Genomic DNA, 57671 nt, shown 5'->3' with positions numbered 1-57671 from the left:
CCACGTCGTCGATTCGGCCGATCTCGTTGTGATGCGCATCCTCGCCCGGCAGGCCATGGTTGCGCTTCTCAACGCCTCGTTGCTCGAGGAGAGTCGCCATCAGCTCGCACGCGCCGAAGACGCATACGCCAAGGCTCGGGAGCAGGCAACCGACCTGGCTGTCCGCAACGCGGAACTGCAACGGACACAACGGGAATTGTCGGCAGTCATGCGTCAGCGCCTGGTCACCGAAGAACGCGAACGCATCGCGCGGGAGCTCCACGACTCCGTGACGCAGTCCGTGCTCTCCGCAGGGGTGCAGATCGAGGTGTGCCGGATGGATTCCGATGCGTCGACCGCAGCTCGGCTCGAGGTCGCGGGCCAACTGACCCGCGACGCCGTCGAGCAGCTGCGGTCGGTCATCTACGCGCTCAACCAGTCGCCGTCGGTGGAGGGGCTGAGCCTCGGGGAGGTCCTCGACGAGCTGTGCTCGATGCACATGCCCGCCGACCTCGACACCGATGTGCGGATCGTCGGACGGCCGCGCGATGTCCCAGACGACGTTCAGCATGCCGTGCTGCGGATCGCGGGTGAAGCCCTGTTCAACACCGCGGTGCACGCCGAGGCCGGGTCGGCGCGAGTCGTGCTGACCTACGCCGACGATCATGTCGGATTGACGGTCGACGACGACGGCGGCGGCGATCCCGGACATCTGCGGAGGGTGATGCGCGCAGCCATGCTCGGCGACCTGGCCGGACGTCATCGAGGACTGGCGAACATGGCCGTCCGGGCAGAGCAGTTGGGCGGCGAGGTCCGGGTGCGCCGCTCACGACTCGGCGGGGTACGCATCGCCGCGGTGCTTCCCGACGACGCGGCGTCGAACGGCCGTGCGCGACGGGTGCTCGGAAATCGACACGAGGAGAGTGTGCGATGAATTCTGCTGAGATCACCACCGGCGCGATCCGGACCATGCTGGTCGACGACCATGCGCTCCTGCGGGCGGGTATCCGATCACTACTCGAGCGTGAGGACACCATATCCGTTGTCGGAGAAGCAGATTCGTTCGATGAAGCGTTGGCCGAGGTTGCCCGGTGCACTCCCGACGTCGTTGTGGTCGATCTCAAGCTGACCGCGGGCACCGAGTACGAAGGACTGCGCCTGATCACCGAGATCGCGCATCGCCACAGTGACGTCGCCAGTCTCGTGCTCACCACCTTTCTCGACGACGACCTCGTCGTTCGGGCGGTGAAGGCCGGCGCACGCGGCTACGTGGTGAAGGACGTCGACACCACCGAGTTGGTCCGAGCGATTCAAGCAGTCTCCGGCGGCGGGAGCGCATTCGATCCGCGCAGCGCGGCGATCGTCCTGCGCACCGTCTCCGGCGGCGGCGAGAGTCCCGAGGCGTTGACGGACCGCGAACGTGAGGTACTGCGGTTGCTGGCCGACGGACTGAGCAACAAGCGGATCGGCGAGACGCTGTTCATTTCGGAGTCGACCGTGAAGTTCCACATCCGCAACATCATCCGCAAACTCGGGGTCACCAAACGCACCGACGCCGTGTACACCGCCAGCAAACGCGGACTGATCTGACGCCGAGGCGCTCGCGTCGAGATCACGCGAACCGGGACCGGCCAATGCGGGCGGACCGGGGTGTGAGCACCAGCCAGCCGCCGTGATCGGAGAGGATCTCCGCACCGGCGTGATCGGCGCCGGCGGCCCACGACACGAGGTCGTGTTCACGTAGGCAGCGCAGGTGTCCGAAGTGTGGACTCGGCTCCGCCTCGTAGGGCACGGCGACAACGACTCGATCCCGGGCAACCCGAAGAGCCTCGTCGAGTGCCCGAGATACTTCGTCACGTGACAGATGTTCGAGCAGATGGATGAGAGTCACGGTGTCGACGGAGTTGTCGGGCAGGGGTAGAGCGACGGCGTTCGCGACGAAAGTGTCGACTGCGGTGCGGCGTCTTGCGGCGGCGGCGCGGAGGAGGTCGACGGCACCTGTGGAGATGTCGCAGGCGCTGACCTGCATGCTTTGCTCGGCGCACTGGAGAGCGAGCAGTCCGAAGCAGCAGCCGACTTCCAGCACGCTCGCGCCCGACACCAGGTTGCGCGCCCGCCGGTGGATAGGACTGAAGGTCGCGGTACCGGTCACGAGATCGCGCAGTGAATTGTCGTAGAACGCCGACCAGGCGGCGTCGTCGGTGGCCGCGGACGACTTGACCAGACCGACGGCGGCCTCTTCGAACTCCCACTGACCTGCGAGCGCGCCATCCTCGACGAGGCAGACCAGCGCCGACACCATGACGTCGTCCGAGATCAGATCGCTGGTGAACGAATGCCGGATGTCGATGACGGTGCGCCCGCCCGAGGCCGACGTCCGCCGCCACGACATCGACCCGCACCGCCGGAAGCCCTCGGCCTCTGTTGGTGCTCGACGTACTCGGATGACGCTGGCGGTGGGAGTGCCGGCGCTCGCTGTGTCCACCGAAACAGTCATATCTCGAACGCTAGGAGCGGATCGGGTCGCGCGTAACTGACCTGATGGGTCTGGCAACTGCCCGAAAGTATGGGAAAAAGTGCGCCGCGCAGTCGGTGAACCCGCAGGTAGACGGGCCGAGGGATCAGCGCGAGAGCATTTCGGGGCGCTACTCGTTGCAGAGAATGACGCAGATCACAGTTGCATCATCGGCACCCTCAGACGGGAATTAAGCGGTGTGCGTCGGAGGTGGACATGCTCTGACCTGCAGAAATGCTATAGACCAGGATCGCTGACCAGGCGATTTGACCCACGCAGGCTCGTTGCGTAACTTTCTTCGAGTCAGCGCGCCACGGCGCCGCCCCGGACGGCCTCCCGAGAGGGAAGGCCACGGGGAAGGGAAACCGGGTTCAGCGCAGACCACCCCCGCAAAATCATCCGGGTCGCCTTGTGCGCCTGAATGGGATAGCGGGAGCCAGACCACCTCCGAACGAGAAACAACTTCCCAGTTGCGGATCGCCGAAAGAGTCTGGTAGGCTGGAAGAGTTGCTCCGGAGACGGGGTCAACATCCTCCAAACGGAACAAGCTTGCAGGTCAAGCCCTTTTCGGGGTGGCGCCGGTAGGTGTGCGTTCTTTGAGAACTCGATAGTGTGTGATGAATTGTCTGATGCCATATTTTGGCATCGTGTGTCCAAGTTTTTGGATTATGTGATGATTTTTTGTAACGCTCGGGCGCAGGTCCGGGTGTTGCTAGTTTTTGTTTGGTCAGGTTTTTCTCTCTGATCTGAGATTGTGTTGAAAGTCTGCTGGCCTGTGTGGTTGGTGGGTTTTTGATAGGTTTTCATGGAGAGTTTGATCCTGGCTCAGGACGAACGCTGGCGGCGTGCTTAACACATGCAAGTCGAACGGAAAGGCCCAGCTTGCTGGGTACTCGAGTGGCGAACGGGTGAGTAACACGTGGGTGATCTGCCCCTGACTTTGGGATAAGCCTGGGAAACTGGGTCTAATACCGGATATTCACTTTTCCTCGCATGGGGTTTGGTGGAAAGCTTTTGCGGTTGGGGATGGGCCCGCGGCCTATCAGCTTGTTGGTGGGGTAATGGCCTACCAAGGCGACGACGGGTAGCCGACCTGAGAGGGTGATCGGCCACACTGGGACTGAGACACGGCCCAGACTCCTACGGGAGGCAGCAGTGGGGAATATTGCACAATGGGCGCAAGCCTGATGCAGCGACGCCGCGTGAGGGATGACGGCCTTCGGGTTGTAAACCTCTTTCAGCTCCGACGAAGCGCGAGTGACGGTAGGAGCAGAAGAAGCACCGGCCAACTACGTGCCAGCAGCCGCGGTAATACGTAGGGTGCAAGCGTTGTCCGGAATTACTGGGCGTAAAGAGCTCGTAGGCGGTTTGTCGCGTCGTCTGTGAAATTCTGCAGCTTAACTGCAGGCGTGCAGGCGATACGGGCAGACTTGAGTACTACAGGGGAGACTGGAATTCCTGGTGTAGCGGTGAAATGCGCAGATATCAGGAGGAACACCGGTGGCGAAGGCGGGTCTCTGGGTAGTAACTGACGCTGAGGAGCGAAAGCGTGGGTAGCGAACAGGATTAGATACCCTGGTAGTCCACGCCGTAAACGGTGGGTACTAGGTGTGGGTTCCTTTTCACGGAATCCGTGCCGTAGCTAACGCATTAAGTACCCCGCCTGGGGAGTACGGCCGCAAGGCTAAAACTCAAAGGAATTGACGGGGGCCCGCACAAGCGGCGGAGCATGTGGATTAATTCGATGCAACGCGAAGAACCTTACCTGGGTTTGACATACACCAGACGCAGTCAGAGATGGCTGTTCCCTTGTGGTTGGTGTACAGGTGGTGCATGGCTGTCGTCAGCTCGTGTCGTGAGATGTTGGGTTAAGTCCCGCAACGAGCGCAACCCTTGTCCTGTATTGCCAGCGGGTTATGCCGGGGACTTGCAGGAGACTGCCGGGGTCAACTCGGAGGAAGGTGGGGATGACGTCAAGTCATCATGCCCCTTATGTCCAGGGCTTCACACATGCTACAATGGCTGGTACAGAGGGCTGCGAGACCGTGAGGTGGAGCGAATCCCTTAAAGCCAGTCTCAGTTCGGATTGGGGTCTGCAACTCGACCCCATGAAGTCGGAGTCGCTAGTAATCGCAGATCAGCAACGCTGCGGTGAATACGTTCCCGGGCCTTGTACACACCGCCCGTCACGTCATGAAAGTCGGTAACACCCGAAGCCGGTGGCCTAACCCTTGTGGAGGGAGCTGTCGAAGGTGGGATCGGCGATTGGGACGAAGTCGTAACAAGGTAGCCGTACCGGAAGGTGCGGCTGGATCACCTCCTTTCTAAGGAGCACACAACACTGTTTGTTTCTGTACCCGATCGTGGTACGGCAAACGTGTGTTCACGGGTGAAACATCAGACAGATCAAGGTCTCGGTCGAATCATTCGATCGGGATTGGATCGTCGTCGGCCGCGAGGCCGGCGCATTTATCGCACACTATCGGGGTTCTGAGAGAACGCAGGTTTTCTCACGGATATCGAACATCGCGCAGCTCTGCTGAGGCGTCTTGTGATGAGGCGCGGAGGAGCATGTGGGCGTTCGATGTGTGTTGTTTGAGAAGTGCATAGTGGATGCGAGCATCTTTATTTTTGCAATGCATACAAGTTTTTTGGTTGTGTGTTTTGTTCGAGTTTTGTGTGTCTACATTCGTGTCTCGCGTGTGGTCGTGCTTTTGTGCGGTTGTGTGTGGGGTGTGTTTGTAGGTGTTGTTGTAAGTGTTTTAGGGCGTTCGGTGGATGCCTTGGTACCAGGAGCCGATGAAGGACGTGGTAGGCCGCGATAGTCCTCGGGGAGTTGTCAAACGAGCTGTGATCCGAGGGTGTCCGAATGGGGAAACCCAGCACGAGTGATGTCGTGTTACCACCAGCTGAATGTATAGGCTGTGTGGGGGGAACGTGGGGAAGTGAAACATCTCAGTACCCATAGGAAGAGAAAACAATTGTGATTCCGTGAGTAGTGGCGAGCGAAAGCGGAGGAGGCTAAACCATGCGCATGTGATACCGGGTAGGGGTTGTGTGTGTGGTGTTGTGGGGTTCATCTTCTCCGATCTACCTGTCGGGGCGTGAGTGATAAAGCTGCATGTTAGGTGAAGTGGCCTGGAATGGTCTGCCGTAGACGGTGAGAGTCCGGTAGCTGAAAATGTGTGGTCTTGCGTGATGGGTGCCCAAGTAGCAGCGGGCTCGTGGAATCTGCTGTGAATCTGCCGGGACCACCCGGTAAGCCTGAATACTTCCTGGTGACCGATAGCGGACTAGTACCGTGAGGGAAAGGTGAAAAGTACCCCGGGAGGGGAGTGAAATAGTACCTGAAACCGGACGCTTACAATCCGTCAAAGCCTGTGCACCCTTTGGTGGGTGGTGGGTGATGGCGTGCCTTTTGAAGAATGAGCCTGCGAGTTAGTGCTCGGTGGCGAGGTTAACCCGTGTGGGGTAGCCGTAGCGAAAGCGAGTCTGAATAGGGCGTGGAGTCGCCGGGTCTAGACCCGAAGCGGAGTGATCTACCCATGGCCAGGGTGAAGCGTCGGTAAGACGTCGTGGAGGCCCGAACCCACTTCAGTTGAAAATGGAGGGGATGAGCTGTGGGTAGGGGTGAAAGGCCAATCAAACTCCGTGATAGCTGGTTCTCCCCGAAATGCATTTAGGTGCAGCGTTCTGTGTTTCTTACCGGAGGTAGAGCTACTGGATGGCCGATGGGCCCTACTAGGTTACTGACGTCAGCCAAACTCCGAATGCCGGTAAGTGAGAGCAGGGCAGTGAGACTGCGGGCGATAAGGTTCGTAGTCGAGAGGGAAACAGCCCAGATCGCCGGCTAAGGCCCCTAAGCGTGTACTAAGTGGAAAAGGATGTGGGGTCGCGAAGACAACCAGGAGGTTGGCTTAGAAGCAGCCACCCTTGAAAGAGTGCGTAATAGCTCACTGGTCAAGTGATCCTGCGCCGACAATGTAGCGGGGCTCAAGTACACCGCCGAAGCCGCGGCACTCACATAAGCCCGCCCATGATCTACGGGTTGTGGGCTAGGTGTGTGGGTGGGTAGGGGAGCGTCCTGCATCCGTGGAAGCGCCGGAGTGATCCAGGTGTGGAGGGTGTGGGAGTGAGAATGCAGGCATGAGTAGCGAAAGCAGAGTGAGAAACTCTGCCGCCGAATGACCAAGGGTTCCTGGGCCAGGCTAATCCGCCCAGGGTGAGTCGGGACCTAAGGCGAGGCCGACAGGCGTAGTCGATGGACAACGGGTTGATATTCCCGTACCCGTGTATCCGCGCCCATGCTGAATCAGTTGTACTAACTGTCCAGATCCCCCAGGAAGGCCTTCGGGTCTCGGGTGGGGTGATGCACAGGACCTTGGCTGGTAGTAGGCAAGCGATGGGGTGACGCAGGAAGGTAGTGGTGCCAGGCGATGGTTGTCCTGGTGTAAGCCTGTAGCACTGACGATAGGCAAATCCGTCGTCTGTATGTGTGAGAGGTGATGCGTAACCGTTGTGGTGAAGTCCATGATCCTATGCTGCCGAGAAAAGCCTCTAGTGAGTTGGTACACGGCCCGTACCCCAAACCAACACAGGTGGTCAGGTAGAGAATACTAAGGCGATCGAGAGAACTGTGGTTAAGGAACTCGGCAAAATGCCCCCGTAACTTCGGGAGAAGGGGGACCCATCCTGGTGACGACATTTACTGTTTGAGCTGGTGTGGGTCGCAGAGACCAGAGAGAAGCGACTGTTTACTAAAAACACAGGTCCGTGCGAAGTCGTAAGACGATGTATACGGACTGACGCCTGCCCGGTGCTGGAAGGTTAAGAGGACCGGTTAGTTCCCTTCGGGGGGCGAAGCTGAGAATTTAAGCCCCAGTAAACGGCGGTGGTAACTATAACCATCCTAAGGTAGCGAAATTCCTTGTCGGGTAAGTTCCGACCTGCACGAATGGCGTAACGACTTCTCTGCTGTCTCAACCACAGACTCGGCGAAATTGCAGTACGAGTAAAGATGCTCGTTACGCGCGGCAGGACGAAAAGACCCCGGGACCTTCACTATAGCTTGGTATTGGTGTTCGGTTCGGTTTGTGTAGGATAGGTGGGAGACTGTGAAGTGGGCACGCCAGTGTTCATGGAGTCATTGTTGAAATACCACTCTGATCGTATTGGACTTCTAACCTCGGACCCTGATCGGGTTCAGGGACAGTGCCTGGTGGGTAGTTTAACTGGGGCGGTTGCCTCCTAAAATGTAACGGAGGCGCCCAAAGGTTCCCTCAGCCTGGTTGGCAATCAGGTGTTGAGTGTAAGTGCACAAGGGAGCTTGACTGTGAGACGTACATGTCGAGCAGGGACGAAAGTCGGGACTAGTGATCCGGCACCAACGTGTGGAAGTGGTGTCGCTCAACGGATAAAAGGTACCCCGGGGATAACAGGCTGATCTTCCCCAAGAGTCCATATCGACGGGATGGTTTGGCACCTCGATGTCGGCTCGTCGCATCCTGGGGCTGGAGTAGGTCCCAAGGGTTGGGCTGTTCGCCCATTAAAGCGGCACGCGAGCTGGGTTTAGAACGTCGTGAGACAGTTCGGTCTCTATCCGCCGCGCGCGTTAGAAACTTGAGGAAACCTGTCCCTAGTACGAGAGGACCGGGACGGACGAACCTCTGGTGTGCCAGTTGTTCCGCCAGGAGCACTGCTGGTTAGCTACGTTCGGAAGGGATAACCGCTGAAAGCATCTAAGCGGGAAGCCTGTTCCAAGATGAGGTTTCTCACCCTCTTGAAGGGTTAAGGCCCCCTACAGACCATGGGGTTGATAGGCCAGAACTGTACGCCTAGTAATAGGTTCAGGTGACTGGTACTAATCGGCCGAGGACTTACCAACAACACCCAACACGTGAAACTTGTGAAGGTGTTTCGCATCCACTATGACACTTCTGAAACAACACACAGAAGAAATAAACAAACACGCGTCTGTGTGTGTTTCACATTGTTTCGGCGGCTATAGCGGTGGGGAAACGCCCGGTCCCATTCCGAACCCGGAAGCTAAGCCCACCAGCGCCAATGGTACTGCACTCTAATCGGTGTGGGAGAGTAGGACACCGCCGAGCACAACATTCCAGTAATGCCCCGCACCCTCTGTGGTGCGGGGCATTACTGCATTCACCACCAAAATTTCTGACAGACGCTCAGATCCCGGCGGTGACAACCGCCGCCACGGGAGCAGGGTCTGGAATCAGGCCGTCCAGGGCGTCGAGGTCCTCGACGCGTCGTGTGCCCTCGGGGACGGACCTAGCCAGCACTGTGGCCAGCGCGGTGCGGAGAGCTGTCACCGGATCGTCGACCATCGCCATGCTGCGCCACGCAACATGATGATCGGGTCGGACGAGTAATGCGCCGTCATCGCCGACCTCGCGTTGCTGGGTCCATTCACGCAGTACGTCGTGGTATTCGCATCCCGTTCCGATGGCGCGGACTGGAAGACCGACTCCGAACTCGCGGGCTACCCGTCGGGCCGCGTCGGCCCAACGGGCACCGTTCTCGCCGACGACGAGGGTGAGTTCGCCGTGGCCGGTGACGTCGATCGTGGAGACCCGGCGTCGACCCTTTTCCACCCAGGCGTGGGGCAGGCGCGCGCCCGGGTGCGTTGTCGGCCGGTAGTAGAGTTCGGGATCGCGATCGTCGGGCGGATAGTCGGTTCCGTCGTTTATGACGCACGCTGACGAGTACCGCTGTCCCAGTTCGACTCCGTGGGCGTTGAACTGGTAGTTCTGCAGCGCCACAGCGTCGTCGAGTTGGCGACGCCGCGCTGCGCCCTGTTCGGTGCCGGAGAACAGCTCGTCGAGCATCCGCCAGCCGTCTTCCGACGATTGGCCCGGTGCGAAGCCCAGGGCCTGTGAGATCGGAAGCATGTCGCGGACGCTACGCATCGCACGGTCGACCACCTGCTCGCCGACGGGCTGGCGCTCTTGCGTGTAGGTGTCGAGCAGTGCGGGGTCGGCGTGGCCGCGCAGCACCATGGCGAGTTTCCAGGCGAGGTTGAACGAGTCCTGGACCGAGGTGTTCGTGCCCAGCCCGTTCGCGGGCGGATGCCGATGAGCAGCATCTCCGGCGAGGAACACGTGTCCCTTGCCAAAGGTGTCGGCGATGACGTGGTTGATCTGCCACGTGCTGACCGCTTTGATGCGGATGTCGACCGAGTCATCACCGATGGTGGTGCGTGCACGCTCGATGACCGCGGCCTCCGAGGTATCGGGTTCACCGTCTTCGGGGTTGTACATGCACAGCAGCACCCACTCGGTCCACGGTTTCACGCAGATCCACGTGCCGCTCCCGACCCAGTAGTCGTTGCCAGGCTGCGCCATCCAGTAGAGCGTGCCGGGGCGATGCGCGGTGTAATCGGTGAGGTCGGCCTCCAGCCAGATGTTCATCGCAGCACCGAGACCCCTCTCGCCACGCAGACCGAACTCCATCTGCGAGGCCACAGTCGACCGACCGCCGTCGGCGCCGATGACGTACCGGGCGTGCACCCGGTACTCGGCTCCGGTGGTGCGTTCGCGGACGATCACGTCGACGTGGTCGTCGGTATCGCGCACCGACACCGCCTCGGTGTTGAACCGGATCTCGGCACCGAACTCCCGCGCGGCCTGCAACAGAATCGGCTCGAGGATGTGTTGCGGGATGTTGCACATCTGGGTGGGGCTCGACACCTGGTAATCGGCGTGCCGTAGTGTTCCGGATCCCCACGACTTCAGTCGTGCGATCTCGGTTCCGGCGAAACTCGTTGCCCAGACGTTGTTCCCCATGAATTCGTTGGGTACAGCAGCCGCGCGGACGCGGTCCTCGATGCCCAGGTCGCGGAAGACCTCCATCGCGCCCTGGTTGGTGATGTGCGCGCGAGGCGAGTTCGCGGTACCCGAGTACCTGCTCACTGTCAGGGCCGCGACTCCGTACTTCGCGAGGAGTGCGGCTGCGGTCAGGCCCGCCGGACCTGCGCCGACGATCAGGACATCTGTGGTGACGGTTTCCATCGGGGTCGACCTCCGTGGTCGAGAAGACCGGCGTCGTGCCGGAATGCGGATACAGGGTGGGGGCTGCAGGGCAGCCGTCGAGCGGACGCGGCCGGTGGTCGCGGTCCGATCAGTGTGTCGAGTGAGCGCCGGTCATCATCGCGGCCAGATCCTCGGGGGCGAGGAAACTCGGCGGAGGCGGTGGGCCCCAGTTGAACAGTCCGCGGGCGCCCTCAAGGTCTTCCGGCGTCCACAGCGCATCGTCGGGGATGCAATCCATGTCGGAGTAGTACTCGGAGAAGTTGCCGGCGGGATCCTTGAGGTACCAGAAGAAGTTCGAGCCGGCGTGGTGACGACCAAGCCCCCACACGTGTCGTTCCGGATGTCCTTCGAGCATCGCGGCTGCGCCGCGGCCGACGTCGTCGATGTCGTCGACCTGCCACGACGTGTGATGAAGATAGGTGACCGGCGAGTTCATGACGAGAACGTTGTGGTGGTCCTGCGAGCATCGGAGGAACGACCCGTGACCCTTGATGTGGTCGCTGATCTTGAAGCCGAGCCCGTCGACGAAGAATCGGCAGGTCTCCACGTAATCGGTTGATCCCAGGACGGCGTGACCGAGTTTGTGCGGTGTGATCGGATAGTCCCGGAGCACGCCCGGCGCGCGGCCTAGTCGTTCGATCCGGCCCGGCCCGTTGTACGGCGTCGGTTCGACGCGCGTCTGGTTCAGGCGTGGCAGTACGCGCACGGTTGCACGCAGATCGGCGACCGGCTCGTGCGCGGTCACCTCGTCGCCATGTCGTTGGGCGAGGAACCCCTTCGAAACCAATTCGTGGTGGATGCGATCGATGTCGTCGAGATCGTCAGCCCCGACCGACAACTCGAGCAGGCGGCGTGTCGGAGCCTCGACTATCCGAAGCTGCTCGCCGCCGTCGGTGCTCGACAGCCACCCGTTCGAGGTCGGTGTCAGGCCGAACTCCGTGTAGTAGGCGAGTGTCTCGGCGACGTTCGGAACGCCCACGGTGACCGACGCCAATCTGTGCAGTGACATCGCAGCTCACCGCGTTCCGGCCGGCGAGACGAAACGCTGTGCGATCTCGCCGATGCCGGCGATCCGGGACGTGAGGACGTCGCCGTCGCCGAGGAAGCGCTGTGGGGTTCTGCCCATCCCGACGCCGGAGGGCGTACCGGTGAAGATGACGTCGCCCGGAAGCAGCGGTGTGATGTGGGACAGTCGCGACACCAGTTGAGCGACGGAGAAGATCATCTCCGACGTCCGGCCCTTCTGCATCTGCTCCCCGTTGATGTCGCAACTGAGCTCGAGATCGTCGCGGTCGTCGAACTCGTCGGGCGTCACGACGACCGGGCCCATCGGAGCGAAACCCGGGTACGACTTACCCAGGCTGAACTGTGGTGGGTGCGCGTTGAACTGTGTCTCACGGTCGGAGATGTCCTGGCCGATCGTCAGCCCCGCCACGTGGTCCCAGGCGTTCGCTTCGCTGACGCGATGCCCCGCCCGACCGATCACTGCAACCAGTTCGACCTCCCAGTCGACCTTCGGACCGGTCAGTTCGACGACGCCGACCGGACCTGCCAGCGATGTCCGGTACTTGGTGAAGACCGGCGGGAAGTCGGGGACGTCGTACTTGGACTCCGCTGCGTGCTCGGCGTAGTTGAGGCCGATCGCGAACACCTGCCCCGGCTCCGGGATCGGATTCTCCAGGGTGGCGTCGAAGACACTCCCGGTGGTGGGATCGATGCCCGTCGCCCAGTCGGCGAAGTCGTCCCAGTGGTTGTAGATCGAGGTGACCGAGGGGCCGAATCGGTCGTTGCTGGCCATGGCGACGTCGACTGCCAGGTGCAGGCTTTCGTCGACCAGTACCGCCCTGTTCTCGAGAACTCCAAGACGCATGCTCACTCCTGTGTGTTGCTGCGCGCCGGTGCCATGTGGTGATCGGCATCACAGTTGCTGATCTCAGGTCTACCCCGACGTATTCGTGATTGCAATAGATTTTCGAAAATATGGAGATGAGGTACTGATGTGCCGATGTTCGGTTAAGGTGGACCCGTGGCGACATCGAAGGCGAAACAGACACGAGGCGACCTCGTCTACGAGCGACTGCGCGGCGACATCCTCGGTGGTCGGTATCTGCCGGGTGATCGGTTGAAATTCGGTGCGCTCGCCGCCGACTGCGACGTGAGTATGAGCGTGCTGCGCGAAGCACTCACGCGGCTCTCCCTCGAAGGACTGGTGACCAACGAGGCCAACGTCGGATACGCGGTCACGGAGATTTCTATACCCCGACTCCGCGAACTGACCGATGCACGGCTCGAACTCGAGGGGCTGGTGTTCGGGCGGGCGATCGGCGACGGGGATCTCGCATGGGAGTCGTCGGTTGTCGCCGCGCACCACCAGATGGTCGGCACCCGCTATCTGACCGGCGACGAACCCGTTCGGGTGACCGACGACTGGGCTCGGGCGCATGCGGCTTTCCACCGCGCGCTGCTCGAGGGATGCGCGAACAAGAAACTCCTGCAACTGGCCAACGGGCTACGTGACGAAGCCGAGCTCTACCGACGCTGGTCGCAACCATTGGGGCAGGAGAAGAATCGCGACCTCGACGGCGAGCATCGTCGAATCATGGAGCTGGCACTCGCACGTGACGCCCCCGGCGCCGTGTCCGCACTGCGCGAGCACATCTCGCACACCACGGAGTTGCTCGTCGCGAGCGACATCGCCGTGGACGGCGCCGTCGCGACCTGACCGTGTGGCGCGACCTCAGGAGTTCGGCAGTGAGCGCGGGAGGGTCTCGCCTCTGAAGAATGCCGGCTGGCGCACGCGCAGGTACAGCATCACGAACAACCCGAGCACGAGTAGTCCGAAGCCGATGTAGAAGACGAGTCCGACACCGAAAATGGAAGCGCCACTGCCGTTGTCGGGGTTCATGCTCTCGCCGACCGAGATGATGAACACGATGATCAGTGCTGCGCCGCCCAGGAGTGGGAACAAGAACTTGAAGAAGAAGTTGTGCACGGAGGAGAACAACTCGCGGCGGAAATACCAGACGCAGGCGAACGCGGTGATGCCGTAGTACCAGCAGATCATGATGCCCAGCGCTGCAATCGTGTCGATGAGCGTGCGCTCGGACAGGATGGTCACGACGGTGTAGAAGACTGCCGTGACGACTCCTGCCACGAGCGCTGCGAACGACGGTGACAGGAAGCGTGGGCTGATCTCGGCGACCTTCTTCGGGAACGCCCCGTAACTGCCCATCGCGAGCATGGTGCGTGCAACCGGGAGGAACGTCGTCTGCAGACTCGCGATGGACGAGACGAGGATCGCGGCGAACAGCAGTACGCCACCCCAGCGGCCCAGGATGGGGTCGGCGAGGGCGCCGAAGACGTTCTCGGCGTTGTTCTCGTTGCCCAACCCGACACCGTCGGTGCCGACTCCCGCGTACATCATCACGGCGACCGCGACGAGTAGATACGTGAAAAGAATCGACATCACGCACAGCAGTCCCGCGCGTCCCGGGGTGCGCTTGGGATCCTTGGACTCCTCGCCGAGCGTGAGGCACGTGTCCCATCCCCAGAAGGCGAAGATCGACCCGGTGAGTCCGACGGCGAACGCCGAGATGGTCAGCCCCGTGAACGGGTTGAACCAATCGATGTCGAAATGCAGTCCGGCGGGCGCCGATCCGTCAGCGACCTTCACGAACGCGATGATCGCGAAAGCGAACAGCACGACGAGCTGAAACCCGACGAGGACGTACTGGATTCGCTCGCTGGTCGTGATACCCCGCATCGACACCCAGGTGGCGATCGCGAGCAACGCCAACGTCGTGAGGATGTTCACGAGCTTGTTCGTGCCGAGGTCCGCGATCGAGGGTTTGTCGAAGATTTGGGCGATGATCAGGTAGAAGAACTGCACGCCGATCGCCGCGAGATTCGACAACACGATGATCGTGGCCACCACCATGCCCCATCCGCACATCCACCCGACGTAGGGGCCGAACGCCTTGGTCGACCAGGTGAACGACGCTCCGCAGTCGGGGGTGTCGGAGTTCAATTCCCGGTAGGCGTACGCGGTGAGGAACATCGGGATGAATCCGGCGATGAAGATGGCAGGCATCTTGAGGCCGACCGCCGCGACGATCAACCCGATGCTCGCGGTCAGTGTGTAGCCGGGCGCAACCGTCGAGATCCCGAGGATCGCGCCGGAGAAGACGCCGACCTTCCCCGAGGCGAGCCCCTTGCTGCCGGAGTCGACGGTCACCGCGGTCGACGGATCCCCGTTCGGCGCTTGACCATCCGGCGACCCGCTGCTCGGGGCCGGAGTGCTCGATGACGCGTCATTCGACGAATCGCCGCCGGCCGGTTCGGTCGGGGATTGGTGCGATGTGCTCATCTCTGCAGATCTCCGTGGTTCAGGCGCCGCGGGGGACGACGATCATGGGGACCGCGAGTACCGCAGCATCTTCGCAGCAGTGGACCCGAGGAACAGATGGAACGGCTGAGCGAGCCGACTCGAGCCGACATAGAGCAGATCGCCCGGCTCCCAGTCCAGCGACGCAGCAGCGTCTTCGACGGTTTTGCCGGTCGCGATCGCTGTCGTGATCGGGTGACCGTCCGGCAGATCGGCGCGCACTGCAGCGACCGTCGTGTCGAGGTGATCGGCGACAGCGTGGTGTGCGTCGGAGTCCTTGTCGTGGTTGTTCGAGATGCCGTTGTCGACGGGAAGCAGGGACAACAGACGCAGTGGAACCCCTGCGCGGGCGCATGCCTGTGTCGCTGCTCGAAGCAGGGCGTCGACTCCGGGGCGTCGACCCACCGCACAGGTGATCCGCGTGACCGGGGCGACCATCTCGCGCATACCTCGTGGTGTCACGGCGACCGGGGTTGTCGACGTGTGGAGGAGATTGGTGACCACCGATCCGAGAGTGTGGCGTCCGAGGATGCCGCCGCCGGACCCGCCCACGACGATCATCGACGAGTTCAGGCGCTCGGCTTCCGTCGAGAGTCCTTCCGCGGAGTTCTCGTACTCGGCGACGTAGCCGGCACCGTGAACCTCGTCGGGCAGGGTATCGAGCGCGTCGTCGAGCCATGTCGTCGCCTGTCGGTCCAGGATCTCCTGGAAGTCTCCCGGAGCGACGGCCTGATCGACGGGAGAAGACGGGGGTACGACGAGGCAGATCTTCAGATCGGCATCGAACGACTGGGCCAGCTGCGCCCCGAGTGCCAGCGCATCCTCGCCGCCGGGTGTTGCCAGATAGGCGACCAGCAGGTTGGGCCGAGTGGTGGTCATGGGCTTGCGCTCCGTTTCGGTCGACACGTGAGGGAGTCCGATGTTCACGGCGGTGGATACACTGTGCGCTGGGCCATCCTCTCCCGCACTAGCCAGAATGTCCTACGCGAGCTGATCGCGCAGGACATACTGGCCAGTTGATCGTCGACCGTGGTGTCGACGCAGCGTCAACTCAGGTGGTGGACCTCCTGCAGGCCGTACACCGGGGTGTCCATGTCCTCGAACCGCGCCTTGAGTTGCAGGGCGAGGTAGAGCGAGTAGTGCCTGGACTGGTGCAGGTTGCCGCCGTGGAACCACAGCCCCGGCTGCTGGGTGGGCTTCCACATGTTGCGCTGCTCACCCTCCCAGGGGCCGGGATCCTTCGTGGTCTCCGACCCGAGGCCCCAGACCTTCCCCACGCGATCGGCGACGTCCTGGCCGATCAGGTCGGCTGCCCAGCCGTTCATCGAGCCGTATCCCGTCGCATAGACGACGACGTCGGCGGGGAGTTCGGTGCCGTCGGCGAGAACCACGGAGTTCTCGGTGAGGTGATCGACCTGTCCGTGCGCGAGCTTGATGGTGCCGTCGGCGACGAGATCGCACGCGCCGACGTCGATGTAGTAGCCCGAACCGCGTCGCAGGTACTTCATGAACAGCCCGGATCCGTCGTCACCGAAGTCGAGGTCGAACCCTGCGGCCTCCAACCGGTCGTAGAAGTCCTTGTCACGCTCGCGGATCTGGTCGTAGAGCGGGATCTGGAACTCGTGCATGATCCGGTACGGCAGTGAGGCGAATGTGAGGTCGGCCTTCTTGGTGGTCATGCCCGACGCGACGGCCTGCTCGCTGTAGAGCGCCCCGAGGCCGATCTCCATGAGCGATTCCGAGCGCACGATGTGCGTCGACGATCGCTGGATCATCGTGGTGTCGATTCCGTTCTCCACGAGTGCCTTGCAGATGTCGTGGGCGGAGTTGTTCGCGCCGACGACCACGACGCGCTTGCCGACGAAGCCGTCGGGTCCCGGGTGCTGACTCGAATGGTGCTGTTCACCGGCGAAGACGTCCTGCCCGGCAAACGTGGGAACGTTGGGTTTGCCCGACATCCCCGTCGCGAGGACGAGTTGAGTAGGCGTCAGGGTGAGATGCTCACCGTCGCGTACCACCTCGACGGTCCATCTGCCCGCTTCCTCGTGGTAGGTCGCCGACGTGCACGTCGTCTTCGACCAGTAGGGCACCTCCATCACGCGCGTGTAGAACTCGAGCCAGTCGCCGATCTTGTCCTTGGGTGCGAAGACCGGCCAGTTGTCGGGGAAGGGGAGATACGGAAGGTGGTCGTACCAGACCGGATCGTGCAGGCACAGCGTCTTGTAGCGTCCCCGCCACTGGTCGCCCGGCCGGTCGTGGCTGTCGACGACGATCGCGGGGACACCGAGCTGTCGCAGTCGCGCACCGAGCGCGATGCCGCCCTGGCCGCCGCCGACCACGAGCACATACGGTTGGCTGGATCGGCCCAGTTCGGCCTCCTCTGCCTCTCTGCGCTCGGCCCATGACCGCGCGTCGGGGTCGGAACCGTGCACCGCGCCGAGCACCCTGCTCGCCCCACTCGGTTCCTCGTGTCCCTTGAGCTCCTGCAGTGTGGTCAGCAACGTCCAGGCCTCATCGCGATCGCTGCCGTCGGCCGCAGGCCGCAATCGCAGAACGCCGTCACCGCGACCGGTGGCTGTCTCGAAGGACAGGAAAGTGGTCACAACACCGTCGTCCTCGGTCGGTGTCTCCGTCGACGCGAACGATCCGGGGTCGGTGTCGTCGAGTCGCGCCGTGAGCATGTCCGCGAGCTGGTCGCGACCCTCGACGGTCTTCAGGTTCCAGGTGAACGCCACGAGGTCACGCCAGAAACAATCCGTTGCGAACATCCCTGTCACCGCCGCGATGTCCCGCGCCCTCAGCGCCGACTCGAAGTCGGCGAGCCACCTCTCGACGCGCTCGGTCGGTGTGCGTGGGTTCGACTGGTCGTGACCGGTCGTCGGTTCGAGCGTCTGGGTCATCGCTGCTCCTCGTGGTGGGTGTCGTTCGTTGTCATCTGGTTCGGGGTGCTGGTGTCGGTGACCGCACCGTGTGAGCCACAGCACACTCGCCGTGGAGTGCGGCGTGCAAGGGTTGCAGCGGGTTGCGATGCCCAACCCCTTTGCGACAGAGGTGTGATCGAGAGCACAATCACTGGTGATGTCAGCTACAGCACCCTCCCGATACGGTGAGCCGGCGGTCGGCGCAGGCGACGACCCGCGGCACTACGCCGCGGTCCTCGCCGCTGTCTACGACGCCGCGATGTCGGGTAACCGTCCGCCGGCGCGTCCACGCGACGTGATCGGCCAGTCGTGGGGACGAGTCCTCGACGCCGGGGTCGATCCGGATCACGGATCGCCCGAACACCTCATCGACGCCGCCGAGCTCGAGGCGCGTCGCAGCGAGTCGCCACTGGCGCTCGTGCTGGACGATCTCACCGGCGGCCTCGACGCGATGATCGCCGACGGCGACAACATTCTCGTGATCGCCGACGCGTCGGGTCGCATCCTGTGGCGTGGAGGGCAGACGCGGGTCCTCCACCGCGCCGATCGCCTCGGATTCGTCGAGGGCGCCGATTGGGGAGAACGCTCCGTCGGGACCAACGCCATCGGCACCGCACTGATGTCCGGGGGACCCGTCCAGGTCTTCTCCGCCGAGCATTTCGTCCGCACCCACCACACGTGGACGTGTGCGGGTGCGCCGATCCGCGATCCACGGTCAGGCTCGCTGCTCGGCGTCGTCGACGTCAGCGGACCCGCCTCGACGATCCACCCGACGACGCTGGCGCTGGTGAGTGCGGTCGCCAAACTCGCCGAATCTCAACTACGCGAACATCATCGACGCCGCCTCGACGAACTGCGCGCGGTCGCGGCACCGATCCTCGCGCGCTCGTCAGGCCCAGCGCTCGCCGTCGACGCCGACGGCTGGGTCGCGGCCGTGGACTCGGTGGCGCCGTGTTCGCGGCTGATCCTCCCGCGACGTCCGGAGCCGGGACGCGCGTGGTTGCATGCCGTCGGGGCGTGCGAGTTCGAGCCACTGCCCGGTGGATGGCTCGTGCGTGTCAGCGACGACCAGGGGCCCGCACGGGCAACGGTCGTCGAACTCGATCTCGACGACCGCCACGCTCCGATGGTGCGCGTCTCGGGCACGGAGGGCTCCTGGACGTATCGTCCGTCGCCTCGTCACGCAGAGATCCTCGCACTACTTGCCGACCATCCGAACGGGTTGAGTGCGGCCGCCATGTCGGAGGAACTGTTCGGTGCCGACGACCGCACGGTGACCGTCCGTGCCGAGATGTCGCGTCTGCGAAAGAGTCTCGGCGGTTTGCTGGCCGCGAATCCGTACCGTTTCGCAGCAGGGGTCGACGTGAGGAATGCCCGGGGAGGGCAGCGGGGGTCCGAGACGCGCGAGGTCTGACGAGCATCGTGCGCCCACCTGATGGGTCATTCGACCGGTGATCGTCGGCGGGTTACGGTCAGGGCGTGACGGTTTCGCATGTGGACGGCTACCTGCGCAAGATCATGGCCGATTGTGTCGACGATCGAGCGGGGGAGGTGGCCGACTACATCCCCGAGCTCGCGGCCGTCGATCCCGAGGGTTACGGGTTGTCGGTGGCCATGCATGACGGCTACCTCTACTCACTCGGTGATGCGGACACCGCGTTCACCATCCAGTCGGTGTCCAAGCCGCTGACCTACGCCATGGTGCTCAGTCGGCTGGGACCGGTCGAGGTCGATGCGAAGATCGGCGTCGAACCGTCGGGCGAGGCGTTCAACCAGATCAGTGTCGACGCACGGCGTCGGCCCAAGAACCCCATGATCAACGCGGGCGCCATCGTCGCCTCGTCGCTGTTGCTCCCCCCGGTCCGCGACGTCGGACCCGAGGTCGTGGAGAAGGTGTTCGATGACATCCTCGCGTTCTACTCGGCATGTGCGGGACGCCAGTTGACGCTCAACGAGACGGTCTTCGAATCGGAGGCCGCGACGGGATCGCGCAATCGCGCGATCGCGTACATGCTCGACAGTTTCGGAGCGCTCGACACCCACCCGGACGCCGCGATCGCGCTCTATTTCCGCCAGTGCGCGATCGAGGTGACCACGGACGACCTCGCGGTGATGGGCACCACGATCGCCTGCGGAGGAGCGAATCCGCGCACCGGCAGGCAGGTGTTCAGTCAGGAGGTCGCACAACGTCTGTTGAGCGTGATGACCACATGCGGTATGTACGACGCCGCGGGCGACTGGGTCACCGAGGTCGGGATGCCCGCCAAAAGTGGTGTGGGAGGCGGCATTCTGGCGGTACTGCCCGGCCAACTGGGCATCGGGGTCTATTCGCCACGTCTCGACGCCCATGGCAACAGCGTGCGCGGCGTGGACACCTGCGAGCACCTGTCCACAGATCTGGGTCTGCACATGTTCAATGTCACCCGCGAGAGCCGCGTCACTATCAGGGCGACCTACGACATCGCCGACTACCCGGTGGGTGACGACTGGACCGAGGAGGAGCGAAGCTTCCTGCGGACCTGCCGGGATCGCGTGCGGGTGTACGAATTGCAGGGCGACCTGTCCTTCGGTAGCGCCGAGAGCGCGCTACGTCGGGTCGAGGACGACATCGAACGCGTCGACGTGGTGATCATCGAGATCTCGCGCGTCGGCGTGATCGACCCGGTGGCGCGCACCATGATGTTGGCGGTCAAGCGCACCGCCGACGAGAGCGGCAAGCGCGTCGTGCTCGTCGACCCCGACGGTGAGGTGCGCGCCAGCGTCGAGCGCCATCGCTCCGACACGGTCGTACACAACCTGGCCGTGCCCGAGCAACTGCAGGGGCTCGACCCGACGCTTCCGCATGTGCACCCGTCGATGGTCGACGCCGTCGACGACGCAGAGCACTTCCTGCTCAAGCGGTATCGCAACGCCTGACGCCTTCGGCGTGAGTGAACCCGTGGTTCCACCGGACGTGGCTCGCCACGCGTCAGGGGTTGTGTCGGTCGCGGCGTGCGGCCGCTAAGCTGCCCGGTGTGCGTCTGGTGATCGCGGAATGCCAAGTGGACTACGTCGGCCGACTGACGGCCCATCTGCCGATGGCCAGGCGGCTGCTGCTGATCAAATCGGACGGATCGGTGAGCGTGCATGCAGACGATCGCGCCTACAAGCCGCTCAACTGGATGAGTCCACCGTGCTGGTTGACCGAGACGCAGGTGCCCGACGAGATCGCCGCCGCGCACGAGTCCGTCGAGGCGTATTGGGTGGTCACCAACAAGACGGGGGAGGAGCTGCGGATCACGCTGGCGTCGATCGAACACGATTCCTCGCACGAACTCGGCGTCGATCCCGGTCTGGTGAAGGACGGCGTCGAGGCCCACCTGCAGGAACTGCTCGCCGAGCACGTCGAGACCCTCGGGTCGGGGTACTCACTGATCCGACGCGAGTACATGACCGCCATCGGGCCCGTCGACATCCTCTGCCGTGACGCCGACGGGGCCACCGTCGCCGTCGAGATCAAGCGTCGCGGTGAGATCGACGGCGTCGAGCAACTGACTCGCTACCTCGAACTGCTCAATCGTGACCCTCTGCTGGCACCGGTCAGCGGGGTCTTCGCCGCCCAACAGATCAAGCCGCAGGCGCGCACCTTGGCCACCGACCGCGGAATCCGCTGCGTCGTACTGGATTACGATGCGCTACGAGGCGCGGAGAGTACCGAGTTCCGGCTGTTCTGAGGTCGCAGACCGCGGCGTCGGATCACTCGCCGGTACTGAACCGCGCCCGCTCGGAGAGAGCACGGTTGAGAAGTTCCGAGTCGTCCGTGTCGGACAACGAGGTGTAGTCGACGTCCTCCGCGGGACGGAGGGTGTCGGGGAAGGTGCCGAACTCCCTCTGGATCTCGGTGAGCTTCTTGCGGACCTCCTCGAACTCGTCGAGTACCCGGGTGCGTGCGTCGTCGGCCTTGGCCGACAGTGCGCGTGAGCCCGCGAGGCGTTCGACTGCGATGTCGCGGGCGGTGTCACGGATCTGCTTGGCCTCCGCGAGTGCCTGCCGTCGTTCTTCGGCGAGTTGCTGGTCGTGCCGCTGACGCTCCTCGGTGCGCGTCTGTTTGCTCTGCCGAGCCAACTCGTCCGCGTCAGCACGCGCCTTGGCGAGCAGCTGTGACGCCTGCGTGCGCGCCGCGGTCATCGTCGCCGTGTGTTCCGCCTCCATCGCTGCCGCCCGTTCGGTACACAGTCGGTCGGATTCGGCGGCATCGGCCTTGGCCTTGCTGTGGATCGCCTCCGCATCGGCGCGTAGGTCGGCCGCGTGCTGTTCGGCATCGGCGACGATGCCCGACGCCTTCTTCTCCGCGTCCGCGACGATCGACTCGGCCCGTGCCTGCGCCTCCGACACGGTCCGGTCGGCCTTCTCGCGCGAGTTCCTGGCCAGTTCGGCGGCCTCCTGGCGCGCCACCGAGACCGTCTCGGCGGCTTCGGCACTGGCCTCTGCTCGCATCTCCGAGGCCTCGTCGGATGCGAGTTGGAGCATGCGGCTCAGCCGCTCGCTCATTCCCTGGGCTGTGGTGGGTGGCACCGACAGGGTGTCGACCTCGCGGCGGAGTTCGTCGATGGTCGCGCGTGCCTCGTGCAGATGGGCGGCGAGTTCGTTGGCGTTGGCGGTCGCGGCGTCGCGGTCGGCGGCCAGCACACGCATGTCGGCGTCGACGCGTCGGAATCGTTCGGCGACCTGCTCGCGATCGTATCCGCGCATGACGACGGAGAACGGGAGATGCTGCCTCGGAGCCTGGCTCGACATGGTTCGACAGTCTAGTGGTGCACCCGGTCGAGTGCCCGAGCAGATCAGTCGATCGCCGAGGAGATCAGTGGTCGTCAGCAGCGTGCTCTGCAGCGGGTTCGACCAGTTCGAGCAGCACGCCGCCTGCGTCTTTGGGGTGCACGAAATTGATCCGTGAATCGGCTGTTCCGCGTCGCGGCTCCGGGTACAGGACTCGTACCCCGGCGCTCGTGAGGCGTGTCATCACCTCGTCGACGTCGGTGACCCGAACGGCCAGTTGTTGCAGACCGGGCCCGTTGCGGTCGAGGAACTTGGCGATCGTCGACGACTCGGACGCCGGGGCCAGCAGTTGAACGACCGCGCCGCTGCCGGCGTTCGCGGGCCCGACCATGGCCTCGTGGACGCCCTGCTCGTCGTTGGTCTCCTGGTGGAGCGTGACGAACCCGAGGTGCTCGGCGTACCACTTCTTGGCCGCCTCGAGGTCGGCGACCGCGATGCCCACGTGGTCGATCGCCACCACGAGGTCGGAGATGAGCGAAGCGGCACCTGCGGATTCGACGGGGGGCACGGATGATGAGGTCGTCATGCGATAAAGGTAACGTTTAAGAGGTCATTCGAACAGAGCGACCGCTCGGTTGGTCGCTGTCCCAGCACTTGGAGGTCTTCATGTCCCCGGCAACAGATCAGGCGACGTCGGTCATCGTCGCCGGCGCACGCACGCCGTTCGGCCGGCTCCTCGGTTCACTCACGGGATTCAGCGGAGTCGACCTCGGTGCGATCGCCATCAAGGCCGCGCTCGAACGCGGCGGTGTCCCCGCATCCGCCGTCGACTACGTGATCATGGGACAGGTGCTGACCGCGGGCGCCGGGCAGATGCCCGCACGTCAGACGTCGGTGAAGGCCGGTATCGGCTGGGATGTTCCCGCGCTCACCATCAACAAGATGTGCCTGTCGGGCATCGACTCGATCGCGTTGGCCGACCAGCTCATCCGCGCAGGCGAATTCGAGTGCGTCGTCGCCGGCGGTCAGGAGTCGATGACCCAGGCGCCGCACCTGCTCCCCGGCAGCCGTAGTGGCTTCAAGTACGGCAACACCGAACTCGTCGACCACACCGCATTCGACGGTCTCTACGACGCGTTCACCGACCAGCCGATGGGCGCGCTGACCGAAGAAGGCAATGACACCAACGGCTTCTCGCGTGCCGAGCAGGACGAGTTCGCAGCCAGGAGCCACCGGCTCGCGGCGACGGCATGGAAGAACGGACTCTTCGCCGACGAGGTCGTTCCGGTGAGCATCCCGCAGCGCAAGGGCGACCCGATCGAATTCGCCGAGGACGAGGGCATCCGGGCCGACACCACCGTCGAGACGCTCTCGCGGCTGCGCCCCGCGTTCCGCAAGGACGGCACCATCACGGCAGGCAACTCGTCGCAGATCTCCGACGGTGGTGCAGCAGTCGTCGTGATGAGCAAGGCGAAGGCCGCCGAACTCGGACTGACGCCGCTCGCCGAGATCGGCCCGCACGGTGTGGTCGCAGGACCGGACTCCTCGCTCCAGTTGCAGCCGGCCAACGCCATCGAGAAGGCGTGTGCGCGAGCCGGAATCGCGCCGACCGATCTCGATCTGGTCGAGATCAACGAAGCCTTTGCCGCGGTCGGCCTCGCGTCGACCAGGGCTCTGGGCATGAACCCCGGCATCGTCAACGTCAACGGTGGTGCGATCGCGATCGGACACCCCATCGGCACCTCGGGTGCTCGTATCGCACTGCACCTCGCGCTGGAGTTGCAGCGTCGCGGCGGCGGTGTCGGCGCGGCTGCGCTGTGTGGCGCGGGCGGCCAGGGCGACGCCCTGATCATCCGCGTGCCCAAGGCCTGACACCACTCGAGGAGTGCGTCGATACCGGACGGCTACTACACGCTGTCGTAGTTGCCGTCCGGGTCAGGCACAATGGTCGTCATGAAGCAATTCCTCGATCTGTCCACCCCTGCCAAGCGCTTCCGGTTCGTCGCCGTCCTCGAGGCCATCACCTGGGCCGCTCTCCTCGTCGCGATGTTCTTCAAGTGGGTGCTCGGATACACCGAAGCCGTCGCGGTTCCCGGCATGGTGCACGGCATTGTGTTCATCGCCTTCGTGCTGATCTCCGTCGTGACCGCCGTGTCGTTGCGGTGGAGCCTGTCGGTCACCGCGCTGGCACTGCTCTCGTCCCTCCCTCCGTTTGGCACGCTCGTCTTCGAGTGGTGGGCGCGCCGCAACGGACACCTGGCAGAACTGTCCGCCACCGAGACCGACCCCGAACCCCAGTACGCGGCCTGAGCCACCGAACCGAGACGTTCACGCCGCGCCGACACAGGGAGAGATCATGATCGCAGCTTTCAGTCTCAGCCCGTCGGGCGGAACCGCCGTCGACGACGACGGTGGGATGAGCGTTGCTGTCGCCGCGGCGGTGCGCGTGGTCGCCGAATCGGGCCTTCCGCATCAGACCGCCGCGATGTTCACCTACGTCGAGGGTGAGTGGGACGAGGTCATGGACGTCATCAAGCGCGCCACAGATGCGGTGGGTGAACTTGCACCGCGTGTCGGGCTGGTCATCAAAGCCGACATCAGGCCGGGCCACACCGACGAACTCACGGGCAAGGTCGACCGGGTGATGCGGCATCTGTCCTGAACCCGTGCGCCGCGCGGGCAGGTCGTCGCTCCAGAGCGCGCGGGGCGCCGTGTCCGCGATCTTCTTTCTCAACGGATTCCTTGCGGCACTGTGGGTTGCACACATCCCGGTGATCGCTTCGCGCACCGGGACGTCGCACGAACAACTCGGTGCGCTGTTGCTTCTGCTGGGCGGCGCGGCGTTCGTCGGTATGCAGGTCAGCGGTCACGCGCTCGACAGATTCGGTTCGCGCACCACGACGCTGGTTGCTGCGACGCTGCTGTGCCCGGTGATGCTCGGACCCGCGCTCGCGGCGAACACCGGTCAACTCGCCGCGGCTCTCGCGGTGTTCGGCTTCGTCAACGGCAGCCTTGACGTGTCAATGAACGCTCAGGCGGTCGCGGTGGAGCGCGCATACCGCAGGCCCATCATGTCGTCGTTTCACGGGTTCTTCTCGCTCGGCGGCCTGGCCGGGTCGCTGATCGTCGCCGTGACCCTGTGGGCACGAGTCGGCGTCGTGGTAACCGTCGGGATCTCGTCGCTGCTCGGCCTGGCCCTGGTCGTGGTGTGCGGGCGTTCGCTGGTGGCCTCCGACGGCGCGGGCATCAGCGAGTTGGAGGGGTCCGCATCCGCGGAAATGCAGCAGGACGCCGAGAAGAGGGGCACCCCGCGAGCCCGCTGGTGGCACGGGCTGGATCTGCGTCGACTCGCGATCCTCGCCGCAGTGGCATTCGCACTCATGTTGGCCGAGGGCACGGCATACGACTGGAGTGCCCTGCAGGTCGTCGAGGGCTTCGACACCCGCGACGCGGTAGGTGCCATCGCCTTCGGCGCGTTCAGCGCCGCGATGACGGTTGCTCGCTTCGCTATCGACCCGATCGCGGCCCGCCTCGGCCCGGTATGGGTTGTGCGCATGGGTGCGTTGCTCGGGATCGTCGGCATCAGCGCGGCGATTCTCGCCCCCGAACCCGTCACCGCCATCATCGGCTGGACGATCTTCGGCGTGGGGCTGGCCGGTCTCATCCCACAGATCTTCACCGCGGCGGGCAACCTCACCACGTCGTCGAGTGGTCGTGCCATTTCGACAGTCGTCGGCTGCGGTTACCTCGGGATGCTGTCGGGACCTGCGATCGTCGGCTTCATCGCCGGACACTCCGGGGTCTCGACCGGGCTCATCCCGGTGATCGGTGCGCTCGCCTTCGCTCTCGTTGCCGCGCCTGTCGTGCGGCCTCGCGTCACATGACACACTGGAAGGGTGACACGACCGACCCCGAGACCCCAGGGCAACGCCGCACGCGCGCAGGCTGCGGCCGCCGCACGACAGCAAGCCGCAGCGACCGTCGCCATGTCCGGTGCGGTCGACCTCTCGGCACTCAAGGAACGCGCCGATGCGCAACGCGCACAAGCGCATCAGCCGGTGAAGGCCCAACAGCAGGCACCCGGGGGCGGTGGGTCCGCGGGCGGCAGCGTCATCGACGTGACCGACGCGACCTTCGAGACCGAGGTGCTGTCGCGGTCGACGCGGCAGCTCGTCCTCGTAGACCTCTGGGCAGAGTGGTGCGGCCCGTGTAAACAGCTGTCTCCGGTGCTGGAGAAGTTGGCCAACGCGTCTGGTGGCACCTGGGTGCTCGCCAAGATCGACGTCGACTCCAATCCTCAGATCGCGCAGGCCTTCGGGGTCCAGTCGATTCCCACAGTTGTCGCACTCGCTGCAGGACAACCCGTCGCCGCCTTCAACGGCGTGCGTTCGGAAGCCGAGATCTCCGACTGGATCGACCAGATCCTGGCGCAGGTGGGAGGGGCGCTGGCCGGCGCGCCCGAGGCCGACGTAGAGCCCGAGAGCGTCGACGATCCCCGCATGGTGGCTGCGGAGGACAAGATGAACGCGGGCGATTTCGACGGTGCGCTCGCCGATTACCGGGCCATCGCCGAGGCCGAACCCGACAACGTCGAGGCGTCATCACTCGTGCGCAACCTGGAGTTCATGCTGCGCGCGCAGGCCCACGACCCCTCGATCGTCCAGAACGCCGCACCCGGCGACGTCGACGCCCAGCTCGCCGCCGCCGACGTGCTGTTGCTCGGCCAGGATCCCGAGGGAGCTTTCGATCGGATCATCGCGCTGGTGAAGGTGACCTCGGGCGACGACCGCACGCGCGCACGGACCCGGCTGCTCGAGCTGTTCGAGTTGTTCGACCCCGCTGAGCCCTTCGTGGTGGCTGCGCGTCGCAAGCTCGCCGCCGCGCTGTTCTGACCGAGGTCAGTCGGCCGGAGCGAGCCAGATCGCCGAGTTCGCGGGAAGCATCACCGAGGTTGAGACCGGTCTGCCGTGCCAGCCGTCGCCGTCGGCCACGACCGAACCCAGATTGCCCTTGCCCGCTCCGCTGTAGGTCGCGGCGTCGGTGTTGAGTACCTCGGTCCAGGTTCCGCCAACGGGGAGTCCGACCCGGTAGTCATCGCGGTCCACCCCGGAGAAATTGAACAGGCATGCGAGCACCGAGCCGTCGGATCCGTAGCGCAGGAAGCTGATCACGTTGTTCGCGGTGTCGTTCGCGTCGATCCACTCGTAACCACGCGGCTCGGTGTCCTGTGTGAACAGCGCGGGGCGCTCCCGATAGATGCGGTTGAGGTCGGTGGTCAGGGTCGAGATCCCACGGTGCAGCTCACCCTCCCAGCCCTGCAGCTGGTACCAGTCCAGGCTGTGGTTGTCGGCCCACTCGGCCGTCTGGCCGAACTCCTGGCCCATGAACAGCAACTGCTTGCCAGGGTGTGACCACTGATAGGCGAGAAACACCCGCACACCAGCCGCCTTGGTCCACGAGTCGCCCGGCATACGGCTCCACAGAGTGCCCTTGCCGTGCACGACCTCGTCGTGGGAGAGCGGTAGGACGAAGTTCTCGCTCCACGCGTACATCAGGGAGAACGTGATCTCGTGGTGGTGGAAGCTCCGGTGGATCTGATCGCGCCCCAGATAGCCGAGGGTGTCGTGCATCCAGCCCATATTCCATTTGAAGGTGAACCCCAGTCCACCCAGATCCGTCATCCGGGTCACGCCGGGCCATGCCGTCGACTCCTCGGCGACGGTGACCGCGCCCGGGAAGAGCTTGTGGACCGTCGCGTTGGTCTCCTGCAGGAACTGCACCGCCTCGAGGTTCTCGCGGCCACCGTAGATGTTCGGACGCCAGCCGCCCGCAGGTCGTGAGTAGTCGAGATAGAGCATCGACGCGACGGCGTCGACACGTAGCCCGTCGATGTGGAACTCGTCGATCCAATAGATCGCGTTGGCGACGAGGAAGTTGCGTACCTCACGGCGGCCGAAATCGAAAACGTATGTACCCCAGTCGAGTTGCTCGCCACGCATCGGGTCGGCGTTCTCGTAGAGCGGGGTGCCGTCGAAGCGCGCGAGAGCCCACTCGTCCTTGGGGAAGTGCGCTGGAACCCAATCGACGAGAACGGCAATCCCCAGCGAGTGCAGATGATCGACCAGGTAGCGGAAGTCGTCGGGATGGCCGAAGCGCGCCGTCGGCGCGTAATACGACGTCACCTGATAGCCCCACGAGCCGCCGAACGGATGCTCGGCGACCGGTAGGAACTCGACGTGGGTGAAACCCTTGTCGATCACGTAGTCGCCGAGTTGTTCGGCCAGTTCGCGATAGTCGAGGCCGGTACGCCACGAACCCAGATGCACCTCGTAGATGCTCATCGGTTCGCGGGTCGGCTCGCTCGCGCTGCGACGCTCTATCCACTGCCCGTCGGACCAGGTGAAGTCGGATCGGGTCACCACCGACGCGGTGGCGGGCGGCACCTCCGTGCGTCTGGCCATCGGGTCGGCCTTGTCGTGGATGACGCCGTCCGCGCCGTGGACACGGAACTTGTAGAGCGTGCCCTCCCCGACGTCGGGGATGAACAACTCCCACACCCCGGACGGGCCCATCGACCGCATGGGCGCCGACCGCCCGCTCCACCCGTCGAAATCACCGATCACGACGACGCCGTGCGCGTTGGGGGCCCACACCGAGAACGTCGTACCGGGCACCTCGCCGTCGGGCGTGGTGTAGGTGACGATGTGTGCACCGAGGACCTTCCACAATTCCTCGTGTCGTCCCTCGGAGAACAGGTGCAGATCGAGTTCGCCGATGCTCGGCAGGAAGCGATACCCGTCGGCGACGACGAATTCCGTTGTGCCCCCGTTGCCGTCGGGGTAAGCGACGCGATAGCGGTAGTCGATCAGATTCTCGATCGGCACCGTCACGACGAACAGGTCGTCTGTCTGATGATGCATCGGGTAGTCGACGCCGCCGATGACGGCCGAGACGGAGATGGCATTGGGGCGCAACGTCCGCAGGATGGTGTATCCGCCGGGAGCGTCGTGCGCGCCGAGGAATGCGTGCGGGTCGGGATGCGTCGTCGACATCAGACGCCGGAGGTCGTGGTCGGACGCGAAGGGATCGGGTTCTCTGCTGGTCACGATGAACTCACTGGATTCGGTAGGAGAGTCGGCGGGCGGCGTCGGGATTCAGCGGGGGGAGCGCGACGATGTGTGCGACCGCACGCCACGGTTCGAGTCGGACGTAATTCGCCTGGCCCCAGCCGAACTCCTCACCGGAGACCTCGTCTGTGCCGACGAAGCGCTCCTGCCAGTCGAATCCGAGTGCCGGCATGTCCAACCACAGTGTCGACTCCTCTGCACCGAACGGGTTGATGTTGATCACCACGACGACACGGTCGCCCGACACAGGATCGAGCTTCGAATAGGCGATCAGCGCGGGATTGTCGAGGTGGTGGAAGGTGATGTCGCGCAACTGTTGCAACGCGGGGTGGCGGCGACGTATCGAATTGAGTGCCGTGATCCACGGCTCGAGCGACTCCCCACGGCTCGCGGCCCCCTTGTAGTCACGAGGACGCAACTCGTACTTCTCGGAGTCGAGGTACTCCTCGCTGCCCTCGCGTACGGGCACATGCTCGTAGAGCTCGTACCCGCTGTAGACGCCCCAGGTCGGCGACAGCGTCGCCGCCAGCGCGGCCCGCAGTGCGAACATCCCCGGCCCGCCGTGCTGCAGGCTCTCGTGCAGGATGTCGGGTGTGTTGACGAAGAGGTTGGGCCGTGACTCGTCGGCGTGTGCGGCGATCTCCCGGCCGAACTCCTCGAGTTCCCACTTCGCCGTCTTCCACGTGAAGTAGGTGTAGGACTGGGTGAAGCCAAGGCGCGCAAGGCCGTAGAGCCGTGCCGGTCGGGTGAACGCCTCGGCGAGGAACAGTACGTCGGGATCGCGCTTCTTGACCTCGGTGATCAGCCACTCCCAGAAGTTCGGCGGCTTGGTGTGTGGGTTGTCGACACGAAAGATCTTGACGCCCAGCTTGTTCCACGCCAGCACGATCTCGAGCACCGCACGGTAGATGCCGTTGCGGTCGTTGTCGAAGTTCAGCGGGTAGATGTCCTGGTACTTCTTGGGTGGATTCTCCGCGTAGGCGATCGTGCCGTCGGGCAGCGTGGTGAACCAGTCGGGGTGCTCGGTCGCCCATGGATGGTCCGGGGCGGTCTGAAGCGCGAGGTCGAGGGCCACCTCCATACCGAGTTCTGCTGCGCGGGAGAGGAAATACTCGAAATCCTCCTGCGAACCGAGGCGGGGATGGATGGCGTCGTGTCCACCGTCGCTCGATCCGATCGCCCACGGCGACCCGACGTCGTCGGGCGCTGCGACCAGCGTGTTGTTCGGGCCCTTGCGGTTCACCTCGCCGATCGGATGGATCGGCGGAAGATAGACCACATCGAATCCCATGTCGGCGATGCGCGAGAGGTCGGCAGCCGCGGTGAGGAACGTGCCGTGCACCGGCCGTCCGTCGTTGTCCCAACCGCCGGTCGACCGCGGGAACATCTCGTACCACGACCCGTAGAGTGCACGACGGCGATCGGTCCAGATCCGCAGGTTGCGGCTCTTGGTCACGAGCTCACGGACCGGATGTGCGTCGAGTAGTTCGGCGACCTCGTCCGACAGCGCCATGCCGACACGATTCTCGATGCGCCTGCGGCGCGAGCGGAGGGAGTCGACGGCGTCGAGTAACAGTTGGCGGTCGTCGCCGTCGACGGACTCCGCGGCCTCGGTGAGGACCCGCGCCCCGATCTCGAGATCGTTGGCGAGGTCTTCTGCGCCCTGTCCGGCGTCGATCTTCTTTTCGACGGCCGACCGCCATGTCGCGTACGGATCACTCCATGCCTCGATGCGGAAGGTCCAATAGCCGACGGCGTCGGGGACGATGGCAGCGTTGTAGATGTCGGGTTCGCTCGAGGCCGACATCCGAACGTCGAACGAGGTGCGGTACGGGGTTTCGACGTGCAGGGTGACCCCGAGAGCGTCGTGACCTTCGCGCCACGCTGTTGCACTTATCGGAATCATCTCTCCGACAACGCATTTGGCAGGGTACTGTCCCGCGGAGATCAATGGTTGGATGTCGTCGATGCCCATCCGGCCGATCACTTCGGCCCCCTCTCGTCAGCGGCCACGCGCACGGCCGGGAGTCATCATCGATCCCACACTGTTGATCTCACTGTAGTGATGTCGACGCGTCGGCAAGTGCGATCCGCGGCGTCAGTTTCACCGTAGCGGTACGGCGGCGAGTCTGCCGAGTGCCGCGCGGACGACGTCGGGGTCGGTGGTGCGCCAGAACGGCGGCATGGAGGCGAGCAGGTAACCGCCGTAACCGGCCGTGGCCAGGCGCGAGTCGAGCACGGCGACCACCCCGCGGTCGTCGACCGATCGCAACAGCCGTCCCGCTCCCTGCGCGAGTAGTAGCGCAGCGTGATTGGCGGCCACGGACAGGAAACCGTTTCCGCCGCGGGCCGTCACCGCGCGTTGGCGTGCGCCGAGCAGCGGGTCGTCGGGCCGCGGGAACGGGATTCGGTCGATGATCACCAACGACAACGAGGGGCCGGGGACGTCGACACCCTGCCAGAGCGACAGAGTGCCGAACAGACAGGTCGCGGGGTCCTCTGCGAAGCGCGTGACCAATGCTGCCGTCGTATCGTCACCCTGACACAGGATCGGTAGGTCACTGCGCTCGCGGAGCGCCTCACTGGCTTCTCTGGCAGCGCGCATCGAGGAGAACAGACCGAGTGTGCGGCCACCTGCGGCCTCGGTCAGTGCCGCGAGTTCGTCGAGAGTCGCCGGCGCGATGGAATCGCGTCCCGGGCGGGGGAGATGGCGGGCGACGTAGAGGATTGCCGAGCGGGGGTAGTCGAATGGTGAGCCCGCGTCGAGACCCGTCCACCGCATCGGGGAGCCGTCGGACGGCGCCGCACGACCGGACGCGGTGGCGTCGCGGGCTGGCGCGTCGTTGCGGGCATCGCCGAGTGCGATGTCGTCGGCGGCGGGGGTATCGGTGCCGCGTCCCGCCGCGGGGAGGCCCCACGTGGCGGCGAGTGCGTCGAAGGAGCCGCCGATGGTGAGCGTCGCCGACGTGAGGATCACCGTGGATTCGGAGAACAGGGTGGCGCGCAGCAGACCGCCGACCGACAGGGGCGCGACGTGCAGGACCGTGCGCGTCGACGCTTCAGATCGACCGGCGCGTTCCTCGGCGACCCACACCACGTCGCGTCGTTTCGCCGGGTCGGGTTCGTCGAAGGCGCCGAGTACGCGAACCGCGGTGTCGTGGAGCTCTTCCAACGACGTCAGTGCCGCCGACCGCGTCGCGCCCAACCCGTCGTCGGCGCCGCCTGCGCCGCGCGCCGGGCCGATGGCCGACCGCGCCAGCCACAGCCGATCGCGCAGCGTCGCGAGTACCAGCGACGCATCTGCGGGCAACGCGGTCCACTCGCGTCTGGGGGCGTCGTCGAGCATGTCGCCGAGTTGTTCGCCGGCGCCGATCAACGCGTCGACCGTCTCCTCGTCGATGAGCTTGCCGCAGCGGCGGGCTGCGACGGTGATGGATGCGGCCGAGAGGTCTGATGTCGACACCGACGTGATGCGGTCGACGAGGTCGTGGGCCTCGTCGACGATCACGACGTGATGGTCGGGCAACACGTTCGCGGGACTCATCGCGTCGATCGCGAGCATGGCGTGGTTCGTGACCACCACGTCGACCTGCCCGGATGTGCGCCGGGCACGTTCGGCGAAGCAGTCCTCCGCATATGAGCAATTCGACGCCCCGAGGCATTCACGGGAGGTGACGCTGACCTGGCGCCAGGATCGGTCGGCGACGCCGGGGGCCAAATCGTCGCGGTCGCCGGTCTCGGTGTCGGAGACCCACTCGCGTAGCCGGGTGACCTCGCGTCCTGTCCGAGACAGTTCGAAGGCGTCGAACAATTCGGTGTCGGGTTCTTCGACGGTCCCCGCATGGATCTTGTTGAGGCAGAGGTAGTTTCCGCGTCCCTTCAGGATGGCGAAGGTCGGTTCGCGCCCGAGCGCGCTCGTCAGTGCACCGGCGAGTCGGGGCAGATCGCGCTCCACCAGCTGCCGCTGCAACGCAATCGTCGCTGTGGACACCACGACGGTGTCTCCGGAGTCGACGGCGTGTCGGATGGCCGGCACGAGGTAGGCCAGCGATTTGCCTGTGCCCGTGCCCGCCTGGACCGCGAGGTGCTCGCCGGTGTCGATCGCGTTGGCCACCGCCGTGGCCATCCGGACCTGGCCGTCACGGCGTTTACCCGCAAGGGCCGTGACGGCCGTGTCGAGAAGCTCGGTCACCTCGGGGAGGCGGGTCACCGCAGATGCCTCCGGCACTAGGACGCGGCCTGCCCGCCGTGGACCAGGTCGCCGACCAGTGTGACGCCCGCCTTGCTCATGGTGGTGAGCGCGGCGTCGGCGGTGTCTTCGGAGACCGCGGCGGTGAAGTTCAACAGGACACGTGTGTCGAAGCCCGCCTTGACTGCGTCGACGGCGGTCGCGCGGACGCAGTGGTCCGTGGCGATGCCCACGACGTCCACCGTCTGCACATTGCGCGCGTGCAGCCAGTTGGCGAGCGTGGTCCCGTCGGGGGAGGCACCCTCGAAGCCTGAGTATGCGGCACTGTACTCGCCCTTGGAGAACACCTCTTCGACGTCGGAGGTGTCGAACTCGGGGGAGAAGGCGACACCATCGGTGCCCACCCTGCAGTGCGGCGGCCAGCTGTCGACGAAGTCGGGATCCTCGGAGAAGTGCGCCCCGGGATCGATGTGGTAGTCGCGGGTCGCGACGACGATGTCGTAGTCGCCGGTCAGCGACGCCAGCGAACGCGCCACCGCGATGCCGCCGTTCACGCCGAGCGCGCCACCCTCGCAGAAGTCGTTCTGGACGTCGACGACGATTAGCGCCTGGGCGGGCGTGTCGTCGGCGTCGAAGTGTGGGCTGGACATTCCGGACTCCTCGGGTAGTGGTCGTCTGGGTTCACTCGGTCGTCTGGGTTCACTTGGTCGGCTCGTGGGTTGGACGTGGGCGGGCGGGGATCGGTTCCCTGCTGTCGCGCTTACCGACCTGCTCTCTCAGCCGAGATGGAACCGTGTCGGGATGGCCGGGTCGCCGTGCGACAGACCGAGTCCCTCCCACGGCAGGCTGACGAGACCGTCGGCGAGAAACGCGCGTGCGTCGTTGAGTGTCGGCAGGTCGTCGACGCGACGCCCTCCCCGAACGAGCGGGATCTGCAGCGGTCGGACGACGTGGCCGGGCACCTCCGGTCTCGGCGTGCCGTCCCGGTAGAGGATCTCCTCGACGATGGTGCCGGTGGGACGGGCGACCCGCACGGCGTTCTTCGCCCCGCCCTTGGATTCCTTGTGGCTGGCGCGTTTGGCCACCGGGATGCCGTCGACCTCGACGAGTTTGTAGACCATGCCGGCGGTCGGGGCGCCGCTGCCGGTGACCAGCGAGGTGCCGACGCCGTAGGTGTCGACGGGCTCTGCGCGCAAGGACGCGATGGCGTACTCGTCGAGGTCGCCGGAGACGACGATCTTCGTGTTCGGCGCACCCAACTCGTCGAGTTGCTCACGAACCTGGCGCGCCAGTACTCCCAGATCACCGGAATCGATACGCACGGCACCGAGCTCGGGGCCGGCGACCTCGACGGCGTTGCGTACCCCCTGGGTGATGTCGAACGTGTCGACAAGCAACGTGGTGCCGACACCGAGCGTCTCGATCTGCGCTGCGAACGCGGCTTTCTCATTCGCGCCGTCGGGCTCGGTGAATGCCAGCGTGAACGAGTGCGCTGCGGTGCCCGCGCTCGGCACGCCGTAGGTCCGCGCGGCCTCGAGGTTCGACGTGGCGGCGACACCGGCCAGGTACGCGGCACGTGCACTGGCCACCGCAGCCCACTCGTGCGTGCGTCGCGATCCCATCTCGATGATGGGGCGCCTACTCGCGGCGCTGACCATGCGAGCGGCGGCCGAGGCGATCGCGCTGTCGTGGTTGAGGATCGACAGGATCAGCGTTTCGAGCACGACCGCCTCGGCGAAGGTGCCACGCACCGTGAGGATCGGAGAGTTGGGGAAGTAGAGCTCTCCCTCGCGGTAGCCGTCGATGTCCCCGGTGAACTCGTAGTCGCGCAACCACTCGACGGTCTCGGCGTCGAGAAAGCGCTCGACGACCGCGATCTCGTCGTCGCCGAACCGGAAGTCGGCGAGCTCGTCGAGGATGCGCGAGGTTCCGGCGACGACCCCGTAGCGGCGCCCGTCGGGAAGCCTGCGCGCGAACACCTCGAAGACGCACTGTCGGTGCGCGACGGGGTGCCGCAGCGCAGCGGACACCATGGTGAGCTCGTACTGGTCGGTGAGCAGGGCGGTGTTGCGGATGGTCACGATCCCTTACCCTAGGTTGTATGGCGCCTGACGATATTCGTGCGCATGAGGCTACTCCCGGAGACGGCGGTGGTAGCAGCGGCACGGCCGTGGCAGACCCGGCCGTTGCCGACGCCGCCACGGCACTCGACCGACCGTGGGTCACCATCGTCTGGGACGATCCCGTCAACCTGATGCGCTATGTGACCTTCGTTTTCCAGAAGGTCTTCGGCTATTCGGAAGCCAAGGCGAATCAGCTGATGATGCAGGTACACACCGAGGGCAAAGCCGTGGTGTCGGCCGGCGATCGCGACAAGATGGAATCCGACGTGACCAAACTGCATGCCGCCGGTCTGTGGGCGACGATGCAGCACGACAGCTGAACAGCGGACGGGATTGACGAGTGCGCGTCTGGAAACGCAGGGGTCGAGGACGTTCGGTCCGGTACACCACGTCGTTGGAAGCTCACGAGTCCGAGCTCCTGGCCTCGATGGTTGCGTCGATGTCGGAACTGTTGACCGAACGCGAGGCGAGCGCTCCCCGTGACGAGCTCGCCGAGCTGACCGGCATCCGCACCGGCCACTCGAGCGCTCCGACCGACGCGACGCTCGGTCGCCTGCTACCCGATTTCCACCGGCCCGATCAGGACGCGGAACTCACCGCTGACGCCGTCAACGGGCGACTCAACTCGGCGTTGCGCAGCGTCAACGAACCGAAGATCATCGACGCCAAACTCGCCGCCTCGACGACGATGCTCGCGACGCTGCCCGACGGCGGCGGCGACGTCTCGCTCACCGAGGAGGAGGCGATGAGTTGGTTGACCGCGCTCAACGACGTCCGGCTCGCACTGGGTGCGATGCTCGGAATCTCCGAGGACACCCCCGACCAGCTTCCAGCCGACCACCCGCATGCCGCGCACCTCGACGTCTACCACTGGCTGACCGTGATCCAGGAGCTGCTCGTCGAGGCGATGATCTGATGACCGGTTGGGCTGTGCCCGGCGACCGCATCACCGACGTGGCAGGCATCGCGGTCGGGCATCACCACGTCGTCGATGCAGACGCGACGTTGGGCCTCGGCGGCCCCGACGATGCGCCGGGTGAAGGGTGGGCGACCGGGACGACCGTCCTCACGGTCGGCCGACCGGAGGGCGCGGCAGGAGCCCCGACCGCTGCCGTCGACGTACGCGGTGGCGGCCCCGGCACTCGCGAGACCGATCTTCTCGACCCGTCGAACTCCGTCACCACCGTGCACGCCATCGTCCTCACCGGCGGCAGCGCCTACGGTCTCGCCGCTGCGGAAGGGGTCATGGCCGGGCTGGAGGAATCCGGGCGCGGTCTGCCGATGAACGCCCAGGGCGGCGTCGTGCCGATCGTGCCCTCGGCCGTCATCTTCGACCTGCCGATGGGCGCGTGGCAGCACCGACCGGATGCGACCTTCGGGCGAGCGGCGCTCGATGCAGCGGGCGTCGAGGTCGAGCAGGGAAGTGTCGGCGCTGGGGCGGGGGCGCGCGCCGGAGGCCTCAAGGGTGGGGTCGGCACGGCGTCCGTGCTGATCGATTCGGGTGCGGCGGCCGGGATCACCGTCGGCGCGCTGATCGTCGCCAACCCGGTTGGTTCGGTCGTCGATCCCGCGACCGGGCTCCCCTGGGGCGCAACCGATTCCGATCTCGCCTATCACGGGCTCACCCCGCCCGACTCATCCGACGTCGCGCGGCTTGCGCAGGTGGCATCAAAGCAGACCGTGCTCAACACCACGATCGGTGTCGTCGCCACCGACGCGGCGCTGTCGGCGGCGTCGGTGCGTCGCATCGCGATGTCGGCGCATGACGGACTCGCGCGTGCGATTCACCCTGTGCATTCACCGCTCGACGGCGACACCGTCTTCGCCGTGGCCACGGGTGCGCGTGAAGTGGAGCCCTCGCCGCTGGTCCCGCCGGGGATGAATCCGGACATCGCGGTGCTCGCCGAGATCTGTCGAGTCGCGGTCACGGTGACCCAACGCGCGATCGTCAACGCCGTTCTGGCCGCGGATTCGGTCGCCGGCGTACCGGCCTACGCCGATCTCGCGCCGTCAGCGATCGCGATCGAGGGCATCTCCTAGCGGCCGACGGTGAACAGCGGCCGGAATACGCACTCGGGCGTCCGCGTTGTGCGCAACGACGCTAGTCCATCAGCTGGGTTGCGCGGCGGGGAGTGACTGTCCGCGGGGCCGCGACGAGGAGAACGAGTACGAGTGCTGCAGATCAGCCAGGAGTTGGTCGACGCGATGGTCGCGCATGCGCGCGCCGATCATCCCGACGAGGCGTGCGGGGTGATCGCGGGTGCGGAGGGTTCCGACCGTCCGGACCGATTCGTTCCGATGGTCAACGCCGAACGGTCGCCGACCTTCTACCGCTTCGACTCGACAGAGCAGCTCAAGGTGTGGCGTGAGATGGACCGCAACGACGAGGAACCGATCGTCATCTACCACTCGCACACCGCGACGGAAGCGTATCCGAGTCGCACCGATGTCTCGTACGCCAGCGAGCCGCAGGCCCACTATGTGCTCGTGTCCACCCGCGACGAGGTCGACACCGAAATCCGGAGTTACCGCATCGTCGACGGTGAGGTCGCCGAAGAACCCATCGAGATCAGGAGCTGAACCATGACGGTCACCGTGTCCATCCCGACCATCTTGCGTACCCACACCGGCGGGGAGAAGCGCGTCGAAGGTTCCGGCTCGACGCTGTCCGAGCTCATCGACGACCTTGAGACCGCCAACCCCGGTCTCAAGGATCGACTCGTGGCCGCCGACGGTGCGGGTGCGGGCAAGTTGCACCGTTTCGTCAACATCTACGTCAACGACGAGGATGTGCGCTTCTCCGGCGGACTCCAGACCTCGATCGACGACGGTGACGAAGTCACGATTCTGCCGGCCGTCGCCGGCGGACGACAGTAGTCGACTCTGTGGCGCGCTACACCTCGCTGATCGCGTCCGTCGGGCACACACCGCTCATCGGACTGCAGCGACTGTCGCCGCGGTGGGACGACTCGGACGCGCCAGACGGCGGTCCACACGTACGGCTGTGGGCGAAGCTCGAAGACCGCAACCCGACCGGATCGATCAAGGACCGGCCCGCGCTCCGGATGATCGAACAGGCAGAGGCCGACGGTCTGCTGCAGCCCGGATCGACGATCCTCGAGCCCACCAGCGGCAACACCGGTATCTCGCTGGCCATGGCCGCGAAGCTCAAGGGCTACCACCTGATCTGCGTGATGCCGGAGAACACCTCCGAAGAGCGTCGATCGCTGCTGCGGATGTACGGCGCCGAGGTGATCTCGTCGCCCGCGGCGGGGGGTTCGAACACCGCGGTCCGAGTGGCCAAGGAACTCGCCGCAGAGCATCCCGACTGGGTGATGCTCTACCAGTACGGCAACGAGGCCAACTGGCGCGCACATTACGAGGGCACCGGGCCGGAACTGTTCGCCGACCTTCCCGAGATCACCCACTTCGTCGCAGGTCTCGGCACCACGGGCACCCTGATGGGTGTCGGCCGGTATCTGCGCGAACAGAACCCGGAGGTCGAGATCGTCGCGGCGGAGCCACGCTACGGAGACGAGGTCTACGGCCTGCGCAACATCGACGAGGGCTTCGTGCCGGAACTTTACGACGAGTCCGTGTTGACCCGCCGGTACTCGGTCCAGGGCGTCGACGCCGTCGCCCGGGTACGCGAACTGATCGACCAGGAGGGCATCTTCGCGGGTGTGTCGACGGGTGCCATTCTCCAGGCGGCACGCGGCATCGCGCGCAAGGCGATCAAGGACGGGCGACGCGCCGACATCGGTCTGGTGGTCCCCGACGCGGGCTGGAAGTATCTCTCCACCGGGGCCTACGACGGTAGCCTCGAGGATGCCGAACAGGCTCTCGAGGGCCAGCTCTGGGCGTAGCCGGGCGGTTTCCGCTCGTGGAGCTGGTCGAGACCACCCCCGATGAAGGAACGATGATGACACCGAGCCCGACACCCACACCCCGCGGGACGCGCCCGTTGTGGGCGAGGTCGGCGATCGTGATGGCCTGCATCGTCGCGGTGCTGTTCATCGTCGAAGCCGTCGACGCCGCGACCCACTACGACCTCGACCGCGCGGGCATCGAACCGCGGAGGGTCGACGGGCTCGACGGCATTCTGTGGGCGCCGTTCCTCCATGCCGACTGGCAGCACCTGTTCGCAAATCTCGTGCCGCTGATCATCCTCGGCTTCATCCTGCTGCTCAGCAAGCGACTCCTCGTCGTCACGGCGATAGTGTGGATCGTCTCGGGCCTCGGTGTGTGGTTGTTCGCGCCGCCGTACTCGGTGACCGTCGGGGCGTCGGGCATCATCTTCGGTTGGCTCACCTATCTTCTGGTCCGCGGCGTGTTCAACCGCGACCTCACCCAGATCGCGATCGGAGTGGTCTTGTTCCTCGTGTACGGCTCGGTGCTCTGGGGTGTCTTCCCGGGCACCTTCGGGGTCTCCTGGCAGGGACATCTGTTCGGCGCGATCGGCGGTGTGCTCGCCGCGTGGTTCCTCGCCGACCGTGATCGTCGACGGCCGCGCGCGGTCGGATCGGGCAGCACGGCACCGGGGGTGCGGTCATAGTCACCACCACGCGCGCCGACGCACCCATCGGGATCTTCGACTCGGGCGTCGGCGGACTCACTGTCGCGCGCGCGATCATCGATCAGCTGCCCGACGAGGACATCGTCTACATCGGCGACACCGCCAACGGGCCATACGGGCCGTTGACCATCCCCGAGATCCGACGCCACGCCCTGGCGATCGGCGACGATCTCGCCGAGCGTGGCGTCAAGGCGATCGTCATCGCCTGCAACACGGCGTCAGCGGCCTGCCTGCGTGACGCGCGCGAGCGCTACGCGCCGATTCCCGTGGTCGAGGTCGTGTTGCCTGCGGTGCGTCGAGCGGTCGTGGCAACGAAGACGGGACGGATCGGAGTGATCGGTACCGAGGCGACGATCTCGTCCCGCGCCTATCAGGATTCGTTCGCCGCGGCCCGCGACGCACAGATCACCGCGGTCCCGTGTCCGCGATTCGTCGACTTCGTGGAGCGCGGTATCACCAGCGGACGGCAGATCCTCGGTCTCGCGCAGGGCTATCTCGAACCGCTTCAGGAGGCGGACGTCGACACGGTCGTCCTCGGATGCACGCACTATCCGCTCCTGTCGGGCGTGATCCAGTTGGCGATGGGCGACGAGGTGACGCTGGTGTCCAGTGCCGAGGAGACCGCCAAGGATTTGTTCCGTGTGCTGACCGAAGCTGATCTGCTGCACCCGCACACCGGCCGCGAAGCTGTCCGTCATTTTCAGGCGACCGGCGACCCGGAGATGTTCGCCAAGCTGTCGAGCAGGTTCCTCGGACCGGTCGTCAGGTCGGTCGATCCGGTCTGAGACGCGGCGTGTCGTCGACGCCGAGCCGGAGCAAACCCGCGCGGCGCGCGGCTTGTGGCCCATATGTGGTCTGCCCGCTACACACGCGTGGCAAGGTAGGTCGTATGCGTTTGACTGTCCTGGGGTGTTCGGGCAGTGTCGGCGGCCCCGGCGCGGCGTGCTCCGGGTACCTGCTGACCGCCCCCGACCACCGGCCCGTGCTCGTCGACTGCGGCCCGGGCGTTCTGGGCGAGTTGCAGCGTGTCGCAGACCCGAGCGACGTCGACGTCGTCCTCAGCCACCTGCATGCCGACCACTGTCTGGATCTTCCCGCGATGCTCGTGTGGCGTCGGTATGCGCCCACACCGGCGACAGAACTCGCGTCGCTGTACGGCCCGGCCGGCACCGCGCTGCGAATCGGTGCGGCGTCGAGTGAGTTCGCCGGCCAGATCGACGACATCAGCGACACCTTCGACACGCACGAGTGGATCGACGACATGGAGATCACCCTCGGGGGGATCGTGATCGATCCGATCCGCGTCGACCATCCGCCCGCCACTTTCGGTCTCCGATTCACCGGACCGCAGGGACAGGTCGTCGCCTACAGCGGCGACACCGGCCCGTGTGACGCGGTCGTCGATGTCGCTGCCGACGCCGACATCTTCCTGTGCGAGGCGTCATGGACGCATGCGCCGTCGGAACGTCCGCCGCATCTGCACATGTCGGGCATCGAAGCGGGTGAGGTCGCCACCAAGGCGAATGCGAAGTCGCTCGCCATCACCCACGTCGCACCGTGGTCGGATGCCGAGGCGATTCTGGCCGAGGCACGCACCACCTTCTCCGGACCGGTCGGGCTGGTACGTCAGGGCCAGGTGTTCGACCTGCCGGGGTGATCTCCTACAGTTGAGTCCGTGAGCACACGAGCTGACGGCAGGGCCGACGACGAACTCCGTCCCATCACGATCACCCGCGGATTCACTTCCAATCCGGCGGGATCGGTGCTGATCGAATTCGGTCAGACACGCGTGATGTGCACCGCCAGCGTCACCGAGGGCGTTCCACCGTGGCGACGCGGGTCAGGACTCGGATGGCTGACCGCCGAGTACTCGATGCTCCCCGCCGCCACCCATGAGCGTTCGCGGCGTGAATCGGTCAAGGGCAAGGTCGGCGGTCGGACACACGAGATCAGCCGACTCATCGGGCGGTCGCTGCGTGCATGCATCGATCTGGGCGCACTCGGCGAGAACACCGTGGCACTGGACTGCGACGTCCTGCAGGCCGACGGCGGCACCCGCACCGCTTCGATCACCGGCGCGTACGTGGCACTCGCCGACGCCGTGACATGGCTCAAAGCTGCTGGGCGACTGTCGGATCCGCAGCCGCTGTCGTGCATGATCGCCGCCGTGAGTGTCGGCGTCGTCGACGGTCGGGTACGTCTTGATCTGCCCTACGAGGAGGATTCGCGCGCCGAGGTCGACATGAACGTCGTCGCGACCGACGCAGGCACCCTCGTCGAGGTGCAGGGCACCGGTGAGGGCGCGACGTTCCCACGCGCCACACTCGACAAGTTGCTCGACATGGCCGAGATCGGCACCAACACACTCTTCGAAGCGCAACGCGAGGCGCTCGATGCTCCGTATCCCGGCGTACTCCCGCAGTCGGTCTGAAACCGGTTCGAGTCGATGTCGCAGGTACTGCTCGCCAGCCGTAACGCCAAGAAGCTCGCGGAACTGCAACGGGTGGTCGACGCCGCGGGACTCATCGGTCTCGAGGTGATCGGACTCGACGCCGTCCCGGAGTATCCCGAGGAACCGGAGACAGGTGCGACCTTCGAGGACAACGCGCTGATCAAAGCCCGCTCCGGCGCACGCGCCACCGGATTGCCCTGTCTCGCAGACGATTCCGGTATCGAGATAGATGCGCTCAACGCGATGCCCGGGGTGTTGTCTGCGCGTTGGAGTGGCGTGCACGGCGACGACTCCGCCAACAACGCGCTCGTACTGGCGCAGCTTTCCGACATCCCAGATGAACGACGCGGTGCCGCGTTCGTCTCCGCGTGCGCACTGGTGTTGCCGTCCGGTGAGGAGACGGTGGTGCGGGGCGAGTGGCGCGGCACCTTCGCCCGGGAAGCGCATGGGCGCAACGGCTTCGGCTACGACCCGCTCTTCATTCCCGACGACGCCGACGCTGCGGGCCGATCCGCCGCCGAACTCTCCCCGTCCGAGAAGGACGCCTTGAGCCACCGTGGGAAGGCGTTGAGGCAGTTGGTCCCCGCACTCAGCGCGCTGGCCTGACCGCCGACGGCACCGGGTTTCACGCCGACGGCACCGGACACCTCGCCGACGGCACCGGGTTTCTTGCCGACGGCACCGGACACCTCGCCGACGGCACCGGGTTTCTTGCCGACGGCACCGGATTTCACGCCGACGGCACCGGATTTCACGCCGACCGCCCAGCCGCGTCAGCGACCGGCGTGCACCGACAGCATCCGCGACACCGAGTCGGGCCACGTGAACTGCGTCGCCCGTGCGCGGGCAGCGCCCTCGCGCGTCGGGCGGGGAATCGACAGAACCCGCTCGACGGCGTCAGCGAACCCCGCACCCGAGTTGTCGGCGAGCGCACCGCACGAATCGTCGATCATGCCCGCCACCGCCGACGACCGCGATCCGACGACGGGCGTCCCCGACGCGAGTGATTCCAGCGCCGACAGGCAGAACGTCTCGTGCGGTCCCGGCGCGAACGAGACGTCGGTGCTCGCGAGCAGCGACGCGACCTGCCGGCGGTCGCGCACATGTCCGAGGAATGTCACCGGAAGCCCGCGTGCCGCATGCTGGAGAGCACTGCGCATCGGTCCGTCGCCCGCGATCACCAGGTGGACGGGCACGCCCGCGCGGTGAAGGCGACCGACAGCGGCGATCGAACGGTCGGCGCGCTTCTCCATCGACAGGCGGCCGCAGTGCCCGAGGAGCGTCGTCGATGCGTCGGTCCAGCGAGTGCTGAGTTCGGGGTCGAGGTGGTGCGGCGCGAACTGCTCGAGGTCGACTCCCAGCGGTGCGCGGACCACGTTGTCAGCGCCAATGCGCTCGAACTCGGCGGCGGCGAATCCGGTGGTGCACACCACTGCGTCGTAGGAGCGGGCGGTGGCGGCGTTGGCCCTGTCCGCCAGCGCACGCGCTGTCTCGGCGGGCATGGCCATGGCGAGCAACCTGTCGAGGCGCTCGTGCGAGACCATGGCCGACGGAATGTCGCGGTGGCGGGCCCAGTCGCCGAAGCCACGCAAGGTCAACCGGTCCGACACCTCGAGAGCGTCGGGCCGGAGGTGGGTGAGGACATCGGCCACCCGCCGTGCGGACGCCAGCCGGTAGCCACCGGAGAACGGGATGCGTGGAGCAGGCACAGATATTCTGACGACACCGGACGGCATCAGTTCGTCGCGTGACTCGCGACCCGGGACGACGAGCACGACCTCGTGTCCGGCCGCGACGTATCCGGCGCCCCACCGGTCGACGGCCGTGCGCAATCCGCCCGAACGCTCACCGTAGAAGTTGGCCAGCTGGACGATGCGCACATCGACAGTCAGCCGTGTTCACATGAACGCGGCGCTGCACGACGCTCACGACAGGTTGAACTGCGCCTTTACTTCCTTGGTGCGGATGTGCTCGACGTAGAAGGACAAGAACGGGATGGTGCCCGCGATGGCGGTCACGATGATCTTGCCGACCGACCAGCGCACCTTGATACCCAGATCGATCGCGCAGATCAGATAGATGAAGTAGATCCATCCGTGGACCGGAGGCACGAAGTCCAGCGAATGGTTGCCGAACCCGTACCGGAGGATGAGCTCGACAACCAGCAGCAGAAGCCAGATACCGGTGATCCACGCAAGTACGCGATAGCGTGTGAGCGCGCCGCGAACCTTGTCGACCGGAGTGGTGGTCTGCCCGGTTTCAGAGGGTCCGGCGGGGTCGGGGGACTGTGCGGTCTGCGGGGTCTCGCTGCTCACCTGTGGTGTTCCTCCGTGTGTGTGGTGTCGCCGCGCGCTGCGGGCGCTGTGACAGGCTCCGCCTCGTGGTGCTCGCGGTCCGCGGCGGCGAGCTCGGCGAGGTATCGGTTGTAGTCGGTGAGAGTGGAGTCCTCGTGTGCCGGATCGGCGGCGAACGACGACGCACTCGGGGTGGTCGCGCGGTCGGGCAGAATGCCCTGCGGAATCTCGGTCACACCCTGTGGCTTGAGCTTCTCGACTTCGTCCGGGTCGGCTTCGAGTACCACGAAGCGTCGGTATGCCCAGACGAAAGCGACGGCGAACGCTGGCCACTGCAGCGCATACCCGAGGTTCTGGCCAGTGCCGCTCGTCGACTCGTATCGATCCCACTGCCACCACGCCATGCCGAGACAGACAACGGCGGCGAGCGCCACCAGCACCAACAGTGCCGGGCGGTGCCGACGGGCACCACGACGCGTAGTAGACATACCTTCGACGGTACCTGGCCTGGGTCTATCGCCGCGCGACCGGTACTGTTGACCGCGCACGCGCGAGTGGCGGAATTGGCAGACGCGCTGGATTTAGGTTCCAGTGTCCTAGGACGTGGGGGTTCAAGTCCCCCCTCGCGCACCATCACCTTCGGTGCTCAGCCGGAAGAACTCCACCTGCGACACCTCGATGTCGTCGAGGGTTCGCAGGCGAACCCCCGACGTCGTGGTCGGCACCGGCAGCGTGAAGATCCGGGTCTGTCTGTCCCAACGGAACGTGGCCGTTCGTTCGTCGACGACGAACCACGTGTCGCTCGCATCGAGGGTTTCGACCGTCCACGACGCCCGCCCCGCAGACCGCGGGGTGACCGTGTAGTGGTCGACGGGCGTCGGGACATCGAATGCCCAGCCGACAGCCTGTCCGGTCGTCAATCTCGACGGTGGCGTCGACGAATCGTCGTCGAAGGCGTTGGCTGCGTCGTTCGGTCCGCGGGCGCAGCGGGGCGCGTCAGCGGGAGAGGTCAGATCGCGCGGCGGTTGGGGCATCGTGCCGGGTGGGGTCAGTGACGGTGGTACCGACCCGGCGGCCCAGGTGGTCGGCTGTGGCCCGAGCGCGACGTGGATCACCGCACCGCGACGTAGACGCTCACGAGGGACCGTGATCTGCTGCCACGGCTCGCCGTCGATGGTCACCGACTCGATGTAGCGGTTGGTCGTCGACGCCGCGGGCGCTTCGACACGCACGACGGCGCCGCCGTCGAGTGTCCAGCTGATCGACGGGAACGTCGGTGCGGTGATCACGAACTCTCCGGAGCCGATGGTCAGCGGGTACAGGCCGGTGGCCGCGAACAGGTACCACGCCGACATCTCGCCGTTGTCCTCGTCGCCCGGGTAGCCCTGTCCTATCTCGGAGCCGAGGAACAGTCGCTGCGTCGCCTCGCGCACCATCTCCTGGGTTCGGGCGTGGGCGAGGTTGCCGGGCGTCGACGCGAATGCGTACATGAACGGAATGTGGTGGGCCGGTTGGTTGGACAGTGCGAGCATGCCCATGCGGGTGTCGCGGGCCTCCCGCATCTCGTGGATGACAACGGGGTACGAGCCGCGGACGTCGTCGCGTCCGGTCTCCTGCAGCGCGCGGAACTCGTCGAGCCGTCGGCACAGGGCGTCACGGCCGCCGTGCAGCGCAGCGATGCCCTCCCCGTCCTGTGGTGCGGTGACACATGTTCCCCACGCGTTGGTTTCGGTGTAGTCGAGTCCCCAGTTGCGAGGATCGAAGGTGTCGATGGGTCGGAACCCGCCGGATCGATCGCGGCCACGGAAGAAGCCGGTCCGCGCATCGAACACGGTGGCGTAATTCGTGGCGCGGGCGGTGAACCACGTCGCGTTGGCGCGGAATTCGTCGATTCGACGGTGCATCGGGAACCGGTCGGCGAGCACGCGCGAGAACACCGCGATGGCCGCGTCGTTGATGGCGGCGTCGACGGTCCAGCTCATACCCTCGAAGGTCTCGGTGTCGGTGAACCCTCGAAACAGTGACCGGTGCATGCCCTTTCGGCCGACGCGCGGGTCGTCGGACGGTGTGGTCGCGTTGCGTAGGCATGCGTTATATGCGGATTCGAGGTCGAAGTCCAGTCCTGCCAGCGCCGCGTCGGCGAACACTGCGTCGCTGCTCGTCCCGGTCATGATGTCGGCAGGGCCCGGAGCCGACCAGCGACTCGTCCAGCCGCTGCGTCGGTAGTGTTCGACGAAGCCGTCGATGAGTTCGGCGGTCGATGTCGGCCACACGAGTGTGCGCAGCGGCCAACTCGCCCGGTACGAGTCCCAGAATCCGTCCGTCGTCGTCAGTGCGCCGTCGACGACGGGTCGTGCGGTGTGAGTTGGACCGTCCTCCTGTACAGAGCAGAACGGATCGGCGTACGCCCAACGTGGTCTCTGCGGGGTGCCGACGTTCTCGTGTGCGATGTTCGGATACAGATGCACGCGATGCAGACACGAGTACAGGGTGGTCAGCTGGTCGGCGGTGGCACCTTCGACGTCGAGCCGGCCGAGAACGTCGTTCCACGCGGTTCGGCTGGCCGCCCATATCTCGTCGAAACCGCCTCCCGCGAGCCACATGTCGTACTCGAGGTTGCGATGCGCCTGCTCGATACTGATGAACGACGTTCCGACGGCGAGAACGGCGCGCCGGTTGTTGGACACGTCAAGGTCTATCGAACCGAGGACCGCGTTGCGTTCGTGTGTGGCATCGGGGTAATCGACCGAGGTCACCGGGACGTCGATGCGTGCCGAGAAATACATGCGGGGGACTGTGACCAATCCGCCAGGTCCGTCGACGAATCCGGTGACGAGTCCGTTGGTCGCCTCGTTCAGGACCAGCGCTCCGGCATTGTCGAACTGGTCGAAGACGAGTGCACCGGAATCGGTGGGAAATCGCACCCGAAGCCACACGGACCAGAAGCCTGCGGTCAGCTCCGCGTCGACGCCACCGTGATCGGCACCTCCCTCGAGGGGGACGGCGTAGCGATCGGGTCGGTCAGCCTCGTCCTCGTGTGAGAACCGGAGCGCACGGGCGTCGCGGTCGAGCGGTGGACGACGGCACACCGCCGGGAAGAACTGCAGTACACCGCGATCGCCCATCCACGGGCTCGGGATGTGGGATGTCGCGAACGACTGCAGACGCGAACGGTTTTCGGAGTCGTTGGCCTCGTGGTAAGAGTACGGCCATCCGCGGTTGCCGCCGTCGGTCATCGGCAAGCCGAACACCGATCCGTGCGGTGGGGCAACCAACGGGGCGCAGTTTCCCCGCGAGAAGCGGTCGCTCGAGTGCGTTCCGCGGGTGGTGCGTACCCGATGGATGCGCTCGAGTGATTCGGGTTCGGCACGTCGTAGCCGGACCTCGTCGAGGAACCCGCGACTCAGTCGTCGTGAGCGCGTGCCGTCTGCCCGTGCAGGCGCCGTGACGCGTAGAAGCACCCGCGTGATGCGACGATCGGTGAAGGCAGACAACCGGACTCGTTTCAGGGTCCACTGGTCGACGGCGATGGTGCGCGAATCGTACTGCGCCGCCGGATTCACGACGGCGCCGTGTTGGTCGCGCAGACGCTGATCGGACAGCGTGCTCCCGTCATCGAATTCGAGGTCGAGTGCGACCGCGGTCCCCGCATAGGAGTCCCGCACGTCGGGCTCGTCGGCGTCGAACACGGGATGCAGCGCATAGACGAGTTCCTGCTCGCTGTCGACGACGAGTCCCACGAGGTCGCAGTCGCCCACGTCGAGTACCAATTCACGATCGGCCTCCGCCGTGATGTCGTACACCCACGGTTGCAGCGACGTCAGACCGACGCGCGGCTTGGAGTTGACGGGGTGGGCGGGGCCGCGTCCGCGACGCAGCGTGCCGTCTACTCCGTCTCTGCGCCGAGATGCCCGCACGATCGCCACCTTAGCGAGCGATGCCCATCAGCAGGTCCGAACGGATGCGTGACGATGGTGCGGGATTGCAGCGACACCCGATGCCCGCGGCAGTCAGAGGATCGTGGCGGTCAGAGAATCGTGTCGACGACGAACTCCGATATCGCGCCGCGCGCACCTTCGCCGTTGGCGACCGCGGCGGCGCCCGGTCGTGCGACGCTCTCGACACGCGCCACGTGGACCACGATTCCGTTCCGCATGAGCCAGACGTCGTCGGCTCGGACGCCGAGGGTCAGTAGGTCGCCGGGACGTGCGACCGTGTGTGGTTCGGCGAGGTCGATCAGGCGGTCGTCGACGCGCAGGAGGAGCCTCAGCATTCCGTCCGGCGCGACGCTGCACCGAATCGCGTCGGGTGCTGTGGCGGTCTGCAGTGATTGTCGTCGTACATCGAGGAACCATTGCCGTGGCTCGCCGGTGGGGAATTCTGCCAGGCGCGCGGTGAGTTCGTAGTCCGGCACCGACATCTCGATTCCCACAACACCTCGTCGCGTCCCGGTGTTGCGCAGCGCGCCGTCGGCCACCACATACTCTCCGGGTTCGCCGGACCAGATGATTGATCCGCCGCCCAACGCTGAGTCCGACGGTGCGCCCACCACCTCGCCGCAGCCGGAGAAGGTGTCGGAGCACCACACTCGCCGGCGTCCATCGGCGCGAGTCGGTGCGGGCACCGGAATGCGCAGCGCCGCGGTGATCGTCGACGCCAACAGGTCGTGTCCCGCCACTGTCATGTGGACTGCGTCGGAGGCGATCAGGTGCAGCGAATCCGCCTCGGGCAGGCCCGCCGCGCTGAACGGTTCGGATCCGTCGATCAGCAGCACTGAGTCGGGAGCGTCCGAGGCGATGGCGCACAACCGGTCTCGATAATCGGTCCACGAGATCGTTCCGTCGGTGGTATCCATGCGGTGGTAGGAGTGCACCAGAACGTGCACCGTCGCCGGCGATGCGTCAGCGAAGTACGTGAGATTGGCGCGAATGTTGCGCTCGTAGACCGCGGGATCGACGCCATCGGAGAAATCGTTGGAACCGACCATGTGCGTCATGAGGATCGGCCGCAACGTCGCGATCGCCGAACGACTGGTGTCATCGAGGTAGTTCGCCGACGTCGTACCCGAGACACCGGCATTGACCACCACGACGCCGGGCACATCGGGCGACATCAGTGACGAACCGGCGAGGGTGACCCGACCTTGCGACGGTCGGCCGTCCAGACGCGGATACGCTGCCTGCACCGTTCGGGCCCACCGGTCTACCCAACTGTGCGACTGGTCGTCGAGGCCGTGGCCGGAGGTCGTCGACGATCCGGCGGTGACGATCACTGCTCGGCGCGAGCCTGCGGTGGCGAGCGCGGCGTGAATCCTGCCGAGGACGTGTGCGGACACCCGGCACACGTTACTCGTGGTGAACACGGGTTCGGTGTGGCCGCAGCGTGTTGCGATCGGATCAAGATGGACATTTCGGGCACAGCTGGTGCGGTCGCGTCCGTAGCGTCGGGATATGAGCAGTTATGTGACCACAAACCCCGCGACCGGCGTCACCGAACGCGAATTCCCGACCCTTCCCGACGACCAACTCGACGCGCTCGCGAAGCGATCGCTCGACGCGTACACACAATGGCGGGACACCTCACCGGCGGCGCGCGCCGAGATGCTCTCGCGCACTGCGGATCTCTACGAGAAGCGTGCTGACGAGTTGGCTGCGGCGATCACCACCGAGATGGGTAAGGTGACCAAACAGGCTGTCGGCGAGGTGCAATTGGCCGCCAGCATCTATCGCTGGTACGCCGACCACGGGCCCGACCTTCTCGCGGACGAGGAGATCGACCCCCAGGGCGCAGCCGAATCACTCATCCAACGCCGCCCCATCGGACCGCTGGTCGGAGTGATGCCCTGGAACTACCCCTACTACCAGGTGGCACGCTTCGTCGCCCCGAATCTGATGCTCGGCAACACCATCATCCTCAAGCACGCCTCGATCTGTGCGGCGTCGTCGGCGCTGATGGCGGACGTCCTGCACGAGGCTGGCGTGGGTGAGGACGTCTACATCAACGCGTACATCAACAGCGACCAGGTAGCGAAGCTGTTGGAGAACAAAGCTATTCGCGGTGTATCGCTGACCGGTAGTGAGGCGGCGGGTGCCGCGGTAGGCGCAGAGGCTGCCAAGAACCTCAAGAAGTCGGTGCTCGAACTCGGTGGGTCCGACCCCTTCGTCGTACTCGATACCGACGACATGGCCCGCACGGTCAAGGTCGCCTCACGGGCGCGTCTGTCCAACACGGGTCAGGCCTGCAACTCGCCCAAGAGGTTCATCGTGCTCGACGAGCTCTACGACGACTTCGTGGCCGGTCTCGTCGACGCCTTCAAGTCTGCGAAGGTCGGAGATCCGACCGACCCGGCGACACAGGTCGGGCCGCTGTCTTCGGAGAGCGCGCGAGACACCGTCGCCGAGCAGATCGACAAGGCCGTACAACAGGGCGCGACACTGCACACCGGCGGCACACCGATCGGCGACAGCGGCGCCTACCTCGAGCCCGCAGTTCTGACCGACATCACTCCCGAGGCCGACGCCTACTCGGAGGAGATCTTCGGTCCGGTGGCGATGGTCTACAAGGCCAGCTCGATCGACGATGCGGTCCGAGTGGCCAACGACGTCCAATTCGGGCTCAGCGGATCGGTGTGGAGTACCGACATCGAGAAGGCGCAGCAGGTCGCCGACCGACTCGACGTCGGCATGGCCTACATCAACGAGCACGGCACCACGCTGCCCGGATTGCCCTTCGGCGGGGTCAAGCGGTCCGGCTACGGACGTGAGCTCGGCCGGTGGGGGATGGGCGAATTCGTCAATACCCGGCTGCGCCGCACGTCCGAGAAGTAGCGCCCGATGATCCGGTTGCGATCGTTCTCGTAGATAGAGACCGACCGCAACCGGAACTGCGATCGAGGTCAGCCGACCGCCGGAATGGTGAACGGCAGACCCGGCACCGGAGTGATCGCAGGCTTCTTCGAGGGAGTTGTCGACGGTGCTGCCGCGCGACGACGATCCTCACCGGCGGGCGTCGACGGCGACGTCGTGGCGGCGCTGGGCTTCACCGACTTCTCGGTGTCGGTCTTCTCGGTGTCGGTCGTCTCGGCGCGGGCACTGTCTTTGGCATCGCGCAACTTCTTGTTCTGCTCAGCGCCCAGGCCGGTGCCCGTGGTGTCGTCCTCACGCAGGCACATCGAACGGATCACATTGTGGTAGTTGACGAGTCCGTAGGTGATGGCCGCAGATCCCGCCGCGTTGAGTAGGCGGACGGGGGTGAGTGGTAGGCCTTCGGGAAGCACCTGGCCCTCCACCAAACCACCGGCAGTCGCGAACAGGTGGAGTGACAGATACAGCGAGTAGTACGCGGCGGTCATCCCCTTGGTCACGGTCAGGTCTGAGAGGGGCACCGTTTCGGCGAGGTTGTCGCCCTGGCCGATGTTGTGCCCTAGACCCAGGGCGATGTCCAGCGGCGCGCCGCCGAGGTACGGAATGACGGTCCCGATGTAGGACGCGATCGACTCCGCCGTGTTGAAGTCGGCGGGATCGGCCGGAATCACATTGTGCGGGATCGGGGTCGAGCGCATGGTTCCGAGGATGCGCGCGGTCTCGGCGCGGATGTTCCGCTTCTGCGCTTCGGTGGTGACCATCGTCTGCGCGTAGTCCGACGTACGAGTGACGATGCGCGACAACGGAAGCGATCCGACCGGTGCGCAGGTCTTGTTGTCGGCGAGCGCCAGTTGATCGGCGATGTCCTGCACGATCGCCGGGATCGGGATGTTGTAACGGACCGTCTCGCTGGGGCGCCCGGCGTCGTCCTTCTGCTCACGGGTCACCCGCGCGACGCACTGGTTGATCATCGAATTGGCGATGGCCTGGTAGGTGTACTGGGCGCCGAGAGCGCTCGCGGAGACGCCTATCTGCAGCAGGCTCTTCCAGGTGATGAAGCCAGAGAGTGCTGACAGTTGTGTGTCGTCGAATGGGCTTCCCGGAACAGGCGCGATCTGCGACAGCACCTTTGCCGGTGCCACGACGGTGGTGAACAGATACAGCCAGGCGGTCTCGACCGCCTGCATGAGCGTGATGCGGCTGACCGGGATGGCGTCGTTCTGCTTGCCATCGCGGATCTTGAGGAGCTGCACGACGATCCACTGCGAGATGGGGGTGCGGTACTTCAGTGATGGGTCGTCGGTGTCGGCGCCGAGCGCGAGCGGGCTGTCGGAGACGGCCAGCGTCGAGACGTTCATCTGGTCCATGTCGCGGTGCGCCTGTGCGCGGGCAGCCAACGCATTCTGCTTCAACTGCGGCGGAAGCGACGGCAGGATGGACTCGAACAGGGAGTCGTAGACAACCGACAGCGTCGTGAATTCTGCGCTGACGCAGGTGGTTTCCTTACCCAAATTCTCCTTGGGGGTGGCCAGCAGTGACCGCTTCGATTCAGCGATGCGGTTGAGACGCTCGTCGTAGGTCTCGGCCGGCTTCGGCGTCGGCTTGGCCTTCTTCTGTGCAACGGAGGTGGCAACCTGCTGCTGGTGCGCGGCCTGGGTGGCCACGACTGCTGCCGTGCCGTTGCCGGTCGCGCCCGCAGCGAACACCGAACAGAGTGTGGTGGCCGCGGTGACGCGGACGAGCCACGTCACCCCGCTCCGCGACCGCACTGCTGTCTCCGAATGGTCCTGACCCCCGCCTCGCACCATGAAGCTCTCTCTTCTCATGTACTCAACCGAAATGCCGCTGCCAATAGCTCGCTCATCGTGTCGGAAGCGCACAGGCGTCACCGACTTCGGGTGAGGTTAGCATAACCTTAATGATTCTCTCAGGTCACTATCAGGTCTCGAGAGACACACGGAAGCGTAGGGCAATCGGTGCGGTCAGTACAGATCGTTGTGTGAGAACAGTCGAGTGCACTGCGTCACCTCCTCGTCGACGCCGGTCCTAGGATCGAGATGGACCGGCTCACCGGCTGGGAACCAGGCTGGCGTCGAGAGGATCGTGATCGCATTTCCGTACCCGAGCATCATCAACCGCTTACCGATACGGCCGTGCTCGACTCGCTGGCTACGGATCTGCGAGCAGCGCACTATGACTCCGAAGGTGTGTCCGACCTTCTCGGTGACGATGCGAACGCTGCACTCGGCAGGGGAGTGTGGTGGCCGGCGCTTCGGGCCACGTCCGCAGCACCACCCGCACGCCGTCCACTGGCCACGCTGATCCGGCTGTTTCTGCTCGGTTCCGACGAGCCGCGCGTTGCGGTCGCCGAGGCGTTCGCGTCGACGTCGATCGACGTGTTGATCAGCAACGGCGTCCTCGAGCGCGTCGACGGCGAGCGGGTCCGCGTGATTCTCGACATCCGGCCGCATGCCGACGACGTGCGCGACTACCTCGTGGTCTCCGACCAGGACGCCGCGATGCGTTCGGGTCCGGTCACCCACGATCACGTGCTCGGCATCGGCGGAGCGTCTATCTCTTTGGCGCGTGCCATCATTCGTGAGCCCGTCGGCTCCGCACTCGATCTCGGCACGGGCTGTGGCATCCAGGCGCTGCACCTGAACACGCATGCCGAGGGCATCGTGGCGACCGACACCAACCCCCGGGCGCTGGCGTTGGCTGCGGCGACCGCACGCCTCAACGGCATGTCCTGGGATCTGCGCGAGGGCAGCCTGTTCGAGCCCGTCGGCGACGAGCGCTTCGACCTGATCGTCTCCAACCCGCCCTTCGTCGTCGGTGCGGGATCGCAGGATTACGAGTATCGCGACTCCGGAATGGAAGGGGATGCTCTGTGCGCCCGACTGATTCGGGAAGTACCCGCACATCTGGCTCCCGGCGGCACCGCGCAGTTGCTCGCCAACTGGATCGTCCACGAGGGCGCGGACTGGCGAGAACGCGTCGGTTCCTGGATTGCGGATACCGGACTCGACGGCTGGGTCGTGCAGCGCGAGCTCGCCGATCCCGTCGACTACATCTCGCTGTGGTTGTCCGATGCAGGCGAAGAGCCAGACCAGGTGGCGGCGCGGGGCGCGGCCTGGCTCGACTGGTTCAAGCGGGAGCGCATCGCGGGAATCGGCATGGGGGTCATCACACTTCGCGATCGCCGCGGCAGAAGCGGCGCGCCCGATGTCGTGCTGGAGGAGATCACCGGTGCCGGTGAGGAGGTCACCGGAGCCGAGGCAAAGGCGTTCCTCGATCGCCGCGAGTACTTGCGTGAGACGACGGATGACGCTTTGCTCGCCGCACGACTCAAGACCGCCCCGGTGTTCCTCGACGCGCAGTCGCTACCCGGTGACGACGGCTGGCAGGAGATCGGTGCGACCGTCCGACGCCCGGGCGGTCCGGGCGCGGTACTCGGCGTCGACGAGGTCTCGCGGGCACTGCTCGCAGGCTGCCGGGGTCAGGTACCCCTCGGCGCACTCATCGAACTCCTCGCCGGATTCCACGACGTGGACGCCGAAGCGCTTGCGCAGGCGGCACTGCCGGTCGTGCGCGAGGCGATCGGTCGAGGAATTCTCTACGAGGTCCGGTGACGCCCAGACGGTAGACCGACCGGATTGTCCGACCCCGACTCGTTGGGACAGTGCTGGTCATCTGACGTTCACCGAATGGTCGACGCCGCGTTGCTCCGGGCTGGTCAGCTGAGTGGGTTCAGCACGCCCCACTCCGGGGCGTCTCGTCGGGGAGGGCCACGATGCGCGCACTGAGTAGCCGTCGGATACTGACCGCAGCCGTCGTCCCGGTCATCGCGGCGGTAGGGCTACTGGTCCCGAGTACGGCGTCGGCCGCCCCGACAGCGTGCGCGTTCACGCCGACAACGGTCTCGACGGCGGGTGGTTTCTCCGCGGGCGACAGGGCGGCACCCTTCAGCACGCCGAAGCCCTCGGATCACATCGCGACGCTCGATGCATTCAGCTCACTCTCCCCGGCGATCAAACAGCAGAATCTCCTGGAAACCATCGCGGTGAACAATACTGCGAGCCAGAAGGTTTCGAGTTATGCCGTCGACGACAACTATGCGATCGAGGGGCCTGCGATCTTCAACGCGCTCGGCTCCAGGTTGTCTCCCGCCTTCTTTGACGCGCTCAAGGCGGGACAGCTGCCGAAGACCAGCGAACTGCTCCTCGGCGAGAAGGCCTTGGTCGGCGAACGCGTGGGAACGTCACAAGAGAAGAAGCACTTCGACTACAAGCGGCCCTTCGAGGTCGCACCCACGTTCATCCGCCACTACGGCGACGGTCGCCCCGACCTCTACGAGTCTGTGCGCGGCAGCGGTTCGTATCCGTCGGGGCACACCACCTGGGGCTACGCACAGGCGTTCCTCATTGCGACGATGCTGCCCGAGGTCGGGCCCCAGGTTCTCGCGCGCGGCGCCGAATACGGCTACCACCGCATCGTCCTCGGCGTGCACTATCCGCTCGACGTGATCGGTGGGCGGATGCTCGCGGAGAACATCGCGTCCGAGGTCATCGCCGACCCCAGGTTCGCGTCGTTGCTGGCTCAGGCGCGCACCGAGTTGCGGACCGTGCTCGCGGCCCGGGTCGGGGCACCGATCGGCCGCATCGTGGGGTGCCAGCAGCCGTACGTGTCGACCGGCGAGGCCCTTCGCAGCTACCGGCAGCGCGCCACCTATTCCTTCCTGCCGACGGGCCCCGGAGCACCCGTTCAGGTTCCGGCAGGTGCGGAGAACCTGATCCGTGCCGCGCATCCGGGGTGGTCGACGCAACAACTGCGAGACCTGTTGGCGCGCACAGCTCTTCCCGGCGGCTACCCGCTCGACAAGACAGGACCCAGCGGCGGCTGGCAGCGACTCGACATCGCCAGGGCATGGCTGACGCGCTGACGGCGTTCAGCTGAACGCCGCGTCGAGTGCCTGTCGTAGGTCTGCAACGAGGTCGTCGGCATCCTCGAGTCCCACCGAGAAGCGCAGATGGCCCCACCGCTTGAAGGGTTCGGGATAGGCAGCGACACGCGGTCCGTCGGTGCCGACGTGCACGATCAGTGACTCGTCGTGTCCGAGGGAGACCGCAGACGTGATGATGGCAAGGTGCGACACGAACCTGTTCTGTGTGGCCGGGTCACCGTCGACTGCGAACGCCATCATGCCGCCGAAGCCGCGACCGTCGAATTGTCGAGCCGCGAGGTCGTGTTGGGGATGCGAGGCCAGGCCGGGGTAGGCGATGAACGCGATACGGGGGTCGTCGTGGAGCATCTGCGCGACCGTCATGGCCGACGCCTGGTGCTGGGCGAGGCGAAGCGGCAGTGTGATCGATCCGCGTGCGATGAGCCACGCGTTGAATGGTGAGATCACCCCGCCGACGTCGACCATGGCCTCACCCTTGA

The 57671-nt window shown here is 65.4% G+C and carries 46 protein-coding genes, 1 tRNA gene and 3 rRNA genes (2 of these 50 running past the window's edge); 29 read left to right on the top strand and 21 right to left on the bottom strand.

Annotated features, from left to right (window positions below; translation table 11 throughout):
• Both LK459_RS01020 and LK459_RS01015 read left to right on the top strand, forming a co-directional pair.
• Positions 1-913, top strand: partial view of a MadS family sensor histidine kinase gene (locus LK459_RS01020; protein WP_227921252.1) — the 3' portion only. Its footprint begins 524 nt before the window's first position; the window shows 913 of its 1437 coding nt (coding positions 525-1437); its start codon lies beyond the left edge, outside the window; it ends in the stop codon at positions 911-913.
• A complete protein-coding gene (locus LK459_RS01015; RefSeq protein ID WP_007240712.1) occupies positions 910-1569 on the top strand; it encodes a MadR family response regulator transcription factor in 660 nt (219 codons plus the stop codon). The genes LK459_RS01020 and LK459_RS01015 overlap by 4 nt, the downstream gene beginning before the upstream one ends.
• A gap of 22 nt (positions 1570-1591) precedes the next feature.
• Here LK459_RS01015 and mftM read toward each other — a convergent pair whose 3' ends face one another.
• Positions 1592-2476 (bottom strand): mycofactocin oligosaccharide methyltransferase MftM, encoded by an 885-nt coding sequence (gene mftM, locus LK459_RS01010; protein WP_227921250.1) that lies wholly within the window; start codon positions 2474-2476, stop codon positions 1592-1594.
• 820 nt (positions 2477-3296) lie between these two features.
• Here mftM and LK459_RS01005 point away from each other — a divergent pair.
• From LK459_RS01005 to rrf, 3 genes are all read left to right on the top strand, one after another.
• A 16S ribosomal RNA gene (locus LK459_RS01005) occupies positions 3297-4818 on the top strand.
• A 427-nt stretch (positions 4819-5245) separates the two neighbouring features.
• Positions 5246-8378, top strand: a 23S ribosomal RNA gene (locus LK459_RS01000).
• A 109-nt stretch (positions 8379-8487) separates the two neighbouring features.
• Positions 8488-8604, top strand: a 5S ribosomal RNA gene (gene rrf / locus LK459_RS00995).
• The 16S, 23S and 5S rRNA genes sit together here, the layout of an rRNA operon.
• Positions 8605-8682: 78 nt before the next feature.
• Here rrf and LK459_RS00990 read toward each other — a convergent pair.
• The 3 genes from LK459_RS00990 to LK459_RS00980 form a co-directional block, all read right to left on the bottom strand.
• The gene (locus tag LK459_RS00990) at positions 8683-10524 is read right to left on the bottom strand and encodes an FAD-dependent monooxygenase (RefSeq protein WP_227921248.1); all 1842 of its coding nucleotides are present in this window, start codon (positions 10522-10524) and stop codon (positions 8683-8685) included.
• Between the two features lie 109 nt (positions 10525-10633).
• A complete protein-coding gene (locus tag LK459_RS00985; RefSeq protein WP_227921246.1) occupies positions 10634-11554 on the bottom strand; it encodes a VOC family protein in 921 nt (306 codons plus the stop codon).
• Positions 11555-11560: 6 nt separating this feature from the next.
• Positions 11561-12415 carry a fumarylacetoacetate hydrolase family protein gene (locus LK459_RS00980; RefSeq protein ID WP_227921245.1) on the bottom strand — a complete coding sequence of 285 codons (855 nt, stop codon included), beginning with the start codon at positions 12413-12415 and terminating at the stop codon, positions 11561-11563.
• 156 nt (positions 12416-12571) lie between these two features.
• Here LK459_RS00980 and LK459_RS00975 point away from each other — a divergent pair, with 156 nt between their 5' ends.
• The gene (locus LK459_RS00975; RefSeq protein ID WP_227921243.1) at positions 12572-13267 is read left to right on the top strand and encodes a GntR family transcriptional regulator; all 696 of its coding nucleotides are present in this window, start codon (positions 12572-12574) and stop codon (positions 13265-13267) included.
• A 15-nt stretch (positions 13268-13282) separates the two neighbouring features.
• Here the strand turns inward: LK459_RS00975 and LK459_RS00970 are convergent, their stop codons facing one another.
• From LK459_RS00970 to LK459_RS00960, 3 genes are all read right to left on the bottom strand, one after another.
• Entirely contained in the window at positions 13283-14911 is a 1629-nt protein-coding gene (locus LK459_RS00970) for an APC family permease (RefSeq protein WP_083835900.1), read from the bottom strand.
• 42 nt (positions 14912-14953) lie between these two features.
• A complete protein-coding gene (locus tag LK459_RS00965) occupies positions 14954-15808 on the bottom strand; it encodes a universal stress protein (protein WP_227921241.1) in 855 nt (284 codons plus the stop codon).
• Between the two features lie 167 nt (positions 15809-15975).
• On the bottom strand, positions 15976-17829 hold the full coding sequence (locus tag LK459_RS00960) for an NAD(P)/FAD-dependent oxidoreductase (protein ID WP_227921240.1): 1854 nt from the start codon (positions 17827-17829) through the stop codon (positions 15976-15978).
• Between the two features lie 175 nt (positions 17830-18004).
• Here LK459_RS00960 and LK459_RS00955 point away from each other — a divergent pair, with 175 nt between their 5' ends.
• The 3 genes from LK459_RS00955 (at position 18005) to nucS (ending at position 21563) form a co-directional block, all read left to right on the top strand.
• The gene (locus LK459_RS00955) at positions 18005-19264 is read left to right on the top strand and encodes a helix-turn-helix domain-containing protein (RefSeq protein WP_227921238.1); all 1260 of its coding nucleotides are present in this window, start codon (positions 18005-18007) and stop codon (positions 19262-19264) included.
• A gap of 65 nt (positions 19265-19329) precedes the next feature.
• On the top strand, positions 19330-20766 hold the full coding sequence (gene glsA / locus LK459_RS00950) for a glutaminase A (RefSeq protein ID WP_227921236.1): 1437 nt from the start codon (positions 19330-19332) through the stop codon (positions 20764-20766).
• A 98-nt stretch (positions 20767-20864) separates the two neighbouring features.
• Complete coding sequence (gene nucS / locus LK459_RS00945) at positions 20865-21563, top strand: endonuclease NucS (RefSeq protein ID WP_039993959.1); 699 nt, start codon at positions 20865-20867, stop codon at positions 21561-21563.
• 22 nt (positions 21564-21585) lie between these two features.
• Here nucS and LK459_RS00940 read toward each other — a convergent pair whose 3' ends face one another.
• Positions 21586-22626, bottom strand: a complete 1041-nt coding sequence (locus tag LK459_RS00940) for a coiled-coil domain-containing protein (RefSeq protein WP_227921234.1) — start codon at positions 22624-22626, stop codon at positions 21586-21588.
• A gap of 64 nt (positions 22627-22690) precedes the next feature.
• Positions 22691-23191, bottom strand: a complete 501-nt coding sequence (gene mce / locus LK459_RS00935; protein WP_227921233.1) for a methylmalonyl-CoA epimerase — start codon at positions 23189-23191, stop codon at positions 22691-22693.
• Positions 23192-23271: 80 nt separating this feature from the next.
• Here mce and LK459_RS00930 point away from each other — a divergent pair, with 80 nt between their 5' ends.
• The 5 genes from LK459_RS00930 to trxA all read left to right on the top strand — a co-directional run bounded on the left by LK459_RS00930 (position 23272) and on the right by trxA (position 27497).
• Positions 23272-24477, top strand: a complete 1206-nt coding sequence (locus LK459_RS00930; protein ID WP_227921231.1) for an acetyl-CoA C-acetyltransferase — start codon at positions 23272-23274, stop codon at positions 24475-24477.
• Positions 24478-24549: 72 nt separating this feature from the next.
• The gene (locus tag LK459_RS00925) at positions 24550-24915 is read left to right on the top strand and encodes a DUF3817 domain-containing protein (protein ID WP_007238691.1); all 366 of its coding nucleotides are present in this window, start codon (positions 24550-24552) and stop codon (positions 24913-24915) included.
• 46 nt (positions 24916-24961) lie between these two features.
• Positions 24962-25267, top strand: a complete 306-nt coding sequence (locus LK459_RS00920; protein ID WP_227921229.1) for a thiamine-binding protein — start codon at positions 24962-24964, stop codon at positions 25265-25267.
• Between the two features lie 49 nt (positions 25268-25316).
• Positions 25317-26489, top strand: coding sequence for an MFS transporter (locus LK459_RS00915; protein ID WP_227921227.1), 1173 nt, complete (start codon positions 25317-25319; stop codon positions 26487-26489).
• A 102-nt stretch (positions 26490-26591) separates the two neighbouring features.
• Positions 26592-27497, top strand: coding sequence for a thioredoxin (trxA, locus tag LK459_RS00910; RefSeq protein WP_227924023.1), 906 nt, complete (start codon positions 26592-26594; stop codon positions 27495-27497).
• 6 nt (positions 27498-27503) lie between these two features.
• On the opposite strand, the gene glgB is transcribed toward trxA, so the two are convergent.
• The 5 genes from glgB to LK459_RS00885 all read right to left on the bottom strand — a co-directional run bounded on the left by glgB (position 27504) and on the right by LK459_RS00885 (position 36002).
• Positions 27504-29657, bottom strand: a complete 2154-nt coding sequence (glgB, locus tag LK459_RS00905) for a 1,4-alpha-glucan branching protein GlgB (protein ID WP_227924021.1) — start codon at positions 29655-29657, stop codon at positions 27504-27506.
• 61 nt (positions 29658-29718) lie between these two features.
• Positions 29719-31719, bottom strand: a complete 2001-nt coding sequence (locus LK459_RS00900; RefSeq protein ID WP_227921226.1) for a maltotransferase domain-containing protein — start codon at positions 31717-31719, stop codon at positions 29719-29721.
• A 117-nt stretch (positions 31720-31836) separates the two neighbouring features.
• Positions 31837-33942 (bottom strand): ATP-dependent DNA helicase, encoded by a 2106-nt coding sequence (locus LK459_RS00895; RefSeq protein ID WP_227921224.1) that lies wholly within the window; start codon positions 33940-33942, stop codon positions 31837-31839.
• Between the two features lie 17 nt (positions 33943-33959).
• Positions 33960-34571, bottom strand: coding sequence for an isochorismatase family protein (locus tag LK459_RS00890; RefSeq protein ID WP_007238684.1), 612 nt, complete (start codon positions 34569-34571; stop codon positions 33960-33962).
• Between the two features lie 126 nt (positions 34572-34697).
• Positions 34698-36002 carry a nicotinate phosphoribosyltransferase gene (locus tag LK459_RS00885; RefSeq protein WP_227921223.1) on the bottom strand — a complete coding sequence of 435 codons (1305 nt, stop codon included), beginning with the start codon at positions 36000-36002 and terminating at the stop codon, positions 34698-34700.
• A gap of 20 nt (positions 36003-36022) precedes the next feature.
• Between LK459_RS00885 and clpS the strand changes: the two genes are divergently transcribed.
• From clpS to rdgB, 11 genes are all read left to right on the top strand, one after another.
• Positions 36023-36364, top strand: coding sequence for an ATP-dependent Clp protease adapter ClpS (clpS, locus tag LK459_RS00880; protein ID WP_227921221.1), 342 nt, complete (start codon positions 36023-36025; stop codon positions 36362-36364).
• A gap of 20 nt (positions 36365-36384) precedes the next feature.
• The gene (gene aosR / locus LK459_RS00875) at positions 36385-36960 is read left to right on the top strand and encodes an oxidative stress transcriptional regulator AosR (protein WP_039993955.1); all 576 of its coding nucleotides are present in this window, start codon (positions 36385-36387) and stop codon (positions 36958-36960) included.
• Complete coding sequence (locus LK459_RS00870; protein WP_227921219.1) at positions 36960-38084, top strand: P1 family peptidase; 1125 nt, start codon at positions 36960-36962, stop codon at positions 38082-38084. Before aosR ends, LK459_RS00870 begins: the two co-directional genes overlap by 1 nt.
• A 132-nt stretch (positions 38085-38216) precedes the next feature.
• Positions 38217-38624, top strand: a complete 408-nt coding sequence (locus LK459_RS00865; RefSeq protein WP_227921215.1) for a Mov34/MPN/PAD-1 family protein — start codon at positions 38217-38219, stop codon at positions 38622-38624.
• Between the two features lie 3 nt (positions 38625-38627).
• Entirely contained in the window at positions 38628-38921 is a 294-nt protein-coding gene (locus tag LK459_RS00860) for a MoaD/ThiS family protein (RefSeq protein ID WP_007238678.1), read from the top strand.
• Between the two features lie 8 nt (positions 38922-38929).
• Complete coding sequence (locus LK459_RS00855; protein ID WP_227921213.1) at positions 38930-39910, top strand: PLP-dependent cysteine synthase family protein; 981 nt, start codon at positions 38930-38932, stop codon at positions 39908-39910.
• A gap of 56 nt (positions 39911-39966) precedes the next feature.
• Complete coding sequence (locus LK459_RS00850) at positions 39967-40599, top strand: rhomboid family intramembrane serine protease (RefSeq protein WP_227924020.1); 633 nt, start codon at positions 39967-39969, stop codon at positions 40597-40599.
• Positions 40566-41405, top strand: coding sequence for a glutamate racemase (murI, locus tag LK459_RS00845; RefSeq protein ID WP_039993424.1), 840 nt, complete (start codon positions 40566-40568; stop codon positions 41403-41405). The genes LK459_RS00850 and murI overlap by 34 nt, the downstream gene beginning before the upstream one ends.
• Before the next feature lie 104 nt (positions 41406-41509).
• Entirely contained in the window at positions 41510-42277 is a 768-nt protein-coding gene (locus LK459_RS00840) for a cyclic nucleotide-degrading phosphodiesterase (protein WP_227921211.1), read from the top strand.
• Positions 42278-42295: 18 nt separating this feature from the next.
• Positions 42296-43051, top strand: a complete 756-nt coding sequence (gene rph, locus LK459_RS00835) for a ribonuclease PH (protein WP_227921209.1) — start codon at positions 42296-42298, stop codon at positions 43049-43051.
• A 15-nt stretch (positions 43052-43066) separates the two neighbouring features.
• Positions 43067-43678: an RdgB/HAM1 family non-canonical purine NTP pyrophosphatase gene (rdgB, locus tag LK459_RS00830; RefSeq protein WP_227921208.1), complete on the top strand. Its 612-nt coding sequence runs from the start codon at positions 43067-43069 to the stop codon at positions 43676-43678.
• Between the two features lie 167 nt (positions 43679-43845).
• Here the strand turns inward: rdgB and LK459_RS00825 are convergent, their stop codons facing one another.
• Genes LK459_RS00825 through LK459_RS00815 form a run of 3 tightly spaced genes read right to left on the bottom strand, consistent with a single transcriptional unit; the run spans position 43846 to position 45854 of the window.
• Positions 43846-44952, bottom strand: coding sequence for a glycosyltransferase (locus LK459_RS00825; protein WP_227921206.1), 1107 nt, complete (start codon positions 44950-44952; stop codon positions 43846-43848).
• 45 nt (positions 44953-44997) lie between these two features.
• The gene (locus LK459_RS00820; RefSeq protein ID WP_007237447.1) at positions 44998-45387 is read right to left on the bottom strand and encodes a DUF3817 domain-containing protein; all 390 of its coding nucleotides are present in this window, start codon (positions 45385-45387) and stop codon (positions 44998-45000) included.
• Entirely contained in the window at positions 45384-45854 is a 471-nt protein-coding gene (locus LK459_RS00815) for a glucitol operon activator (RefSeq protein WP_039993423.1), read from the bottom strand. Before LK459_RS00815 ends, LK459_RS00820 begins: the two co-directional genes overlap by 4 nt.
• Positions 45855-45914: 60 nt before the next feature.
• Between LK459_RS00815 and LK459_RS00810 the strand changes: the two genes are divergently transcribed.
• Positions 45915-45999 (top strand) — tRNA-Leu (locus tag LK459_RS00810).
• On the opposite strand, the gene LK459_RS00805 is transcribed toward LK459_RS00810, so the two are convergent.
• Positions 45978-49283: a GH92 family glycosyl hydrolase gene (locus LK459_RS00805; protein WP_227921204.1), complete on the bottom strand. Its 3306-nt coding sequence runs from the start codon at positions 49281-49283 to the stop codon at positions 45978-45980. The two genes, LK459_RS00810 and LK459_RS00805, sit on opposite strands and share 22 nt — an antisense overlap.
• Before the next feature lie 110 nt (positions 49284-49393).
• Entirely contained in the window at positions 49394-50701 is a 1308-nt protein-coding gene (locus LK459_RS00800; RefSeq protein WP_227921203.1) for an SGNH/GDSL hydrolase family protein, read from the bottom strand.
• 115 nt (positions 50702-50816) lie between these two features.
• Here LK459_RS00800 and LK459_RS00795 point away from each other — a divergent pair, with 115 nt between their 5' ends.
• Positions 50817-52193, top strand: a complete 1377-nt coding sequence (locus tag LK459_RS00795; RefSeq protein WP_227921201.1) for an NAD-dependent succinate-semialdehyde dehydrogenase — start codon at positions 50817-50819, stop codon at positions 52191-52193.
• Between the two features lie 68 nt (positions 52194-52261).
• Here LK459_RS00795 and LK459_RS00790 read toward each other — a convergent pair whose 3' ends face one another.
• The gene (locus LK459_RS00790) at positions 52262-53980 is read right to left on the bottom strand and encodes a hypothetical protein (RefSeq protein WP_227921199.1); all 1719 of its coding nucleotides are present in this window, start codon (positions 53978-53980) and stop codon (positions 52262-52264) included.
• Positions 53981-54286: 306 nt separating this feature from the next.
• Between LK459_RS00790 and LK459_RS00785 the strand changes: the two genes are divergently transcribed.
• Together LK459_RS00785 and LK459_RS00780 are read left to right on the top strand one after the other, a co-directional pair.
• Positions 54287-55861, top strand: a complete 1575-nt coding sequence (locus LK459_RS00785; protein ID WP_227921197.1) for a DUF7782 domain-containing protein — start codon at positions 54287-54289, stop codon at positions 55859-55861.
• A 161-nt stretch (positions 55862-56022) separates the two neighbouring features.
• On the top strand, positions 56023-57171 hold the full coding sequence (locus LK459_RS00780) for a phosphatase PAP2 family protein (RefSeq protein WP_227921196.1): 1149 nt from the start codon (positions 56023-56025) through the stop codon (positions 57169-57171).
• A 6-nt stretch (positions 57172-57177) separates the two neighbouring features.
• Here the strand turns inward: LK459_RS00780 and LK459_RS00775 are convergent, their stop codons facing one another.
• Positions 57178-57671 carry the final stretch of a trans-sulfuration enzyme family protein gene (locus tag LK459_RS00775; protein ID WP_227921194.1) on the bottom strand. Its footprint extends 703 nt past the window's final position, so the window shows 494 of its 1197 coding nt (coding positions 704-1197); its start codon lies beyond the right edge, outside the window; the stop codon is at positions 57178-57180.

The organism is Gordonia otitidis (assembly GCF_020735545.1).
Lineage (GTDB): Bacteria > Actinomycetota > Actinomycetes > Mycobacteriales > Mycobacteriaceae > Gordonia > Gordonia otitidis.
This window is presented reverse-complemented; position numbering and strand designations above follow the sequence as displayed.

Bases quoted from the DNA above. Each gene is read 5' to 3' on its own strand.
- LK459_RS01015 (WP_007240712.1), top strand. From the start codon at position 910: ATGAATTCTGCTGAGATCACCACCGGCGCGATCCGGACCATGCTGGTC.
- mftM (WP_227921250.1), bottom strand. From the start codon at position 2,476: ATGACTGTTTCGGTGGACACAGCGAGCGCCGGCACTCCCACCGCCAGC.
- LK459_RS00990 (WP_227921248.1), bottom strand. From the start codon at position 10,524: ATGGAAACCGTCACCACAGATGTCCTGATCGTCGGCGCAGGTCCGGCG.
- LK459_RS00985 (WP_227921246.1), bottom strand. From the start codon at position 11,554: ATGTCACTGCACAGATTGGCGTCGGTCACCGTGGGCGTTCCGAACGTC.
- LK459_RS00980 (WP_227921245.1), bottom strand. From the start codon at position 12,415: ATGCGTCTTGGAGTTCTCGAGAACAGGGCGGTACTGGTCGACGAAAGC.
- LK459_RS00970 (WP_083835900.1), bottom strand. From the start codon at position 14,911: ATGAGCACATCGCACCAATCCCCGACCGAACCGGCCGGCGGCGATTCG.
- LK459_RS00965 (WP_227921241.1), bottom strand. From the start codon at position 15,808: ATGACCACCACTCGGCCCAACCTGCTGGTCGCCTATCTGGCAACACCC.
- LK459_RS00960 (WP_227921240.1), bottom strand. From the start codon at position 17,829: ATGACCCAGACGCTCGAACCGACGACCGGTCACGACCAGTCGAACCCA.
- LK459_RS00940 (WP_227921234.1), bottom strand. From the start codon at position 22,626: ATGTCGAGCCAGGCTCCGAGGCAGCATCTCCCGTTCTCCGTCGTCATG.
- mce (WP_227921233.1), bottom strand. From the start codon at position 23,191: ATGACGACCTCATCATCCGTGCCCCCCGTCGAATCCGCAGGTGCCGCT.
- LK459_RS00930 (WP_227921231.1), top strand. From the start codon at position 23,272: ATGTCCCCGGCAACAGATCAGGCGACGTCGGTCATCGTCGCCGGCGCA.
- LK459_RS00925 (WP_007238691.1), top strand. From the start codon at position 24,550: ATGGTCGTCATGAAGCAATTCCTCGATCTGTCCACCCCTGCCAAGCGC.
- LK459_RS00920 (WP_227921229.1), top strand. From the start codon at position 24,962: ATGATCGCAGCTTTCAGTCTCAGCCCGTCGGGCGGAACCGCCGTCGAC.
- trxA (WP_227924023.1), top strand. From the start codon at position 26,592: ATGTCCGGTGCGGTCGACCTCTCGGCACTCAAGGAACGCGCCGATGCG.
- glgB (WP_227924021.1), bottom strand. From the start codon at position 29,657: ATGTCGACGACGCATCCCGACCCGCACGCATTCCTCGGCGCGCACGAC.
- LK459_RS00890 (WP_007238684.1), bottom strand. From the start codon at position 34,571: ATGTCCAGCCCACACTTCGACGCCGACGACACGCCCGCCCAGGCGCTA.
- clpS (WP_227921221.1), top strand. From the start codon at position 36,023: ATGGCGCCTGACGATATTCGTGCGCATGAGGCTACTCCCGGAGACGGC.
- LK459_RS00870 (WP_227921219.1), top strand. From the start codon at position 36,960: ATGACCGGTTGGGCTGTGCCCGGCGACCGCATCACCGACGTGGCAGGC.
- LK459_RS00860 (WP_007238678.1), top strand. From the start codon at position 38,628: ATGACGGTCACCGTGTCCATCCCGACCATCTTGCGTACCCACACCGGC.
- LK459_RS00850 (WP_227924020.1), top strand. From the start codon at position 39,967: ATGACACCGAGCCCGACACCCACACCCCGCGGGACGCGCCCGTTGTGG.
- LK459_RS00840 (WP_227921211.1), top strand. From the start codon at position 41,510: ATGCGTTTGACTGTCCTGGGGTGTTCGGGCAGTGTCGGCGGCCCCGGC.
- rdgB (WP_227921208.1), top strand. From the start codon at position 43,067: ATGTCGCAGGTACTGCTCGCCAGCCGTAACGCCAAGAAGCTCGCGGAA.
- LK459_RS00815 (WP_039993423.1), bottom strand. From the start codon at position 45,854: ATGTCTACTACGCGTCGTGGTGCCCGTCGGCACCGCCCGGCACTGTTG.
- LK459_RS00795 (WP_227921201.1), top strand. From the start codon at position 50,817: ATGAGCAGTTATGTGACCACAAACCCCGCGACCGGCGTCACCGAACGC.
- LK459_RS00785 (WP_227921197.1), top strand. From the start codon at position 54,287: ATGGACCGGCTCACCGGCTGGGAACCAGGCTGGCGTCGAGAGGATCGT.
- LK459_RS00780 (WP_227921196.1), top strand. From the start codon at position 56,023: ATGCGCGCACTGAGTAGCCGTCGGATACTGACCGCAGCCGTCGTCCCG.